The following is a 57,140-nucleotide window of genomic DNA, read 5'->3' as shown; positions in this document are numbered from 1 at the left end:
TGCGGATGCCCTTCTGTTGGCGGAAGCCGACACCGACGAAGCCGCGGCCGAAGAAGCCGCTGCTGCGTTGGCGGCAGTTGAAACCGATATCGGCCGCACGACCGACCCGGTGCGCATGTACATGCGCGAAATGGGTACTGTCGAGCTGCTGACCCGCGAAGGCGAGATCGAAATCGCCAAGCGTATCGAGGAAGGCATCCGCGAAGTGATGGGCGCTATCGCGCACTTCCCGGGTACTGTCGACTACATTCTCGGCGAATATGACCGTGTCACCACCGAAGGTGGCCGTCTGTCCGATGTTCTCAGCGGTTACATCGACCCTGATGACAACATCGCTGCACCGACCGAAGAAGTACCGGTCCCGGGTGCCAAGGCCCCTGCGGCCAAGGAAGAATCGGACGACGAAGACGAAGAAAGCGAAGGCAGTGACGACGAGGAAGAGGCCGAAAGCGGTCCCGACCCTGTGGTTGCAGCCCAGCGTTTCGGTGCGGTCAACGACCAGCTTCAGGCCACCAACAAGGTCCTGAAGAAGAACGGTCGTGGCCATAAGGAAAGCGTCGAGGCCCTGCAGGCCCTGGCTGACCTGTTCATGCCGATCAAGCTGGTACCGAAGCAGTTCGAGGTACTGGTCGAGCGTGTTCGCGATGCCCTGAGCCGCCTGCGCCAGCAAGAACGCGCCATCATGCAACTGTGCGTCCGTGACGCCCGCATGCCGCGTGCCGACTTCCTGCGCATGTTCCCGAGCAACGAAACCGACCAGACCTGGAGCGGTGACCTGGCCAAGCGCAACACCAAGTGGGCTGCTGCCCTGGGTGAAAAGGACGCTGCCATTGTTGCTTGCCAGCAGAAGCTGATCGACCTTGAGACCGAAACCGGCCTGACCGTTGCCGAGATCAAGGAAATCAACCGTCGCATGTCGATTGGTGAAGCCAAGGCCCGCCGCGCCAAGAAAGAAATGGTCGAGGCGAACCTGCGTCTGGTGATCTCCATCGCCAAGAAGTACACCAACCGTGGCCTGCAGTTCCTCGACCTGATCCAGGAAGGCAACATCGGCTTGATGAAAGCGGTGGACAAGTTCGAATACCGTCGCGGCTACAAGTTCTCGACCTACGCCACCTGGTGGATCCGTCAGGCGATTACCCGTTCGATCGCCGACCAGGCACGCACCATCCGTATTCCGGTGCACATGATCGAAACGATCAACAAGCTCAACCGTATTTCCCGGCAGATGCTGCAGGAAATGGGTCGCGAACCGACCCCGGAAGAGCTGGGCGAGCGCATGGAAATGCCTGAGGACAAGATCCGCAAGGTACTGAAGATCGCCAAAGAGCCGATCTCCATGGAAACCCCGATCGGTGACGACGAAGATTCGCACCTGGGCGACTTCATCGAGGACTCGACCATGCAGTCCCCGATCGACGTGGCCACGGTCGAAAGCCTGAAAGAAGCCACCCGCGACGTGCTCTCGGGGCTGACCGCACGCGAAGCCAAAGTGCTGCGCATGCGTTTCGGTATCGACATGAACACCGACCATACCCTCGAAGAGGTGGGCAAGCAGTTTGACGTAACGCGTGAGCGGATCCGTCAGATCGAAGCGAAGGCGTTGCGCAAACTGCGCCACCCAACGCGCAGCGAGCACTTGCGCAGCTTCCTCGACGAGTGATGACAAAACCCCGGCCCAGGCCGGGGTTTTTCTTTTCTGCTTTCTGAAACTCTCGCGGTCCTTGTAGGAGCGGCCTTGTGTCGCGAAGGGGCTGCAAAGCAGCCCCCGGGATTGAGCATCACGCATGGATTGCCGGGGCCGCTCTGCGGCCCTATCGCGACGCAAGGCCGCTCCTACAGTTACTGCGCCGCCTCAAAATGCAGCGAAGGCATGACGCATGAAGGGTAAGCCCCGAAATTTGCGCAAGGCCCTGTTGTATCTGACAAAAGACCCCACCTTCCACTGCACACCTGCAGCAATGCCCGTCTACACTCGACTCAGACCCCTGAATGCGAGGCCGCCATGTCCTTCAAGCCGGCCATCCTGTTGCTGCTCCTGATGTTGTGGAACGTAACGGCCGGCGCCCTGACCCTGACAGACGAAGAGAAAGCCTGGCTGGCTGCCCACCCGCAGCTGAGCCTGGGCGTTGACGCCTCTTGGCCACCGTTCGAGTTTCGCGACCAGGAAGGCCGCTACCAGGGATTGGCCGCCGATTACATCGCCACGATCCAGCAACGCCTGGGCGTAACGCTGAAACCGGTCGAGCCCAGCAGCTGGACCGAGGTACTGGCACAGGTGCGGGAAAACCGTATCGACCTGCTACCCGGCATCATGTCGACCCCCGAACGCCAGGCCTACCTGGCGTTCACTCGCCCATACCTCGACTTCCCCATCGTTATCCTCGCCCACAAAGGCGGCGCACAGCCGCGCAACCTTGATGACCTGTACGGCCTGAAAATCGCGGTGGTAGAAAACTACGCCCCGCACGAGTTGCTGCGTACCCACCATCCAGACCTCAACCTGGTGGCCCTGCCCAATGTCAGCTCAACGCTGCAGGCGCTGGCTACCGACCAGGTGGACGCCGTAGTCGGTGACCTGGCGTCCAGCATCTGGAGCCTGCGCCAGCTCAAGCTCGACGGCCTCTACGTTAGCGGCGAAACGCCCTACCGCTACCAACTGGCCATGGCCGTCCCGCGCAACAACCAGGTACTGGTCGGCATTCTCGACAAAGTCATGGCCGACATGAGCAGCAGCGAGGTCAGCCAGATCCAGCAGCGCTGGGTGGGCAATGTGGTCGACCAGCGGCTGTTCTGGTCCGACTTGCTGGTGTATGGCCTGCCAGCGATGCTGTTGCTGATGGCCGTGCTGGCCGTCGTCATCCGCATCAACCGCCGGCTCAGCTCGGAAATTTCCCGGCGCATCGCCTTGGAGCAGGAGCTGCGCAGCAGCGAATACCACTACCGCGGCCTGGTCGAAAGCCTGTCAGCCATCGCCTGGGAGGCCGACGCCAACGACTACACCTACAGCTACGTGTCACCGCATGCCGAAGACCTGCTGGGCTACCCGTTGACCGACTGGCTCAGGCCCGGCTTCTGGCGCAGCATCCTGCACCCAGAGGACGCCCTCTGGGCCCAGGCCTACTGTGACAGCGAAGCCGCCGCTGGGCGCGACCACAGCCTGGATTACCGGGTAATCCGCGCCGACGGCCAGCCACTCTGGGTACGCAACATCGTCAGCATGATCGAACACGGGCACCAGCCGGTGATGCGTGGGTTGATGATCGACATCAGCGAAACCAAGCGCACCGAGGACGCCCTGCGCCTGTCAGAGCAGAAGTTTGCCTCGGTGTTCCAGCAGTGCCCCGATATCTTGCTGATCGCCCGCCACCGCGACGGCTGCCTGCTGGAGGTGAACGAAGCCTTCGAAGAGCAGATCGGCCTGACCCCGGAGCAAGTCATTGGCCGCACCGCCACCGAGCTCAACCTGTGGGGCGACGAAGGCAGCGGGCCGCTGGTGCTTGAGCGCTTGCACCAGGGTGGTATCCGCAACCTGGAGATGAGCTTCCGCCGCAGCAACGGGCAATTGTTCACCGGCCTGACCTCAGCCGAAACCTTCGAGCTCGACGGCATCCCCGCGCTGGTGGTAGCGGTACGCGACATCAACCAGCTCAAGGAAACCCAGCAGCAACTGCAAACCTCGGAAGAGAAATTCGCCAAAGCCTTCCATGCCTCGCCCGACGGCCTGCTGTTGTCGCGCCAGAGCGACGGCCTGCTGCTGGAAGTGAACGAAGGCTTCTGCCGCCTCACCGGCCACGACCTCAACCCGACCATCGACCAGACCTCGCTGGACCTGGGCATCTGGGTCGACCTCAACGAGCGCAAGCGCCTGATCGACCAGCTTAACCGCGAAGGCTTCGTGCGCGACTTCACTTGCCATATCCGCCGCAGCGACGGGCAGATCCGCCTGTGCGAGCTGTCCGCCCGTCCTCTGCCGATTACCGGCGTCGACTGCATGCTGACCATCGCCCGCGACATCACCGAGCGGCACCTGATGCAGGAAAAACTGCAGCTGGCCGCCACCGTGTTTGAGAACACCGCCGAAGGCGTGCTGATTACCGACATCGACCAGCGCATCAGTGCCGTCAACCGCGCCTTCAGCGAAATCACCGGCTACAGCGAAATCGAAGCCCTTGGCCAAACCCCGCGCCTGCTCGCCTCTGGCCAGCACGACAGCGCCTTCTATGCCGCCATGTGGCACCAACTGACCGATGAAGGCCACTGGCAAGGCGAGATCTACAACAAGCGCAAAAACGGCGAGTTGTACCCCGGCTGGCTGACCATCAGTGCAGTGCGCAACAGCGAGCGCGAAATCACCCATTTTGTCGCCGTATTCGCCGACATCTCCAGCCTTAAACACGCCCAGGCCAAGCTTGACTACCAGGCCCACCACGACCCGCTGACCGGCCTGCCCAACCGCGCCCTGTTCGAAAACCGCCTGCAGGCGGTGCTCACCTGCGCTCAAGTGTCCAACCGCCAGGGTGCAGTGCTGTTCCTCGACCTCGACCGCTTCAAGCACATTAACGACAGCCTTGGCCACCCGGTTGGCGATTTGCTGCTCAAAGGCATCGCCCAGCGCCTGAAAGAGCAGGTACGCGACGTCGACACCGTGGCCCGCCTGGGCGGCGACGAATTCATCATCTTGCTGCCCGGCCTGCACAAGCCGAGCGACGCCAGCAGCATCGCCAACAAGCTGCTGGCCTGTTTCAATGCACCGTTCCAGGCGGGCGAACATGAGTTTTTCACCAGCGCCAGCATTGGCATCAGCCTGTATCCACAGGACGGCACCGACGTTGCCACGCTGATCCGCAACGCCGACGCGGCCATGTACCGCTCCAAGGCCAAGGGCCGCAACCGCGTCGAAGCCTACACCCGCGACCTCACTGCGCAGGCCAGCGAGCGCATCGCCCTGGAGCATGAACTGCGCCGCGCCGTGGAACGTAACGAAATGAGCCTGTGCTTCCAGCCCAAGCTCAGCCTCAAGACCCAGAGCCTGGTCGGCGCCGAAGCGTTGATCCGCTGGAGCCACCCGACCTTTGGCGAGGTACCGCCCGAACACTTCATTCACCTGGCCGAAGAGAACGGCACCATCCTCCAGCTCGGCGACTGGGTACTGGAGCAGGCCTGCCGGCAGATGCAGACCTGGAAGCAGCATTACGAACCCTTCGGCCCACTGTCGATCAACCTCGCCGGCGCCCAGCTGCGCCAGCCGACCCTGGCCCGGCGCATCGAGCAACTGCTCAAGCAGTACCAGCTCAAGGCCGGCGACCTGCAGCTGGAAATCACCGAAAACTTCATCATGAGCCAGGCCGAAGAAGCCTTGGCCGTGCTGTACCAACTGAAAAAACTGGGCGTACAGCTGGCCATCGACGACTTCGGCACCGGCTATTCCTCGCTCAGCTACCTCAAGCGCCTGCCGCTGGACATCCTCAAGATCGACAAGTCGTTCATCCGCGGCCTGCCCGACGATCCCCACGACGCCGCCATCGCCCGCGCGATCATTGCGCTGGGCCGCAGCATGCAACTGACCATCATTGCCGAGGGCGTGGAAAACCAGGCCCAGCAGCGTTTTCTGGCGGCTGAAGGGTGTGAGCAGATCCAGGGCTACATCGTCAGCCTGCCCTTGCCGGCAGAAGAATTCGCCGCAACGTTTCTTCGCATAGCACTATCGGATCTTTCAGATGGCACAGGTGCGAAACCCTCGTTATAATCCGGCCACTCACTGAGGGCCTATAGCTCAGTTGGTTAGAGCAGAGGACTCATAATCCTTTGGTCCACGGTTCGAGTCCGTGTGGGCCCACCAATAAAATCAATGGCTTACGTCTAATCAGCGTAGGCCATTTGTGTTTTTTGGCAGGAATTTTCCCCGTTTCGTCCCCGTTTCGTCCACATCGCTCGCTAATCGTCTGCTCCGACAAGCCCCTCAGCGCAAAGGATCGGGGCCGAGGTCAGGCGGCTGCTCAGATCGCACGTATCGTCGCGGCTTCAACACACTCACACTACGATGGGCTTGAATCTCGCCTTGCGTCATTCCACACCAAGGGAAACTAACCGCCATAGAACAATGTACAAGTTATACTGACGCCTCATAGAAACCCGTATCTGCAAAATTCAGATCACATCGAACCTATTAAAACTGAGGCTCATGCAGCTTGAACCCTAGATAATATAGACCCCAGAACGTCGCAGTCAGCATCTGCATGAGCAACGTAAAATAAATAAATGTCATTGCTAGCGAAAGAAGTGTTCCTACCAAGCCGCTCAATAGCCCAACACTGGCAATTTCCGCCCCGCTAGACATTAGCGCGACAGAGAGCAACACTAGAACTATACTTTCACATGTCAAGAATGCGAACAGCATTGCCAAAAACCTACGACGAGTGAGCTTTACTAAAATGTTTTCTCCACGAGTATTTAATTTTACAGTTGGAGTAGGCTCGGGCAATACGTTATCAATATCATTACGACCAAACGTAGCAATTGCTGCCAGGGCAGCAATATAAAAACCTGGAAGGCATGAAAGGAAGCCTAAGAGTAGACTGACGGGACCGGAAGCCCTGTAAATGTCAGAGTGCCACTCCTCATTAGTAGAAAGCCACGTGCAAAGCAAAGATATAATAACTGGAAAAAGCCAGTCTACCTTCCATTTTTGCGGGTGACGTATCGCAAGATACGAAAGCGGCTGCAACATTTGCTTCAACATTTTAAGTCACTCCAAGCTCTTAAGGACTTCCTTAACTATAGCATGATTAACTTCTTCAATGCTGGCCGAGCTAACCGCATTAGTAGACGAAACGTAATATCGCTTTACGTAACGACCATCATTTGCCAACTGGCCGGTATCAACTGATAGTAAGGCGTTATTCGGAGAGCCCGAGCCATCCTTGAAGCTAACACGCATCTGATCGAGGCCATCATTTTTTGCATTTGTAAGAACATCTTTAACAGTTTTTACTGCATCACCTATCAGATCTTTCTCCAATGCAAGCTTAATAACGCGGTGTTTTTCTTTTACGAAACCTGCATTATCCCACTTCCCGCCGACCTTCTTATGACTTATCAGCTCAATACCCGCGAGAGCGCCGCTTTGTAGATCGCTTTTGAAAGTGTCAGATATATGCCCTTGCAGCTCCACCTCATGAACATGGTGAACCTTATTTTGCTCCCCTTTTTTATTGCAAGAACCGTCCATATTAGGAATCTTGAATAGTTCAGGTTTTTGTTTCTTGCAGTGCCTGATCACATGCGCGAAGTAATTAGAAATGGCGCTACTTCCCAAACCGGACCCGGATGCAGACTCAATTATACAGAAATAGTAATCCCCCCCTTTAGCTGGCTTGGTATCTAGTATTAGATGCGCAGAAAACTCAGCACCTTGCCCAGGGAGCTTTTCGTTTACTTTGCGCTCTTTAGACTCTGGATTACTATATACAGAGTCGGGGGCACTAGGATCGCACCTATTGATCAAAAGCACCCAATATCCGCTAACGATATCTGTGTGGGCGATATAGTACTTGTCAGCTTTATCACTGTGACCTTTACTCAAAAAATTGTCACCACCCGCAATGAGCGCCTCAACTATTTCTTGAATCTCTTTCATAGACTTCGGAGTCGCAGGAAAGTCGGCGATATTACCCTCTGCCCTTGAACGCCCCCGAGCATACAGCTTCATATCAAAAAACGTAGCAATACGCCTGGACATACAGATTACCTGCTCCTGTTAAATATTTTATTTAAGAAGACCGAGAACGGTAGGCTTACAATCGTCGCTAGCCGATATAGGCTGCTTTGAAGAATCCAAATATAGATTCCAGAATATTTCCATGTTGTTATCATCCACATCCTGTGATGGCTCAATCATGGCACCCTTTGTCAGCCTGGGCAACCCAATGGCCATCTACCGGAACGAGCAAACCGGCCAAAATTGCTCGAGAAAAAAAACGGGGCGAAAAATCACTTATCCCCCTCCCGCCGACGCGCTTTCCGTCGAAAAAAAGTGCAAAGGCCGTGGGTAGTGCAACGGAACGCCCGGCCCAGGCCCGCTGTGGGCTCTGGCAGCAGATCGGCCATTGCACTGAGTGCAAGGTTTGGCAAAGGAACGCAAAGCCATTGCGCGTAAAACTGCCCGCCCCTGGTAGCCCACTGCGGCCATCACACCCAATGGCAATAGGGGTGAGCCCAGATTTTTTCAGAATGCGCCGCTCAATTTTGGCGCTGCCTTTTCTGATCCAACGGGCGCTGGTGAATCGGCCGTAGCCCAGTGGCGGCAAAGGTTTCAGGCTTGGTAGTAGGGTTTGAGCGGTTGCACTCAGTTGCACGTCAGAGCTTGGTGCGGGGACGCAGGGTGATGAGCTTCGCTCGCTCAACGGACGCTGCGAAAAACCCGCAAAACCCACCGAGGCCGTTTGCACGGCCCCGGCAGCTATCGTGCTAGCAGCTTTTCGAGCCAGGTAGAGCTAGGTTCAGGATTTGGCGTTCAGGGTCTTGAGCTTGTGCAACGTAGCGGGCGAGTTCACCGCCACCTCGTTCGAGAGTGCGCTAGGAAGCGTAGCCAAGGCTGGCGGCACTCCGTCCTTCTCAGCACCGTCAAATAGCTTCTCTAACTCTTTCCCAAACTCCATCCAGACAAGTTCATTCTTCTTTGCTTCTCTTTCACGCGATCCGTTACAGTGGCGCAACAAACCTTCATGTATTTTTAGGTCACGGAGGCATATTGCCCTCGACAACGCGTAAATTTGCATCAACTCTTCGCGCAAACCTTCACGGGCAAGCATTTTGGCAAGCTGGGCTTTCCAATACTCATTATTGAGTGCCAGAGGCTCACTTGACAACTTCATACGCGCCTCTGCCAATCGCATAATCAAATTATTCTCAAGACTGGCCCGCGCCTCAACCGTGGCACGCATGGCATTAGCTTCTTTCCTAAGCTTCTCGGCGCGTTCGATTTCTTCATTAACTTTGGTTTGGTCGATCTCCCCCGTTCCTGCAAGCCTTCTCCAGGACGCATCAGTTCGATCAGCCTGCCGTTCAAACTCAGCGGCCTTTTGTATCAGACGCTGGTTTTCTTGCGTCACCTCAACAAGTTTATTTTGAAGATCGACGTACACAGCCTTATTAGTTTCAAAGCAGGTTAAGCGATGTTGCAGCTCAGGGGTCAAACTCTGCACATCAAAGGTTTGGATACTCATATGGTTTACCTGAATGGTTGAATTGATATTGAAAGCGCCCGGGTACGACTGTGGCTAGAGAAGTCGCTTCGTGGGCTTGGCCTTGTACTTACCGCGCGATCTCAAAGCGCACACCTGAGCGCTTAACTCCCGCTTCACGCGCTTCAGGCTTGCGGCCAGTACGTTGCTCATGGGTGCAGAACGCATCGGTATAGCTTTGGTGCGATAGGTGGCTGTATTGGCTTTCCTGGAGAAAAATAGTTCTTGCGTACCGAGACTGGTGGGCTCATCAGTCACAGAAAGGCCTGTCATATAAGCCCGACCAGATCCAGCAAAGTTTGGCGTTATCTCGACGCTAGAAAACAACTTTTCCCCGTCACGATTCAACTGGAGCAAGCGGGCGTTTGGCTTCATCTGCACTTCTAATGCTACTTGGCCCTTTGCTAGTTCAGGATCACTATCAATTAAACGCACAGAGTAAACTGTACCGTGCGCGCCATTACCGCGCTGGTTATCGACCCAGATAACAGCGGTGTATTTAGATAGCGAATAGGTTTCGGCACAGTCGCGTAAGTCCTGCGCTTTGATTTCTCGCCCGTCAGCAGTCGGCCCACTGGTGGCGACACGCTTCCAGGAAGTTACAAGTGATCGGGGCATTAAGAGCCTCACTTAGCGAAGGAAGTTAGTCTAAAATGTGCAGCCGTCGCAAACATGCGCAACATGCCGCACCAACATGTTAATATTAACATACAGCTGACGCTTATCCGTCCTTTTGAGGCGCAACGAATGCGGATTTATTGTGGATCTTGTGGAAAAAAGGCACGTATTTTTAGAGTGGAAGAAGAATCACCAACCTATGCAAAACTCTATTGCATTTGTCTTGAGCCGCACTGCGGGCACAGCTTTGTTTCAGAGTTCAGTTTTTCTCACACTCTAAAGCCTTCAAATTTAAAGACAGCAGGAAGCACAATTATTGATAGAATCTTGCAACTCACTGAAGAACAGCAAAGACAGATACTTCAGCAGTTGGACCTATTGACATGACTAGGGCCATACCTGGTGTGCTGACATTCCAGGACCTTCAGCAGGTTACAGGTTATCAACGGCGCTCCGATGTTGAGCGTTGCTTAATAGGTCAGGGGGTAAGGATATTCCGTGGTCGCTCTGGCCCCTGGACAACTATCGATCTCATCAATCAGGCGGGCGGCATCAAACCGGACAGCGATGATAAGTATGGTGCAGACGTCATTTGATGCCAGACGGCAACGGCTCAAAGCAGCTCGCCAAGGGGGTGGGGGGTCACGGTCGGCGTCTTGCCTCAACCCCACCACCTGGCGTGCAAAACACTCGCATAGGTCAAAGCTTCAGATATCTGTCAACAAAAACCACCGACACCCCCTATTTACCGCGTCTGATTTCAAAAAAACGGGGAACGCGGGATTTTCGGGAGAATCCTTCTAGAATGCGGCCTCCAGAGCATTTTTCTGTTCCCGCAATTTTTTGACCGGGAACAAAATGGGTGGGACGTACCCTATTAAACAGAGTTGTGTTCCCATGTTCCCACTCTTGTGTTTTAAATGGGAACGCCAGTAGCCCCGTATTCTCTGGCCGTTCCCGGTGTTCCCGGTGTTCCCGATCAAAAATAGCTCTGCGCCCATGTCTTGTGGGGTAGCGCGGCCGGCTTATCCCTCTTTCTCTAGCCTATCGGGGTCAATTACGTAAAAACGGGAATTCCCACCACCTGGCGTGCGTCGCTTTTTAGTCCACCGGTTGTCTTCACTATCCTTCTGCACCAAAGCGTCCACGCCGATCAAGGCGCGTACGATTCGTGCCTGGCTAAAACCCGAGGCAGCCTCTTTAAGACCTGGAGGGTTAAACAAATAGAGACGCTTATCGGATTCAACCTGGTAGTAACCAGCGCGTTCACGAACAGTGACATTGGCATGTTCTGCGCATATGTCTGAGAAACGACTATCACTGTGTAGGGCGATAAATTCGCTAATACCACTAAGTATCTGCCGATCTTCTGCACTACCGTCACCCATCGTTTGCAGCCATTCGTTGAACAGCGTTTGGCAGCCCTTGACGGCAGTCCCTTTCGGCCATTTCAACAGTTCGCGGCGAATAGCCGATTCACCAGCCAGCGCCATGATTGCGAAGCGATCCGCTACCCGGCCTGCCTGTGAACTCTCGGTGGCAAAGGCTTCCCGTACCTGCCGGAATGCGCTGTGCAGATCTTCCGGATGCTGAATCAGCGACTCCACGAACGCCGGGCCTACGTGGCCGTAATGCTGGGTGACGGCATCGCTCACAACCCGGTGAAACTCCTGCCCCGTCAACCCATGCACGTCATCAAAAGCGCGGTGTGCGCGAGTACCCGCATTGACATCCACCATGCGCAGTTCGGCACCGGCGTGGGCGTTACTGCCACCAATGGCGGCGTGGTCTGACAGTGAACGCTCCCCGCTGGATAGCGCCAGGACACGCCAGGTCAACTTGGCACGACCCTCTCGCTCCCTGGTCATGGTGCCCTTACCCATGCCGTTGGCGATGGCATACGCCATTTCCTGAACCCGCTTTGGGTCAGCCCGCTTGATTTCGTCCAGGATCAGGATGGTGTCATTACGCGATGCGGCTTCGATCTCGATACCGCCCTTCGATACGTCCCAGGACGCGGCGAACGCCCCAGGATTGCCCCATACGGACGCTGCGAGGAGCTGGGCAAGGGATTTACCACTCGATGAATCACCCACCAGGTGCACGCCGCCGCCATTCACCCCCACCTTGGCGAGCAAAGGGCCCGCCAGGGCACAGCAAACTGACAGGATCAACACGGGGTTGCCCACACACCGGGCGGCAATTTCGGTCTGCCAACCGTCGACGGTGCCCTTGCTGGCGAAAATGTTGGCTGCCCTGCCAGAGTCTTGGAAACGCACGTTGTCCCCGCCAATGACGCGAGACGGCAGTACAAACGCCCCCGACTCATGCCAGCCCGGCTTGCTGGTGGTAGCGATCACCAACTCAGGTGACTGGTGGCTGGCCAAGTAGGGCACGATCTGGCGGCGCTGGTGGTGCTCGATGACAAGGCCGCGACTCAGCAGCACCTTCAATACCTCATCACCCTTCCCACCCAGTGCCTCCATAGGCATGACCCATTCGATGCGCCGTCCCCGGTGAGTGAACGACAGCAAACGGCCTATGGTGCCGTCCTCTGAATTAATCGTTTCAGCTTCCACATTCAAGGGAGCACAGATCCAGTGATCGACCGGAATGGCCTTCTCATCAGGCCCGCTTTGCTTCAATCCGTGATACCAGGTGCCGGCCTTATAGAGCTTGCCCTCCACGGTGCAAGGGTGCTCGTAAACGGCGTAGCGGGGCCGCTCCAGCTTTTCGAATGCAGGTGCTTGTGGCTCGCCCACCAGACTCAAGGTCGGGGGCTTTTCATGTGTGCTCATGGCTTGCAGCTCTTGTTGGATTGACCCGCAAGCCAGAGGTGCAGGTCGTTAAAATCGGATAGGGCGGAGGGGGCGTCAGAGGGCCACTCAGGGAAAACCACACGAGCATCGGCAGCACGAGCGGCTTGGTTGGCAGCACGCTTTCCCGGATTACTAGCCGTGCTGCGGTCATCGTCACCGGCAATAACTAGGTCAAGCGTGGCGCCATAGCGCTCACGCATGGCCATGGCTACAGCCTTAAGGTTTCCGGCATTCATCGCACAGACCACCGGACACCCGGTGGTTTCGTGCAGCGTGGCGCCCGTGGCCCAACCCTCACACACATACAGGCGGCATCCCTCGGAGAGTTTGCCCAGTGGCGAATAGCAACCTTGGACACGCCCCCCCATCAGAAAGCGTTTGCTGCCATCCGGCGTGATGATCTGCAGGTTCACCAAGCGCCCGTTATCACAGAGCGGCACCACCAACCGCCCTTGCCCCAACTGGCGCACCAGGTGCGGTTTCACCCCCTTGGCCAACAGGTAGGTGTGCAGTGGATCAGCGGCCTTCGCTACTTTCCAGAGCTGCGCGGCTTCACGGGCAGCCTGGAGCTGCTTTTCCTCCTGGAGCTGTTGTTCACGCAGGCGCCAAGAGGCACGCTCGCGCTCGGACACTTGTTGGCGTTCCTGTAGCTGCTGAGCATCCGTAACCGTAAGCTTGAAGAGGCCCAGGCCCAGGCGCTCGTCCACTTCCTTGGCCGCATCCAGTTGACCGCATCCGCGCAGATAGGCCAGCAGCGACACCAGGTCGCCACCATGGGCACCGCTGTCAGCGAAATCATTCCACCGGCCTGTGTCGAGCGATACACCGAAGGAACCGGCTTGCCGATCCCCGCGAGCGATGTTCGCCGCCACCCATTCGCGGCCTTTACGTTTGCCTTCAGGAAGCCACTCGGCCAAAAGCACATCAGCCGCACTCAGGGCTCCAGCTGCTGCATGACGGATCAATTCAACAGGTCGCAAGTGGCTCATCATTTCTGCTCCTTTCGGAGAAGGCTTGTCCCTCGCGCTTGGCGTAGAGCTTCTTCGGCTTGCTGCGTTGCTTGCTGCGCCAAGTCTTCCATGTCGATGAGCACGCCTTTTGTGCCGTCAGTCTTTGGAATGGTGCGATAGGCCCCATTCTTGATCTCACGACGGATAGAAGAGATGGACTGTCCAGAGAGCTGCGATAGCTGCTCTATCGTAAGCGGGGAGCTTTTAACGCCAATTTTCATTGGACACCCCCTTGGGAAGCACCCACGGCGATGAAGCGATGGTTTTTGTCCAGCTTGTAAAAAACTCCGGCTACTAAACCTTTCTCACCTATGTAACCGACAGCAGTCCGATAGCGCTGCGCCCGACCATCCCAATACTTGAGGCGAATTTCCCCCTGCTCGCCGGCACAGACCGCTCCCCCGATTCCTGCGCTGGCCGTACCCTTGGCACCGGTAGAGGCAGTACCGTAATCACCGGCATTTGCTACCCCACAATGACCAGCAATGGCGATACCGCAAGTAAGAACAGAGGCCACACCACCGTCCCCAGCGGTGGCACGTCCCCACTCCCCAGCACTTGCTGTCCCGAACATTCCTGCCAGCGCTGAGCCCCTGTCTCCTACCACTGCCGTTCCGCTTTCGCCGGTCATGGCAGTGCCACTGTCTCCGCCAATTGCTGTTCCGTAGTCGCCTGCCTGGACGCTATCTTGGTCGCCGACCAAGCGATATGTCCGAACGGGCTTCACATATCCAACTTGGGCGCTGTGCGCGTCCAGGTGCAGCACATCAAAGGCTTTTTCCAGGCAAGCCGAACCCTTCAGCGCATCACTGCGCTCTTGGAAAATGTTCATCTCAATCGTCCCGTAGTGAGGGGAGGAAGATCACAGGGCTGATACGCCTGTAACCCGCTTCGCAACAGCTCAAATCAATGGCAACCAGTGCCCCAGGTGATCAATCGGCCTGATTTAGCCGCGGCAATTTGCAGCCCCTGGGTGCAGGGCACTGCCCTGCCGGGGTGTGGGCGAGCAGCCCACGCTGGTAAAGAGTCGAGCGTAGCGAGCTGAGCCCCGTAGGGGCGAAGGCATCAGAGTTGTTGATTTGTTGCTTGCTCATTGCACACTCCTGGCCTTCCAGGGCTCGAACAATGTTCATGTGTGCGTTGTAGCGCTTGAGACGTACAGAAAGGGATGAATTTGCGCGGAGGGCGCTCAAGGCCATACGACGGTGAGCGAGTGCACGGATTGCGGGCGGAATTAGGGTGGACATAGGTGGTGCTCCGTTTGCGTCTTTGGAGCTGCCACGGATCGTCGCCAAACGATTTAGGGTGGCAGCTGTGCGCGGGTTGGCGAACCGGGGCAAACGGGACCCGGCAGACCCGAAGGTCTCCCACGCACAGCCACCATAAACAGGATATGCGGGCACAAAAAAAGCGCCTGCAATCGAGATGGGGGCGCCTGTGCGCCGTTTGCTGATCGGGTCGCCAAACCCGGTCGCTGAATTGGCAGCGACAGCCAAACGATAGCGGCGCACACTTGACTTTGCAACCCTCGGTTGGGTCGCGGTGTGAATCGGCATGGCTCAACCCTTCCTGTTGGTGAGGAAGGCATCTACAGCTTCAGCATCCCAGCGCAGGACACGACCAGCGCGGATAGGTACGGGAAAGTTGTCGGTTTTGGTCCAACGCCAGAACGTCGTACGGCTGATCTGGTACAGGGTGCATAGCTGTTCGGTGGTGGCGCGGATACCAGCACGCGGAACATTCGGAACTGGTGCATTGTCAATGGCGGGTGTCATCGTCGATTTCTCTAAGCGCTATGAAAAACCGAGACGGTGGAGCACGGGTGGATGGCAGATGTTGCATGGCCCTCCCACTCGCAATACAGTTCCGGCTGGGCTTACGACCCAAGTCGAAATCTCTGCAACCGCTTCACCTCTCGGAACGTGTACTGGTTTTTCCATGTACGCAGGAGGGCGCTGATATCGCCTTCATCTGATAAGCCCCGGTACGGCAAATACCGGGGTTTCTTTTGCCTGCAGTACACACAAATCCACGAAATCACTCCGGTCAGCACCGTCTAATTCGGGTGTTTCAGAGCTGTTCGTGGAGGTCATCCAGTAATCGAATGGTATCTACGGTTTCTCATTTAAAACAATGCGCATAGAGCGCAGAAAAGCCGGTCAAGCAGCTGATTTAGAAGGGTTTTAGCTTTCTGGTTATCACTCTGAGGGATATGCACGGATATGTGGGCCACATATCCATTAACCGAGGCGAACTTACCGTTCGTCGGATTTTTTTGAGCGACGGGTTAACAGCACCACATTGGCAGGTGAATCGCCGTTGACCAGGCCATCTAAGTACCTACCCCACTGCTCCAGGGCCGCGCGCTTCTCCGGCAGGTAGCTATAACGATCGTAGTGCTTTGCCTGCACTCCACTGCGGCCATGTGATAGCAGCCAAGCCCGCACCTCAGCGCCGACGCCCAGGTGTGCCAGGAGTGATTCAGCCGTCACGCGGACATTCTTCCAGGTGAACGCACGGGACTTACCAGCTGCCGAAAGTGATCGACCTGCATCGATAAACATGGCCGAGACAGTATTTGGATTAGCAGACTTCCCGAGCGTCAGTGAGAAAGGCCCAGGGCCAATGCGGTCATCTAGCAGCGGCTCGAGGATCTGGCCGATTCGCTCGGTGATCGGTAGCAAATGCTCCCACGCTTGGAGCTTGCGCCCTTTCCCGTCCATAAGGCACAGCGTTTCGTCTGTGACAGACTCCCATGGCACAGTGCATAGCTGGGTGAGACGTTGACCACCCAGGTAGATGGCTGCCTTGGCGATCGCCGCGTGCCTGACGGGCAGTGTGTCGAGGTGCCTCAGAAGGGCTCCCAACTCATCAGGTGTGAGCGACTCGGTGTCACCAGCCCCAGTGCCTTGAGTGACAGGAATATCTCTCACTGGGTTGGAGCGGATCGAAAAGACCTTGCCCTCATTGGCTATCCGCTCAGGAGCAAGGTGGGCTTTTGCAGCATGGCTGAAGGCGGCTTGCAGGTAGCGGCGTAGCTTGTCACACGTCGTGCGCATGCCGTTGGCCGATGTCCCCGCAGCCTTATGGCCAATCCCCCGCCCCTTAGGTTTACGACCCAGCACGCCTGCCAAGATGAGTTGTATATCCTCTGGTTCGATGTCGGCAGCCACACGGTCTACCAGCCCCGGATGGTAGTCCTTCACATGCAGTCGAAACATGTTGTCGATTTCCTTGGCGCTTACCCTGCCCTCTGCCACCATTTTGCTCACGTAGCTATCCAGCAGATCACCAAAGGTGCCGCGCCGCGCCAAAGCCTCCGCCTGGCGCTGTAGCCGAAGCCTTTCCACCTCCATCGCCGCGCTATGCTCTGCCAGGTGTTCCAGGTATTTTCCAATACCGCCTGCGGCCCCAACCTCGCCAGCCAGGCGCATAGCATCTGACCTCAGCTCATCTAATGTTCGCTCGCCTGTTCCTGGCCGGGGCTTGCGGGCTAGCGTGCCAAGCGGCAGACGCTGATCGCTGGTGGGCGTTCTCTCACGGTAGTAGGCGTTAATGGCACCGGATGCCTTGCGCTCCAGGAGCAACGTTCCTTTGCCTCGCGAACCGACTGGTTCCGACTTCCTGGTCTTGACCGCATGAGCTTCCAGGTCGGTCAATCTTGCACGTTTTGCCATTGCCTTCCCCGTTCCTTCCCCGTTTCGGACGAAAAACTAGGGTACTGACTGAAACGCCGGAAAACAAAGGAACGTGGAAACTAGCTGTTTTTACTGGATTTTATGGAATAGCTGGAACGGCAAGCGACACCGAGAAACGCCACCTTAGCTCGCTCATAATCCTTTGGTCCACGGTTCGAGTCCGTGTGGGCCCACCAGAAAACTCAAAGGCCTACGTTGCAAAACGTAGGCCTTTGTCATTTCCGGGTCAGTACTCGCCATGCTCACTCGGGGGCAGCCCCACTTGCCGGGCAATCCACTCCTCCGGCACGGGCAACAGACTCGATGATCTTTGCCGTGAAGTATTTGATCGAGGGCGACTGCAGGAGACGCGATGCGCGGATCTGGCCGTGGCTGTTCAAGACCATTGCGGAAGGCAGGATGTGCTTTTCGAAGAGAAGCAGTAGATCGAGCCACTTGTACGGCGTACCGCGTAGGCAGCCGTAGTAGAAGTTGTAGCCGTCGACATAGATACGAGTGCGCAGAGGCTCAGCATCAAGCTTTCCCTGCATTTTCCGCACTCCAGAAACGAAAAAACCGGCTTAAGCCGGCTTTTTCCCCCTCCAACCAGATGGTCATGCCACGCCGGTCGTGAGGGTTAGTTGTTATCGGCAGTATTGCGCAAAGGGAGAGCTGATGCAAGGCAGGCTGGCATCCTCATCCACCGAGGCACAACGTTTTTAAGGGGGCTATTCTCTGCTTGGCAGTCGCGACTTATACAGCAGTAAATCGTCAGATTCTGTGAGCGGGCACCGCACCCATTGCCCTCTGACACGCCTCCCATCTCGCCATGGCCAAAGCAACCGATTTCGGCACGGGTTTCTCGCCACGTAGGTAATCGGACAGCTTGCGGCTGCTCACGCCCATTTGCTCGGCTGCCCGGGCCAACGAAAGCTCATGCCGCGCCATCCAGTTCCAGATCAGTTCGTGGGAACAATCACCTGTCTGCTCTAACGCTCGTGCATGCAGGTTGTCCGCAGCAAGCTCCAGATTGTCGTCGCCTGCCCAGATGACCGTATCTTTCCAGGCACCAATCGCAGCCGTAGCAAAAACCTTGGGATCGGCCAGCGGCCTCAGCGCTGCGTGTTTCTCGATGACTTCGTCAATAACGACGGTGTATTGCTGACCTTCCGCAAAGGTGAGTAGCAAGGTGCTCGGGGCCGATGCAACGACTTCGATCAACTGAAAATGATGGGTGGCCATGGGTTCGGCTCCGATCTCCGCCTCAGGAGCGGAACATTCTCGACCCTACAACGGCCAAGTCCGCAGGGATTAATCTTTAGATTTTGTGAGCCTTTCCTCGCCCGTCGGCCGCATCTCCACCTGCCGCGGGTTGTAGAAAGTCATCCCAGCCGCAATATCCCGCGTAACCAGCGACATCGCGCCAATCACCACGCCATCACCAATGTCGATACGGTCGGCAACGATGCAGCTGTTGGCGCCGATGCTCACGTTGTCGCCGATGCGCAGGGCGTAGTCCTCCAGCCCCAAGGTCTTGATGCCTATCGAGCAATTCTGGCGGATGAAGAAGTTGCGCCCTATGCTCACGTGCCGGGTAATCACCACCCCCGGCAGATGGGCGATGCGCAGGCCGGGGGCGATCTGGGCGCCGATGTCGATGTCTACGGCGTACTTGAGGTTGAGGCGCTGCTGCATGCGCCGGGCGTGGCGCCGGGCCAGGCCGCCGCGGGCGTCGAGGTACTGGGCCAGGCGGTAGGTGAAGAGGAAGCGTAGTTTGTTGTCTTTACGTGCGCGGCGCAGCACGTTGAACAGCAGGCCGATGCGGCGTCCAGGCCTTTTCTTGTTGGAGACTTCCAGTCGCCAGCATTCGAGCAGGTGGTCGAGGTTCACGCTGAGGTTCTCGTTGGACTAGCGTTTCATCATGCCGAACGCAAAGCCATCGGGCCAGCGCGGTCGTTGTAGGAGCGGCCTTGTGTCGCGAAAGGACCGCAAAGCGGCACCGGCAACCTTTGCGTCAACGCTGAAATCCTGGGGCTGCTCTGCAGCCCTTTCGCGACACAAGGCCGCTCCTACAAGGGACCGCGTCGGCAGGGGCCAGGGTGACTGGCCTTGCCCTGATCGGCACTGGCTGGCTAGGCTAGCGGGCCAACTGTAGAGACTCGTCATGTCGGATTCCCGCTCCATCACGCTGGATGAAATCGATCGCCAGCTGATCGCCCTGCTGCAGATCAACGCCCGCGAAAGCATCGCCACCCTCGCCCGCCAGCTGGGCATCGCCCGCACCACGGTCAACTCGCGCCTGGAGCGGCTGGAGAAGAACAAGGTCATCTCCGGCTATGGCGTGCGCCTGGGCCAGAGTGTAATCGGCGGCGGGCTGCAGGCGTATGTGGGGATCAAGGTGCAGCCGCGCTCCGGCAAAGAGGTGGTGAGGCGCCTGAGTGCCATGGGGCAGGTGCAGCAATTGTGCGCAGTGAGCGGCGAGTTCGACTATGTGGCCTGGCTGCGTACGGACTCACCCGAACAGCTGGACCAGCTGCTCGACCAGATCGGCAGTGTCGACGGGGTGGAGAAGACCACCACATCGATCATTCTCAGCAACAAGGTGGACCGCGGGCAGCCACTCTGAGCGGGCTGGCGGTCAGGCCTCCTGGCCGTCGAGCAGGCCCTCCAGGATTGCCGAAAGGCTTTCGGCGGAGTGCTGCATCGACCACACGATGTCACGGCTGCGCTCGGGGGCGTGGTGTTGGGCGTAGTCGGTGGCAATCTGGTTGAGGCCACGGGCCAAAAGGCAGGCGTGGACCAGGGCGTCGGCGGCGTCGATGCCGGGGCGGATGGCGAAGAGCGGTGGGTGGCTGGATTCGCAGTTGCAGAAGGGCTTTTCGGCGGTGGCTTTGAGTTTTTCGGGTTGGTCGGGCAAGCGGTCGGTCATGGTATAGCCTCCACATCACAGGGGTGATTGGCGGCCAATCGCATCCTTCTCACGGGAATTGGGTGGCAGCCATGCGCGAGGTGAGAACCGGCGAACTTGGAGGCGCGTACCCGGCCAGGCAAAGCCTGCCCGCGCACAGCTACCATAGCAGTGCGCCTCCAGAAAGATCAGCGGGTTCTCACGCCCGATCGCCGAATTTGCGGCGACCCGGTGAAGTTAAAGGTGAAATGATTCCCGCGATGCCAGACCGAGGCTATAGCGGGCGTAGGGTAATTCTTTATTTCAAGGCATGGGTGTAGGAACTGTCTGATCAGCCCTGCCTAAAGCTCGCTAATGTCAGGCCGACAGATCGCATGAAGGCCACAAAGCGCCTGCCTTGCGATTTGCAGCGCCTATGAGATCGAGCGCCGCCCGCGCGGCGCTTCGCGGGGCAAGCCCGCTCCCACATCTGTTTCGGGCCAGTTTCTCCTGCTTCCTGCGCACTCGCTCCTGGGTGCATGGCTGGAGATTGAAAAATGAGCAACGATGTCCCCTTCGATATCGAATGGAACAAACAAGGCGGGCAGAGGGGACCTGACAGGATTAACTGGTCCGAAACAGATGTGGGAGCGGGCTTGCCCCGCGAAGCGCCGCGCGGGCGGCGCTCGATCTCATCGGCAGCACAGATCCGAGCAGGAACCAGGATTGCTGGCAACCCGGGTTACATCCCGCAACGCAGTAGCACTCAGATAACCCGCCAACGTGTAAAGGCTGGAAAGCGAACGGATTGACAGACCTCGCCTCCCTCACCAAACTATACGCAGGTTACGTACAAAAAATGGAAGCAGTCTTTGTTGAACTCCCCCCGTTCGAACGTCACCGAGCTAGCTATCTAAATGACCAGGATTTTCGTCTCTTACAGCTGCTCTTGATGAAGGATCCCTTCGCCGGGGATGCAATCAAGGGCACCGGTGGTCTTAGAAAACTGAGGTTCGCTGACACCCAACGCCACAAGGGCAAGCGAAGTGGGATCCGGGTCATCTACTACTTTTGGCTTCCCGGCTATCAATTCTGGTTGTTCACGGTGTACGGCAAAGACGTCCAGGATGACCTGACCGATTCCCAGCGAAAAACGCTGAAAACGATGCTAGAACGCGAATACCTGTTGAGGACAAACCATGCCCCGCAACCTGTTCACTGAACTCACAGAAGGCTTCGACGCCCTGGCCGAAGAACGCCAAGGCAAAAAAACCCTACGTTCGCACAAAGCCAGCCTCACCGAGCTGGCCCCGTTGGCCCCCAACGAGCTGCTGGAGCTGCGCCAGCGTCTCAACATGTCTAGGGCGCTGTTCGCAAACCATCTCCGAACCAATGCCAGAACGCTGGAAAACTGGGAGCAAGGCCGTTCCAGGCCCAATGCGCAAGCAGTCGCGCTGATTCGTCTGGTGCAGAAGTACCCTGAGACGGTGGAACATTTGGCGTCTTTGGCGTGATTCGTCAAAATTAATCAATAAGCACTCAGTACGACGAACAAAGCGACATTCAGACAACACTCTGCACCTTAATTACGAACACCCCACTCCCTAAAATGACCCCCAGGCATCTCCTATACTCAGGCTCCGCTCCCCGCGCAGCCTCTCTGGCAAGGTCACTTCATGAACAAAAAAAACCGCCACCCCGCCGACGGTAAAAAGCCAATCACCATCTTCGGCCCGGACTTCCCGTTCGCCTTCGACGACTGGCTGGAACACCCGGCAGGCCTGGGCAGCATCCCTGCTGAGCGCCATGGTGAAGAAGTGGCCATTGTGGGTGCCGGTATCGCCGGCCTGGTGGCGGCCTACGAGTTGATGAAACTGGGCCTCAAACCGGTGGTGTACGAGGCCTCCAAGCTGGGTGGCCGGCTGCGTTCGCAAGCCTTCAACGGCACCGACGGGATCGTCGCCGAACTGGGTGGCATGCGCTTCCCGGTGTCGTCCACCGCCTTCTATCACTACGTCGACAAGCTGGGCCTGGAGACCAAACCCTTCCCCAACCCGCTGACCCCGGCTTCGGGCAGTACAGTGATCGACCTGGAAGGCCAGACCTACTACGCCGAAAAAGCCACCGACCTGCCCCAGTTGTTCCACGAGGTGGCCGACGCCTGGGCCGACGCATTGGAAAGTGGCGCCCAGTTTGCCGACATCCAGCAAGCCATCCGCGACCGTGACGTGCCACGCCTTAAAGAGCTGTGGAACAAGCTGGTCCCGCTGTGGGACGACCGCACTTTCTACGACTTCGTCGCCACCTCGCGCTCGTTCGCCAAGCTGAGCTTCCAGCACCGCGAAGTGTTCGGCCAGGTCGGCTTCGGCACCGGCGGTTGGGACTCGGATTTTCCCAACTCAATGCTGGAGATTTTCCGTGTGGTAATGACCAACTGTGACGATCACCAGCACTTGGTGGTGGGCGGTGTGGAGCAGGTACCGCAAGGCATCTGGCGCCATGTACCGGAGCGCTGCGTACACTGGCCTGAAGGCACATCGCTGAGCGCACTGCATGGCGGCGCGCCGCGCAGTGGCGTGAAGCGCATCGCCCGGGCTGCCGACGGCCGCCTGGCGGTGACCGACAACTGGGGCGACACCCGGCACTACAGCGCCGTGCTTGCCACGTGCCAGACCTGGCTGCTGACCACCCAGATCGACTGCGAAGAATCGCTGTTCTCGCAGAAGATGTGGATGGCACTGGACCGCACCCGCTACATGCAGTCGTCGAAGACTTTCGTCATGGTCGACCGCCCGTTCTGGAAAGACAAAGATCCGGAAACCGGCCGTGACCTGCTGAGCATGACCCTCACCGACCGCCTCACCCGCGGCACTTACCTGTTCGACAACGGCAACGACAAGCCCGGGGTGGTCTGCTTGTCCTATTCGTGGATGAGCGACGCACTGAAGATGCTGCCGCACCCGGTGGAAAAGCGCGTGCAGCTGGCCCTGGATGCGTTGAAGAAGATCTACCCGAAAACCGATATTGCCGGGCACATCATCGGCGACCCGATCACCGTATCGTGGGAAGCCGACCCATACTTCCTGGGAGCGTTCAAAGGCGCCCTGCCAGGCCATTACCGCTACAACCAACGCATGTATGCGCATTTCATGCAGCAGGACATGCCCGCCGAACAGCGCGGTATTTTTATCGCCGGTGACGACGTGTCGTGGACCCCGGCCTGGGTGGAAGGCGCGGTGCAGACCTCGCTGAATGCGGTGTGGGGTATCATGAACCACTTCGGTGGCCGTACCCACGCAGACAACCCAGGCCCAGGCGACGTGTTCGATGAAATCGGCCCGATCGCCCTGGCTGACTGACACAAGGAGGCGCCATGCGCATTGCTCTGTTCCAGGGTGAACCCAAACCACTGGACGTGCCCGGCAACCTGCAACGGCTGCGCCAGCAGGCGCAACTGGCGGCTGAACGCGGCGCCCGGTTGCTGGTGTGCCCGGAAATGTTCCTGACCGGCTACAACATCGGCCTGGCCCAGGTCGAACGGCTGGCCGAGGCCGCCGACGGCCCTTCGGCCATGGCGGTGGTGGAAATCGCCCAGGCACACCGCATTGCCATCGTCTATGGCTACCCGGAGCGCGGTGATGAGGGGGCGATCTACAACAGTGTGCAGTTGATCGATGCGCATGGCCGCAGCCTCAGCAACTACCGCAAGACCCATTTGTTCGGCGAGCTGGACCGTTCGATGTTCAGCCCTGGCCTCGACCACTTCCCGGTGGTGGAACTGGACGGCTGGAAGGTCGGCCTGCTGATCTGCTACGACATCGAGTTCCCGGAGAATGCACGGCGCCTGGCGCTGGATGGCGCCGAGCTGATCCTGGTGCCGACGGCGAACATGACCCCTTACGACTTCATCTGCCAGGTGACGGTGCGAGCGCGGGCGCAGGAGAACCAGTGCTACCTGGTGTATGCCAACTACTGCGGCGCGGAAGACGAGATACAGTATTGCGGGCAGAGCAGCATCATCGGCCCGGATGGCAGCCTGCTGGCCATGGCCGGGCGGGATGAGTGCCAGTTGCTGGCGGAGCTTGAGCATGAGCGGGTGGTGCAGGGGCGCTTGGCCTTCCCTTATCTGGACGATTTGCGCCAGGAGTTGCATTTGCGTAAAGGCTGACAAGGGCCGCTTTGCGGCCCATTCGCAGGCAAGCCAGCTCCCACATCGACCGCATAACCCTCAAACCCTGTGGAGTACCTGTGGGAGCTGGCTTGCCGGCGATAGGGCCGGGCCTGCAACCAAATGGGTTAGCATGGAAAGCAGCAACCGGAGCCCCCATGCCTGACGCCACCCGCCACCTCACCCTCGCCAACGGCCTGCAGCTGACCCTGCGCCACGCCCCGCGCCTGAAACGCTCGGCGGCCGCACTGCGGGTACACGCGGGCAGCCACGATGCCCCCGCCAAATGGCCCGGCCTGGCGCACTTCCTCGAACACCTGTTCTTCCTCGGCACCCCGCGCTTCCCGCTGGCCGACGGCCTGATGCGCTACGTGCAGGCCCTCGGCGGCCAAGTCAACGCCAGCACCCGCGAACGTGCCACCGACTTCTTCTTTGAAGTCCCGCCCAACACCTTGGGCGGGGGCCTGGAGCGCCTGTGCCAGATGCTCGCCGAACCGGACTTGGGCATCGAACGGCAACGCCCCGAACGCGAAGTCATCCACGCCGAGTTCATCGCCTGGTCGCGCAACCCGCAGGCTCAGCAGCAGTTCGCCTTGCTGCAGTCGGTGGCACCCGGCCATCCGCTGGGCGCTTTTCACGCTGGCAACCGATACACCCTGGCCCTGCGGGACCCGGCCTTCCAGCAAGCGCTTGGCAGTTTTCACCAACGCTTCTACCAAGGCGGCCAGATCACCCTGAGCTTGTGCGGCCCGCAGACGCTGGATGAACTGGAACATCTTGGCCGACAGCATGCCGGGCTGTTCACTGCAGGCGAGCGGGTGCCGCAAATGCTGCCGCCGCCACTGTCAGTAACGGATACTGCCCTCGCCTTTATTCACGAGCACCTCCCGAGAGGTGCCGAGCAGGCACTGGAGCTGCTGATCACCTGCCTCGACGACAGCCGCCCGGGTACCTGGCTGGGCGCGCTTCGTGAGCGTGGCTGGCTACAAGGTTTCAAAGCCGAAACGCTGTATGCATTCGCTGGGCAGCTGCTGTGGCACCTCGACCTTGAACTTACTGCCAACGCCGCCCCGGACGAAGCCACCGTCTTGCTGCACGGCTGGTTCAGCTTCATCCGCCAAGCCGACCCCGAGCAGTTGAATCACCCCTTCGGGCTGCTGCAGCTCAGCCGCGAACGTAATGCCAGCGCACTGGAGCTGGCCCGTCGGGATAGCACGGGCCTGCCATTCGCCAAGCTGGATACCCAGGGTTTGCAGGCGTTTGCCAGCCTGCTGGAAGGCCTGCCATGCAGCCCTCTCGGCCAATGGCAGCTACCCCCGGTCGACCCACTGCTGATGGCCGAACTGCCCGCTGTCACGGCACAGCCTCTGCCGCCAGCACTGAAGATCAGCGATCAGCTCCCTGCGGCCCGCCAATACGCGGCGCTCTACCTGCGCTGGCATGTGCCCTCGCCTGTGCGCCAACAGCTGCAACGCGTGCTCGAACAAGCCCTTGCCCCCCTGCAGGCGCGCTGTGAACGCGCCTCGGTGCAACTGCAGTTCACCAGCGCCGGTGAATACTGGCAGTTGCGCTGCGCCGGGCTACCGGCAGCAGTGCTGCGCGCCGTTGAACAGGCCTTGGCGTTGATGCTCAGGCCACCCGCCAGTTGCTGGCTACCCTGCGCGACACAGCCCGCGGCCCTGATCCCCATCCGCGCCTTGCTCAAGCTACTGCCAGACGCGCTACAGGGTAGCCAGCCCGCAGCAGTACCGGCCTGCACGCTGGAACAGCGTCAACTCGACAACCTGTGGCAACAGGCAAGCTGGCATGGCCTGGCCGCAGGCTTCGACAACGCTGCGCTGGGCGCATTGGGCAATGTTTTACAGCACTGCTCCGGACAAGCCGCGCGGCCAAACCCTGCGCCCACCTGGGCGAGCCGGCGCTGGCAACACGCAGAAGCGCCGGGCAGCGAACACGCTCTGCTGCTGTTCTGCCCACTACCAGCGGCCAACGAAGCCACCGGGCGCCTGCTCGCCCAGTTGCTGCAAGGGCCGGTTTACCAGCGGCTGCGGGTCGAGCTACAACTGGGCTACGCCGTGTTCAGCGCCTTTCGTCAGGTCGAGGGGGTGGGCGGGCTGCTGTTCGGCGTGCAATCCCCGCACACCAGCCAGCTATACGTTCTTGATCACTTGCGCACGCTGCTAGAGCAGGGCGTCACCCTCGACCCGGCCGCTCGCCAGGCCTTGGCTGAACAATTCGACGAGGCCGCCATGGCCAATGCCGACGTCGCCGAATGGGCGTGGCAGACACACCTGGCTACACAACCCGGCCGGCTGGATGCCTTGCGCAGGTCTATCCTGAAAACGCGGCAGACGGATCTGGACGAGTTGGTGGACAAGCTGCTCGACAAGGGCTCCACCTGGCTATGCCTGGCCAACGCTGCCGCGCCAGACACTTCCTGGCAGGGAACACGTTCATGATTGTTACGCCAACTGCAACGGCGCTTTTCGAATAATTAACCTTTCGGTACAAAATTTTCTTGTAAGATAGCGCAATCCCAGTTCCGGGAACCTCCTGCGCATGGCGGTACCCAAGTAGTAGCTGAGCAACCCCAAACCCATCCGGAAGGAGTAATCCCATGTGGACCAAACCTGCATACACTGATCTGCGTATCGGCTTCGAAGTCACCATGTACTTCGCTAACCGCTAAGCCCGGCTTACGGTTCCACGCCTCGGCCCGCCGGGGCGTTTTCGTTTTTCAGATACCGATTGCGCACAGCAAAGAGAGTGGCCATGTACATTCAGGTTCTCGGCTCCGCCGCCGGTGGCGGCTTCCCGCAGTGGAACTGCAACTGCGTCAACTGCAAGGGCCTGCGTGACGGCACCCTGCGGGCCACGGCGCGTACCCAGTCGTCCATCGCCCTGTCCGACGACGGCGTGCACTGGGTGCTGTGCAACGCCTCGCCCGACATCCGCGCCCAACTGCAGGCCTTTGCGCCCATGCAGCCAGCCCGGGCCCTGCGCGACACCGGCATCAACGCCATCATTCTGCTCGACAGCCAGATCGACCACACCACCGGCCTGCTCAGCCTGCGCGAAGGCTGCCCGCACCGGGTGTGGTGCACCGACATGGTCCACCAGGACCTGACCACCGGCTTCCCGCTGTTCAACATGCTCAGCCACTGGAACGGTGGCCTGCAGTGGAACCGCATCGAGCTGGAAGGCAGCTTCGTGATCGACGCCTGCCCCAATCTCACGTTCACCCCGTTCCCGCTGCGCAGCGCCGCCCCGCCCTACTCGCCGCACCGCTTCGACCCGCACCCGGGCGATAACCTGGGCCTGTTGGTCGAGGACACCCGCACCGGCGGCAAGCTGTTCTACGCCCCGGGCCTGGGCCAGGTCGATGAAAAGCTGCTGGCGATGATGCACGGCGCCGACTGCCTGCTGGTCGACGGCACCCTGTGGGAAGACGACGAAATGCAGCGCCGTGGCGTCGGCACCCGCACCGGCCGCGAAATGGGCCACCTGGCGCAGAACGGCCCTGGTGGCATGTTGGAAGTGCTCGACGGCTTCCCGCACCAGCGCAAGGTGCTTATCCACATCAACAACACCAACCCGATCCTCGACGAAGACTCGCCCGAGCGCGCTGAAGTGCTGCGCCGCGGGGTGGAAGTGGCCTTTGATGGCATGAGTATCGAGTTGTAACGACGAGATCGCACAAGCAGCACAGCCCCTGTGGGAGCGGGTTCACCCGCAAAGAATCCAACACAGTGCATGGCACCGGCTCCGCCGGTGTTCGCGGGTAAACCCGCTCCCACAGGGATCGAGTCGAGAGTCAGTTTTACAGGAGCCAGCCGAATGAGCGACGCACTGCCAATGTCCCCTGCCGAATTCGAGCAGGCCCTGCGCGCCAAGGGCGCCTACTACCACATCCATCACCCGTACCATGTGGCGATGTACCAGGGTCGCGCCAGCCGTGAGCAGATCCAGGGCTGGGTGGCCAACCGTTTCTACTACCAGGTCAACATCCCGATGAAGGATGCCGCGATCCTGGCCAACTGCCCCGACCGCGAAGTACGCCGCGAGTGGATACAGCGCCTGCTCGACCACGACGGCGCCCCCGGCGAAGACGGTGGTATCGAAGCCTGGCTGCGCCTGGGCCAGGCCGTGGGCCTGGACCCCGACCAATTGCGCTCGCAAGAACTGGTACTGCCCGGCGTGCGCTTTGCCGTGGACGCCTACGTCAACTTCGCCCGCCGCGCCAGTTGGCAGGAAGCCGCCAGCAGCTCGCTGACCGAGCTGTTCGCCCCGCAAATCCACCAGTCGCGCCTGGACAGCTGGCCGCAGCACTACCCGTGGATCGACCCGGCTGGCTACGAGTACTTCCGCACCCGCCTGGGCCAGGCCCGGCGTGACGTGGAACACGGCCTGGCAATTACCCTGCAGCACTACACCACCCGTGAAGGGCAGGAGCGTATGCTGGAGATACTGCAGTTCAAGCTGGATATCCTCTGGAGCATGCTCGACGCCATGAGCATGGCCTACGAGCTGAACCGCCCGCCTTATCACTCCGTCACCCAGGACCGGGTATGGCACAAGGGGATCACCCTATGAGTTTCGACCGTAACCAGGTGCCAAGCTGGCGCCCCGGCTACCGCTTCCAGTACGAGCCGGCGCAGAAGAGCCATGTGTTGCTGTACCCCGAAGGCATGATCAAGCTCAACGACAGCGCCAGCCTGATCGGCGGCCTGATCGACGGCCAGCGTGACGTGGCCGCAATCATCAGCGAACTCGAACAGCAATTCCCCGGCGTCCCGCAAGTCGCCGAGGACATCGAGCAGTTCATGGAGGTGGCCCGTGCCGAACACTGGATCGTCCTCGCCTGAGCTGCCGCCCACGCCCGAGGTCGGCCTGCCGCTGTGGCTGCTGGCCGAGCTGACCTACCGCTGCCCGCTGCAGTGTCCGTACTGCTCCAACCCGCTGGACTTCGCTGCCCAGGGCCAGGAGTTGAGCACCGAACAGTGGTTCAAGGTAATGGCAGAAGCGCGGGAGATGGGCGCCGCGCAAATCGGCTTTTCCGGCGGGGAGCCGCTGGTGCGCCAGGACTTGGCCGAGCTGATCGGCGAGGCCCGCCGCCTGGGTTACTACACCAACCTGATCACCTCGGGCATCGGCCTGACCGAAGCGCGCATTGCCGACTTCAAGAAGGCCGGCCTGGACCATATCCAGATCAGCTTCCAGGCCAGCGACGAGCAGGTAAACAACCTGCTGGCCGGTTCGAAAAAGGCCTTTGCGCAAAAGCTGGAAATGGCCCGCGCAGTGAAAGCCCACGGCTACCCGATGGTGCTCAACTTCGTTACCCACCGGCACAACATCGACAAGATCGACCGCATCATCGAGCTGTGCATTGCCCTGGAAGCAGACTTCGTCGAGCTTGCCACCTGCCAGTTCTATGGCTGGGCGCACCTTAACCGCCTGGGCCTGTTGCCCACGCGCGCGCAGTTGGAGCGCGCCGAACGGATCACCAACGAGTACCGCGACAAGCTCAAGGCCGAGGGCAACCCGTGCAAGCTGATCTTCGTCACCCCCGACTATTACGAAGAGCGCCCCAAGGCCTGCATGAATGGCTGGGGCAACCTGTTCCTCACCATCACCCCGGACGGCACCGCACTGCCCTGCCATGGTGCGCGCCAGCTGCCGGTACAGTTCCCCAATGTGCGCGACCACGACCTGCACCACATCTGGTATGAGTCGTTTGGCTTCAACCGCTTCCGTGGTTATGAATGGATGCGCGAACCGTGCCGCTCCTGCGACGAGAAGGAAAAGGACTTCGGTGGCTGTCGCTGCCAGGCCTTCATGTTGACCGGCGATGCCAGCAACGCCGACCCGGTGTGCGCCAAATCGGCCGAACACGGCATCATCCTCAAAGCCCGCGAGGAGGCGCAAAGCGCCCAGCTCGCCATTGAACAGATGACCTTCCGCAATGAACGAAACTCCCGTGTCATCGCCCGCGGCTGAATTCAGCGCGGCCCAGGCGGTCGCCGCCGGCACCGACTTTGCCGAACTCAAGGTCAGTGCCGACGGGCTGTTCTGGCTGGAATTTCGCCCGGCCGATGGCGCTTGCCGCATCTGGCACTGGCTGCACTACCAGGCCCGCTGCCTGACTGCGGATGGCTTCAGCGTGCGCAGCCGGGTCTACGAGTATGGCGGTGGCAGCTTCTGCCTGGGTGGCGACGGGCTGGTGTTCGTCAACGAAAAGGACCAGCAGGTCTACACCCAGCCGCTGGACGACGTACTGCCGCGTGCACTGACCCACGATGCCAGCTGCCGCTACGGCGATGTGCAATGGCATGACGGCCAGGTGCTGGCCGTCGAAGAACACCATGCCGAGCAGGTCGAACACCGCCTGGTCGCCTTGCGCGAGGGCAGCCGCGAAGTCATCGCTGAGGGCGCTGATTTTTACGCGGCGCCGACGGTGAGTGCCGATGGCAAGCGCCTGGCCTGGATTGAGTGGGACCGCCCGGCACAGCCTTGGACCGTGACCCGGTTGATGCACCGCACGCGCGAAGCCAATGGCGACTGGGGGCCGGCGCAGTGTGTGGCGGGTGCTGACGAGTCGCTGCAGCAACCGCGCTTCGACGCTGAGGGCCGGCTGTATTGCCTGTCTGATCGCAAGGGCTTCTGGCAGCCCTGGGGCGAAATCGATGGCCACTGGCGAGCGTTGCCCGCCGCGACCGCGGACCACGCCGCTGCGCCTTGGCAACTGGGCACCTGCACCTGGTTGCCGCTGGGGCCGCAAAGCTACCTGGCCAGCTGGTTCGTGGACGGCTTCGGCCAGCTTGGGCTGCGTGGCAGCGATGGCCGCATGGAGCGTTTCGGCAGTGCCTATACGCGCTTTCGTAACCTGGCCATGGATGACGACCACCTGTACGCCATCGCCGCCTCGCCCATCAGCCCGCCGTCGGTGATTGCCATCGACCGCAGCAACCACGAGGTGCGTGTACTGGCCGGTGGTGCCGAAGTGTTGCCTGCCGGGCAGGTCAGCCTGCCGCAGTCGATCCGCTATGGCCGTGACGGCGAGCAGGCCCATGGGTTCTTCTACCCGGCAGCACACGCCAAAGCCGCTGCACCGCTGGTGGTTTTCATCCACGGTGGGCCGACCTCGGCCTGTTACCCCGTGCTCGACCCGCGCATCCAGTACTGGACCCAGCGCGGCTTTGCCGTGGCCGACCTGAACTACCGGGGCAGCACCGGCTATGGCCGGGCATACCGCCAGGCCCTGCACCTGCATTGGGGTGAGAGCGACGTGGCCGATGCCTGCGGCGCCGTTGAATACCTGGCGGCGCAGGGCCTGGTCGACCCGCGCAAGGCGTTCATTCGCGGTGGCAGCGCGGGGGGCTACACCACCCTGTGTGCCTTGGCTTTCCATGACGTATTCCGCGCCGGTGCCAGCCTGTACGGGGTGAGCGACCCGGTTGCGCTGGGGCGCGCCACGCACAAGTTTGAAGGCGATTATCTGGACTGGCTGATTGGTGACCCGCAGCAGGATGCCGAGCGTTATCGACAACGCACACCGCTGCTGCATGCAGGGCAGATCAAGGTGCCGGTGATCTTCTTCCAGGGCGAACTGGATGCGGTAGTGGTGCCGGAGCAGACGCGGTCGATGCTGGCGGCGTTAAAGGCTAACGGGATCGAGGCTGAAGGGCACTTCTATGCGGGGGAGCGGCATGGGTTCCGCAAGGCGGAGCATCTGGCGCATGCGCTGGAAGAAGAGTGGAAGTTTTATTGCCGGGTGTTGAGGGGCTGACCCAGGGGGCTGCTTCGCAGCCCAATCGCCGGCAAGCCAGCTCCCACAGGTACTGCACAGGCATTGAATACTGCGCAATCGTGTGGGAGCCCGCTTGCCGGCGATGAGGCGCTGACAGGCTAACGCTTGGCGATGATGTACACCGCATGCACGATCCCCGGAATGTACCCCAGCAAAGTCAGCAAGATATTCAGCCAGAACGCCCCGCCAAACCCTACCTGCAGGAACACCCCCAGCGGCGGCAGGATGATGGCGATGATGATGCGGATAAAGTCCATGCGTATGTCTCCTGAAGGGGTTAAATCAAAGACTCGCCGCCCACCGCAGAGGTTCCACAGCCCAAAAAAAACGCCCCAGGCCGAATGAAACAGGCCAGGGGCGATGCGCAGGAACGCCAGACGGTTCGTAGAATTCTTTAACGTGCCACTTAAGCCGGCACTTCGCGGCGGGCCTGCTGCTGGGCATGCAGGCGGGCAAAGGCGCGCGCCAGGCGCAGCAGCATTTCGTCGATGTTGCCCTTGCTCACGGTCAGTGCCGGCGAGAAGCGCACCACATCCGCTTGCGGCGCGTTCAGCAGCAGGCCTTCGTGCAGGGCCGCCGCCACCAGCTCGCGGGCCAGGTTTTCCTTCAGTTGCAGCGCCCATAGCAGGCCTTGCCCGCGTACTTCCCCCTGGCCATAGCGCCCGGCCAAGCGGCTGAGGCCTTCGCGCAGGTGGCGGCCGTGGTCTTGCACCTGGGCGAAGAACCCAGCCTCCTGCACGGTATCCAGTACGGCCAGGCCCGCAGCACACATTAGCGCGTTGCCGTGGTGGCTCCCTTCCAGCTCGCCAGGTTCGGCGCAGCACGCCGTCCCGCGGGCCAACAAGGCGGCCAGGGGCACGCCGCCGCCCAGGCCCTTGCCCAGGGTGATGATGTCGGCACGCACGCCATAGGTCTCTTCGGCCAGCAGCGCACCACAACGGCCAATACCGGTCTGCACCTCGTCGAGGATCAACAATATGCCCAGTTCGCGGCAGAGCGTTTCCACGCCCTTGAGGTATTCCTGGGTAGCCGGGATTACCCCGGCCTCACCCTGGATCGGCTCGAGCATGATCGCCACCGTGCGCGAATCGACCTCGGCGTGCAGCGCCGCCAGGTCATTGAACGGCACCTTGCTGAAGCCCGGCAGGCCGGGCTCGCAGCGGTTGCATGGCAACGGGTCGGACGCCGACAGCGCACCCAGGCTGCGGCCGTGGCAGGCCTGGCTGGCGGTGATGATGTGATAGGCGCCGTTGCGGTGCAGCTGGCCCCATTTACGCGCCAACTTGATCGCCCCTTCGCAGGCCTCGGCACCGCTGTTGAGCAGGTAGGCCTGGTCGCTGCCAGTGCTCTGGCACAGGCGGTTGACCAGGGCCAGCAGGCCGCGGCTATGGAAGCCCGCGCCCGGGTTGATCAGCGCCTGGGCCTGGTTACCCAGTGCCTTTACCAGCACGCTGGGGCTATGCCCCAGGCTGTTGACTGCACCACCCTGTGTGAAGTCCAGGTAGGCATGCCCTTCGCTGTCCCACAACCACGAACCCTGACCACGCACGAAGACCTGCGCCGCGCGTTCGGCGCTTGGCATCAGGCAATCACGCGACAGCTCGGCGGCTGGCGGCACCATCATTGGCGCCCGCTTAGGCTCGGCGGCCGCAGCAGGGGCCGAGCGGCGCAGGTTGAACAGGTTCATCAGGGCTCCAGCCAATGCACGGTAAGGGGCGGGCACGGGGCGGTCTTGGTGCCGCCACTCGATATTTTGCCTTGCCTATCAAAAGTGTTTTTCATCCGGGGTAACAATCGGCCGATTGATCGCTGTAACCCATTGGAATACGGCGATAGACTAGGCTTCACGAAGGGTTACGACCATTTCGTTTTTCCAGCATTTTCGATAAGTGTTACTTATGGATTTCCGCCAACTGCGTTATTTCGTCGCGGTGTACGAAGAGGGCCACGTCGGCCGCGCCGCCGAGCGCCTGTCGCTGTCTCAGCCGGCGCTTTCCCAGCAGATTCGCCAGCTGGAACACAGCCTCGACCTGAGCCTGTTCGAACGCAGCAACAAGCGCCTTCTGCCTACTCTGGCGGCGCACACTCTGTACAACCATGCGTTGCCGTTGCTTGACGGCCTGCAGCGTGCCCACGAGGCCATGCGCAACTTCAAGGGCCAGTCACTGCGCACCTTGGCCATCGGGGTGTTGCAGACCGTGCGGCCAAGCCTGGTGCCGCAGCTGCTGGAACGGCTGCGCAAGGCACAGCCGCACCTTGTGGTTCAGATATACGAGTTGTCGGGGTTGGAGATCGAACGGCGCTTGCTCAACGGCAGTCTGGACATCGGCATCAGCTACCTGCCGCCGCGTCAGCCAGGGCTGCATGGCCTGCTGCTGTACGAAGACGAACTGCAACTGGTGATCCCCGATACCCACCCGCTGAAGGATTTCAAGAAGGTATCCATCCGCCAGGCCGCTGAATTGCCCATGCTGATGCTGGGCGAGGAGTTCCAGATTCGCCAGATCTGGCAGGCGCAACTGGCCAGCCAAGGGCGGCGGCCGCAGGTACAGGCAGAAATGAACAACATGGCGGGGATTCTCGACAGCCTGGCGCACACGGCGCTGGCGACCATTTTGCCGGGCCGGGCCAAGGAAGCGGCAGAGGATGACCAAGGGCTGCTGTGGAAGCCGCTGAGCGAGCCACGGGTGCCGCTGAAGGTTGGCCTGGTGTTCCGCGATGCACAGCGCCAGCAGGCCTCGGTGGAGCTGCTGCGCACGCTGCTGGAGGAAGAAACGGACGCCCGCCTGCTGGGGGCATCGCCGCTGGATGTGCTGGGCTGAAAAAACACGCGCACAAAGAAAACCCCGCCGAAGCGGGGTTTTCCAGACTGTTTCCCTGTGACATCCGTATCGCCCCGCCGTCCTGGCAGGTGGTCCTTCGTCGCCGTCCTTAGTCTGTCCTTTGCGCTTCCTGCGCAACGTCCATGTGGTAAAGATTAACCGTGGATCCAATCTGAGAACAGTGGTGAAAAGTCACCACGTCGTGTAGGAAAAAGCTTACACCGGGGATTGGGGCCTCTTTGCGGCCCATCGCGACACAAGGCCGCTCCTACGGGGGACCGCATCACCTTTACGGCTTGCGCTGTACCTGTGTAGGAGCGGCCTTGCGTCGCGATGGGCTGCAAAGCGGTCACCATAAATCCTCAGAACTGCTCAGCCTCCAGCAGGTACAGCGACTCACTCCCCGCCTTCACCGAAGCCACCAGCGAATCCACCCGTGGCAGCAACCGCGCAAAGTAGAACCGCGCCGTGCCCAGCTTGCCGGAATAGAACGCCTCATCCCCCTCGCCCGCCTGCGCCGCACGCGCCATGAGCGCCCACATATAGCCATAGGCGACATAACCAAAGGCATGCAGGTACTCGACCGAAGCCGCGCCAATTTCATTCGGGTTGCCCTTGGCCTGTTGCAGCACCCACTCGGTCAGCCCGTCAAGCTGGTCGAGCGCAGCGCCCAGCGGCCTGGCAAACGCATTCAGCTCGCTGCCCGCATTGGCAACGAACTGGCGAATCTCATCAGAGAACAGCTTGTAGTAGGCCCCGCCGCTGGCCACCACCTTGCGCCCCATCAGGTCGAGGGCCTGGATACCGTTGGTGCCTTCGTAGATCTGGGTGATGCGTACATCACGCACCAGTTGCTCCTGGCCCCACTCACGGATGTAACCATGCCCGCCGAACACCTGCTGGCCATGCACGGTGCATTCCAGGCCCAGGTCAGTGAGGAAGGCCTTGGCCACCGGTGTCAGCAGCGCCACCAGTTCTTCGCTGCGTTTGCGCACGCTGGCGTCTTCGCTGTACTTGGCACTGTCCAGCTGCATGGCAACGTAGGTAGAGAAGGCGCGGCCACCTTCGATGAGGGCCTTCATGGTCAACAGCATGCGGCGCACGTCCGGGTGGACAATGATCGGGTCGGCAGCCTTGTCCTTGGCTTGCGGGCCGGTCGGGGCACGGCTCTGCAGGCGGTCGCGGGCGTATTCCACCGCGTTCTGGTACGAGCGTTCGGCCGAAGCCAAGCCCTGAATGCCAACCCCCAGGCGCTCGTAGTTCATCATGGTAAACATGGCCGCCAGGCCCTTGTTCGGCTCACCGACAATGTAGCCGATGGCCTCGTCAAAGTTCATCACGCACGTGGCCGAAGCCTGGATGCCCATCTTATGCTCGATAGAACCGCAGGTAGCCGGGTTGCGCGCGCCCAGGCTGCCATCGTCGTTCACCAGGAATTTCGGCACCAGGAACAGCGAAATGCCTTTCGGCCCCGCCGGCGCATCCGGCAGCTTGGCCAGCACCAGGTGGATGATGTTTTCGGTGAGGTCATGCTCGCCGCCAGTGATGAAGATCTTGGTCCCGCTGACCTTATAGCTGCCGTCGGCCTGTGGCTCGGCCTTGGTGCGGATAATGCCCAGGTCGGTGCCGGCGTGCGGCTCGGTCAGGCACATGGAGCCGGCCCACACACCGGCGTACATGTTCGACAGGTACTTTTCCTTCAGCGCTTCGCTGGCGTGGGCGTTTATCGACAGGCAGGCGCCGGCGGTCAGCATCGGGTACAGGCCGAAAGCCAGGCTGGAGGCGTTGACCATTTCCTCGACCTGGGCCGAGATGGCCTTGGGCATGCCCATGCCGCCGAACAGCGGGTCGCCGCCCACGCCTACCCAGCCGCCTTCGGCGTAGGTGTTGTAGGCCTCGATGAAACCGGCCGGCGTGCGTACTGCGCCATTGTCCCAGTGGCAGCCTTCTTCATCGGCCGCGCGGCTGAGCGGTGCGATGGTCTTGGCGGTAACCTTGCCGGCTTCCTCCAGCACAGCCATGGCTGTGTCGGCGTCGACAACTTCGGCCAGCGCGGGCAACTGCGCCCACTGCTCGGCCACGTTGAAGACTTCATTCAGTACGAAGCGCATGTCGCGCAGGGGCGCTTTATAGTCAGCCATGACAACCTCTCGCTAGTCGGGTCGGGGCGGTCTCGGGGAACCGCGACACTGGGGTTGCATGCAGTGTAACCGAACAACTTTTACGAGACATAGGGTCATCACTTGACCGTAGAGTCTTCGCCGGTCACGCCATGCGAACAGCACCGCGTTGCGGTTGTTGCCCATGCACCATGACACAATTGCGCCCTGCACCTTTGGCGCTGTACAGCGCCTGGTCGGCGGATTTCAGCACCGCTTCGGGGTTGCGATGATCGACCTGGCGCTCGGCCACCCCAATACTGATGGTGACCGACACTGTGCCGCCGCTGCTGCCCGCGCGGCGTTGCCGCCCGGCGGTATCGTCCTGCGGGCGGTTGGGCTGATCGCGCAGGTGCATCACGTAGTTGGCGATCACCTCACGCACGGCCTCCACGTGCGGCACGCACTCTTCGGCAGTCTTGCCGGCAAACACCAGCGCAAACTCCTCGCCACCATAACGGTAGGCGCGGCCACCACCGGTGACCTTGGACAAGCGGCTGGCAACCAGGCGCAGCACCTGGTCGCCAACGTCATGGCCGTGGGTGTCGTTGAATTTCTTGAAGTGGTCGACGTCGGTCATGGCGATCACATAGTTGCGCCCCAGGCGCTGCATGCGCTCGTTCAACGCACGACGCCCCGGCAAGCCGGTCAGCTCGTCACGGAAGGCCATCTGGTAGGCCTCGTGCGCCACGGCTGCGGCAATCATCAGCATCACCTGGCTGCACATGATGTTCAGGGTGAACGGCAAGATGAAGGTCTGCGGCAGCATCCAGAAAAGCCCCAGCAGGCCGATCAGCTGCGCTGCGTGCAACGGCCGCGGGGCACGCAGGTATTGCACCACCAGCAGGATAAACACCACGAGGAACAGCGGGTACACCATCTGGATCAGGCTCATCCACTGGCCATGCAAGGCCGGCCAGCGAATCTCCGCCAGCCACGTCAGCAGCGCTTCGGGGTAGCTTTGCTCCAGGGCTATGGCCACGCTGGCCACGGCGAACAGCACAGCGCCGCGGGCGACCAGGTCCTGCAGCAGGTGGGTACGCTCCTGCCAGGCACCATACAGGCCGAACAACGCAGGCAGCAGCAGGCACACCAGGTGGAAGATCACCGCCGCGTCCTCACGCACGCGGCCATGATCGCGGTAGAAATCGGTCTGGGTATCGAGCAAGTAGTAGGCGATGTACACCGTGAGCATCAGGAACAGCTCACGCTGGCGGCGGTAGACCGCGCAGTAGGCGCCGCCAAGCAGCAGAACCAAGGTAGGCAGGACATTGAACAGCGATGTGAAGAAGACACTAAGGTCTCTTACATAAGCTGCGGCGAGCCCTGCCAGCAACAAGAACAGCGAAGGCAGGAAGTGGCTTGCGCGTACAGCGTTAAGACGAAACAAGGGTATCTCCAACCCGGCAGACCAATAGTGGCATTGTGCCCTTACTTCATCGGCAGCGCACATGAACAGTTGAATATCAGTTCAGACGCGATCCTTTATAGGAGCGGCCTTGTGTCGCGATCGGGCTGCGAAGCGGCCCCAGATTTCAGCTTCGCCACTACTACCGCCGGGGCCGCTGCGCGGCCCGATCGCGACACAAGGCCGCTCCTACAAAGGGACCGCGCTGAGCCTGAAAAATAAAAAACCCGCCTGCCGGTGAGGGCAGGCGGGTTTTGGCTACAGCAGCAGAATCAGTAAGACAGGCCGAAGTTTTCCTCGTCCATCGCCATCAGGTTGTTGGCACCCGACAGCATGGTCGCCACATGGGTGCGGGTACGCGGCAGGATGCGCTGGAAGTAGAAACGCGCCGTCTGCAGCTTGGCAGTGTAGAACGCCTCTTCGCTGGTGCCGGCTGCCAGTTTCTCGGCAGCCAGGCGGGCGATGTCGGCCCAGAAGTAGGCCAGGCAGGCGTAGCCGGAATACATCAGGTAATCGACCGAGGCCGCACCCACTTCTTCACGGTCCTTCATGGCAGCCATGCCCACTTTCATGGTCAGCTCGCCCCACTCCTTGTTGATCGCAGCCAGTGGCTCGACGAACTCCTTGAGCGTTTCGTTACCTTCCTGCGCCTGGCAGAACTTGTGCACGATCTTGGTGAAGCCCTTCAGTGCTTCGCCTTGGGTCATCAGCACCTTGCGGCCGAGCAGGTCGAGGGCCTGGATACCAGTGGTGCCTTCGTACAGCATCGAAATACGGCTGTCGCGCACGTTCTGCTCCATGCCCCACTCGGCGATGAAGCCGTGGCCGCCGTAGATCTGCACGCCGTGGTTGGCAGCCTCGAAACCGACTTCGGTCATGAACGCCTTGGCAATCGGGGTCAGGAACGCCAGCAGGGCGTCGGCCTTCTTGCGCTCTTCTTCGTCCTGGCTGTACTTGACGATGTCTACCTGCTTGGCGGTGAAGTACACCATTGCACGGTTGCCTTCAGCGAAGGCCTTCATGGTCAGCAGCATGCGACGCACGTCCGGGTGGACGATGATTGGGTCGGCAGCCTTGTCCGGCGCTTTCGGGCCAGTCAGGGAGCGCATCTGCAGGCGCTCACGGGCGTACTTCAGGCCACCCTGGAACGCCACTTCGGCGTGGGCCAGGCCTTGCAGCGCGGTACCCAGGCGAGCAGTGTTCATGAAGGTGAACATGCAGTTCAAGCCTTTGTTGGCCGGGCCGATCAGGTAGCCGGTAGCGGCGTCGAAGTTCATCACGCAGGTGGCGTTGCCGTGGATGCCCATCTTGTGTTCGATCGAGCCGCAGCTCACGCCGTTGCGCTCGCCTACGCCGCCCTCGGCGTTGGGCAGGAATTTCGGCACGATGAACAACGAGATACCCTTGGTGCCGGCCGGTGCATCCGGCAGGCGGGCCAGGACGATATGGACGATGTTGTCGGCCATGTCGTGTTCACCGGCCGAGATGAAGATCTTGGTGCCCGACACTTTGTAGCTGCCGTCGGCCTGTGGCTCGGCCTTGGTGCGCAGCATGCCCAGGTCGGTACCGCAGTGTGGCTCGGTCAGGCACATGGTGCCGGTCCATTCGCCGGACACCAGCTTGGTCAGGTAGGTGTGCTGCTGCTCGGCAGTACCGTGCGCAGAAATGGTGTTCATCGCGCCATGCGACAGGCCTGGGTACATGCCCCACGACCAGTTCGAACCACCGACCATTTCGCTCAGGGCCAGGCCCAGCGACTCCGGCAGGCCTTGGCCGCCGTGCTCGATGTCGTGCGCCAGGCTTGGCCAGCCGCCTTCGACGAACTGCTCGTATGCCGCCTTGAAGCCGGTTGGGGTTTTCACGCCCGATTCGCTCCAGGTGCAGCCTTCCTGGTCACCCACACGGTTCAGCGGCGACAGCACCTGCTCGCAGAACTTTGCGCCTTCTTCAAGGATCGCGTCGACCATGTCGGGCGTTGCGTCCTGGCAACCCGGCAGGCTCTGATAGTGCGCCTCGTAACCGAGCAGCTCGTCGCGAACGAAGCGGATATCACGCAAGGGGGCTTTGTAATCAGGCATTGCGATGAACCTCTAGGTGAGTTCTGTGGGGTGACTCGCGCAGGGCGCGCCGTCGATCAAACAGTTGTTTGAAACTTACGTTTAGCTCCGGCTTATGTCAAGGAGGGACTATGGTGCCATTTGCGCCACGAAAAATGGCAAATCAGCCAAGACACAACACAGCCCGTTGTAGGAGCGGGTTTACCCGCGAAGAGGCCAGCCAAGAAAACACTGTTGTCAGGGCTGACGCATTCGCGGGTAAACCCGCTCCTACAAGGGCAGGCGCTGAAATAGGGGAGTACGCCAGGGTTCAGGCGTAGGTATCGATGATCCGGCCGAGCATTTCGTCGGATGCCTTGACGACTTTTGCGCCAAGGTCGACCTCGGTCTTGCCCACCGCCTGTTGCACGATGCTGGTGGCGAGGTCCATTTGCTGGCTGCGGTCGACCGCGCGCAGGCGCTCGGCCTGAAAATCGCTGGACTGGCTGGTGGCGTTGCGTTCGGCGCTGGTGTTGGCGATCTGGCCGGCGGCCTGATCGATGCGGTTCTGGCCGGCCTGGATTGCACTCAGGCCCGCGTAGTAGGCGGAGCTACCGGTGATTTCCATGTCAGGACTCCATTGACGCTGAATAGGAACACGGCCAATTAAAGCAGGCCAAGTGGGAAAAGGCCCGTTTAAATCGCTAATGGCCTGGTGCCAGTTGATAGGCCTTGGGTATTTCAGCCTGGGCTATGGCTCTACCGGCCTGCACGGTCCCTGAGCGGCCTTGCGTCGCGAAAGGGCTGCAGAGCAGCCCTAGCAATTTGTGCATCTGCGCTGAGTCCTTGGGGCTGCTTCGCAGCCCTTTCGCGACGCAAGGCCGCTCCTACAAGGGATCGCGTTAACCGATGAGACGCTGGCAGACTGCAAAAAACCTAATCCAGCAAATCCAGCTGCAAATGCTCAGCCACCATATCGGCACTGGCCTGCTTCAGCTTGGGCACCCGCCCCAGGCACGGCGCCGGCAAGCGCTCGGCCAGGCTGGCCAGGTTCTCTTCCAGCCGTGAAGTACGCGGCTCGATGATGTTCGCCACCCACCCCGCCAACTGCAGGCCATCGCGCTCTATCGCCTCGGCACTGAGCAAGGCATGGCTGATACACCCCAGCCGCACCCCCACCACCAGAATCACCGGCAACTGCAAAGCCACGGCCAGGTCTGACAGGTTCTCCAGCCCCGACAACGGCACCCGCCAGCCCCCAGCCCCCTCGACCAACGTGAAATCGGCATTTTGTTGCAGCACATTGCGCATCGCCGCCAGCAACGCCGGCACGCCCAGCGTCACCCCCGCCTCACGCGCCGCCACATGCGGCGCAATCGCAGGCTCGAAGGCAAACGGGTTGACCTGCTCATACGGCAGCTTGATCGTGCTTTCATCGATCAGCGCCTGGGCATCGCTGTTGCGCAATCCTTTAGCCGTCATCGTGCAGCCAGAGGCCACCGGCTTTGCGCCCAGTGTGCTCATGCCCTGCAAGCGCGCCGCATGCAACAGCCCGGCGGCGATGGTGGTCTTGCCGACATCGGTGTCGGTACCGGCAATGAAATAGGCCTGGCTCATCTCGCTCCCCTTACGCCTGTGGCTTGCGCAACACACCATAGACCACCTGATAGGTGGCTGGCAGCCCTGCAGGCTGGCGAAATGCTTCATAGGCCTGCAACAAGACCTGCATACGCGCCCGGCCGGTAAGGCCGGAAGGCCGCCCCGGGTTGAGATTGTGCGCGCCCAACGCCTTCAGTTCGTGGGTCAGGCTGCGAACATCCGGGTAATGCAACACATGCGGGCAGCGTTGCAACTCAAGCTGTTCTAAGCCGCTGCCGGCACACAGCCGCTGGTAGTCCTCGAAACGGCGGAAGCGGTTTACATGCACCAGGCCATCGACCGCCTGCCAGCTGGCACGCAGTTCGTCGAGGGTTCCCACGCACAGGCTGCTGAAGGCCAGCACGCCGCCCGGGCGCAGAACCCGCAGCGCCTCGGCCAGCACACTGGCGAACGAGTCGCACCATTGCACGGCCAGGCTGGTAAACACCAGGTCGACGCTGGCATCGCGCAATGGCAAACGCTCGGCGTCGCCGGCCACGTGGTAGTGCGCCCCGCTTTGTTCATTGCGGGCATGGCGCAGCATGCCTTCGGCGATATCCACCGCCACACCGCTGGACTGGGCGAAACGTTCGGCCAGGATGCGGCTGAAATGGCCGGTACCGCTGCCCAGGTCCAGCCAGCGCGAGGGCTGCAAGCCTGCCGGCAGTTGCCCCAACAGGCTCAAACCCACGGCGCGCTGCAACGCGGCCACGCTGTCGTAGCTGGCTGCAGCGCGGGAGAACGAAGCCGCGACCTGGCGTTTGTCAGGCAGTGCCCCGGGCAGGGTCGGACGGGAAAGGTCAGTCATCGCCACTCTCATGCAGGAAAATCTTGATGCCCGCCGCCAGCTCCTGCGGGTACTCCAGCAGGAAGGCGTGGGAACTGTCTTCGACCAGGCCCACTTCCACATCCGGCAGCAGCTCGCTCAAGGCCTTGGCTGCCTCGGCCGGCACCAGCGCATCGCTGCCGGCGAACAGGTGCAGCTGGGGGCCGCTGTAGGCCTGCAGCGCTTCGCGGGTATCCAGCTTGGCCAGCACCTCAAGGCCGGTGGCCAGGTACAGCGGGTCGGTGTCCGGTACGCCGACACCCAGCTGGCGCAACAAGGTTCGCGGTTGCTGGGCGCCATCGCTGCACAGGCTGCGAAAGCGCTTGAGGGTGACCTGGGTATGGCTGCGACAGCCATCGAGGAAGGTGCTGAAGGTGTCTTCGGCCATGCCATGCGGCCAGTCCGCGCGGGCAACGAAACGGGGGTTGCTGGCCAGGGTCAGCAACCCGCAGCAGTGGTCGCCACGCTTGTGTGCCAGGGCGCTGGCGAGCATGCCGCCCAATGACCAGCCGCCTAGCCAGACATCACCCGGCAGCTTGCGGTCGAGGTGTTCAAGCCAGGCCTCAACATCGCTGTGGGGCAATTCCGGCAGGGGCATCAGCTCTACCTGCAGGCGGGCATCCTGGGCACGCAGGCTGGCGGCCAGCGGTTGCAGTGAGGCAGTGCCCAGGCCCCAGCCGGGCAGCAATACAAGACGATTACGCATCGGCGTTCTCCAACTGTGGATAACACTCGGCCAATGCATTTAACAATAGCTGCACCTGCGCCTGGCTGTGTGCGGCGCTCAGCGTCACCCGCAGACGGGCACTGCCCGCCGGCACGGTCGGCGGGCGGATGGCGGTGACCAGCAAGCCGCGCTCGCGCAACATGCGCGACAGGCGCAGGGCCTGCGCACTGTCGCCAATCACGATCGGCTGGATCGGTGTGGGGCTGTCCATCAGTTCCAGGCCGATCTGCTGCGCGCCTTCACGGAACTGCCGAATCAACGCGGCCAGATGCTCGCGGCGCCAGCTTTCGCGGCGCAGCAGCTCCAGGCTCTTCAGCGTGGCGCAGGCCAGTGCCGGTGGCTGGCTGGTGGTGTAGATGTAGGGGCGGGCGAACTGCACCAGCGCCTCGATCAGTTCCTCGCTGCCGGCAACAAAGGCACCGGAAGTACCGCAGGCCTTGCCCAATGTGCCGATCAGCACCGGCACGTCATTCATGCCCAGGCCGAAGTGCTCGACAATGCCGCCACCTTGGGCACCGAGGGTGCCCAGGCCATGCGCATCGTCAACCATCAGCCAGGCGCCACGGGCCCGGGCAACCTCGGCCAGCGCCGGCAGGTCGGCGAGGTCGCCGTCCATGCTGAACACACCGTCAGTCACCACCAGGGTGTTGCCGACCGCCTTGTCCAGGCGGCTGGCCAGGCTGGCAGGGTCGTTGTGCAGGTAACGGTTGAAACGGGCGCCGCTAAGCAGCCCGCCATCCAGCAGCGAGGCGTGGTTCAGGCGGTCTTGCAGCACCGTGTCGCCCTGCCCCACCAGCGCGGTGATGGCGCCGAGGTTGGCCATGTAGCCGGTGGAGAACAACAGCGCACGCGGGCGCCCGGTGAGTTCGGCCAACGCCTCTTCCACCTGGTGGTGCGGCGTGCTGTGGCCAATCACCAAGTGCGAGGCGCCGCCACCGACACCCCAGCGTTCGGCGCCGGCCTGCCAGGCGGCGATCACCTCAGGGTGATTGGCCAGGCCCAGGTAGTCATTGCTGCAGAACGCCAGCAAACGCTGACCATCCACGACCACTTCCGGGCCCTGCGGGCTTTCCAGCAGTGGCCGCTGCCGATACAGGTCTGCGGCGCGCCGTTCGGCCAGGCGCGCCGCCAGGTCAAAGGCCATCTCAGGCCGACGCGGCGTTGTAGAACATCTCGCTGCTGCGCTGCTCGACCAGCGCCTGTTCAATGGCGGCCTGGTGCACTTCGTCGGCGTGCTCTTCACGCGCTTCGGGCTTGATGCCCAGGCGCGCGAACAGCTGCATGTCCTTGTCGGCCTGCGGGTTGGCAGTGGTCAGCAGTTTTTCGCCGTAGAAGATCGAGTTGGCGCCGGCCATGAAGGCCAGGGCCTGCATCTGTTCGTTCATCTGCTCGCGGCCGGCAGACAGGCGCACGTGCGACTTGGGCATCAACAGGCGAGCCACGGCCAGCATGCGGATGAAGTCGAACGGGTCGACGTCTTCTTCCTCGGCCAGCGGCGTACCGGCGACCTTGACCAGCATGTTGATCGGCACCGATTCCGGATGCTCGGGCAGGTTGGCCAGCTGGATCAACAGCCCGGCGCGGTCGTCCAGCGACTCGCCCATGCCAAGGATGCCGCCGGAGCAGATCTTCATCCCGGCATCGCGCACGTAGGCCAGGGTCTGCAGGCGCTCGCTGTAGGTACGGGTAGTGATGATGCTGCCGTAGAACTCCGGCGAGGTGTCGAGGTTGTGGTTGTAGTAGTCCAGGCCGGCTTGGGCCAGGGCCGCAGTTTGCTCCTGGTCGAGCTTGCCTAGGGTCATGCAGGTTTCCAGGCCCATGGCCTTGACGCCTTTGACCATCTCCAGCACGTAGGGCATGTCTTTGGCCGACGGGTGTTTCCACGCCGCGCCCATGCAGAAGCGGGTGGAGCCGATGGCTTTGGCGCGGGCGGCCTCTTCCAGCACCTTCTGCACTTCCATCAGCTTCTGTTTTTCCAGCCCGGTGTTGTAGTGGCCGGACTGTGGACAATATTTGCAATCTTCCGGGCAGGCGCCGGTCTTGATCGACAACAGGGTGGAAACCTGTACGCGGTTCGGGTCGAAATGCGCGCGGTGCACGGTTTGCGCCTGGAACAGCAAGTCATTGAATGGTTGCTGGAACAGCGCCTTGACCTCGGCCAGGGACCAGTCGTGACGTGTTGTTGCAGTTGTGCTGGCGCTCATCGGCGTTTCCTTGTTTAGGCTGAAGCAGGCGCCGGGACAGGAAAGCCCGCCAGCGCATCACGGATAGCTCGCATAGTCATGGAAGGTCTATGAACTGTCAACCTTACTGGAAAAGACTGGTTTACAAGTGCTCACTTATTAATCAATTGTGTTTACTGTGTGATGAACCTGCCGGGCAGCACTACCCGCTGTGCACCGCCTGCGAACAGGAACTGCCCTGGCTGGGCGATCACTGCCAACATTGCGCGCTGCCCCTACCCATGGCTGGCCTTACCTGCGCCCAGTGTTGCCGGCGCTTGCCGGCCTTTGAGCAGGTTATTGCGCTGTGGCATTTCGGCTTCCCGGTGGACACGCTGATCAGCCGCTTCAAGCACAACCGACACTGGCCAATGGGGCGGCTGATGGCCGAGCTGCTTGGGCACGGAGTGCTGCACCGGTTTGCCGAGGGGCTGCCCCGCCCCGACCTGCTGTTGCCTGTGCCCCTGGCCAGGCGTCGACTGCGCGAGCGGGGGTTCAATCAGGCGGGAATGCTTGGGCGCTGGTTGTCAGCGCAGGTGGGGATACCTTGCAACGAAAGGTTGCTGCTGCGCACGCGCGAAACGCCGGCCCAGCAACGACTGGATGGCAAGGCACGGCAGCGCAATTTGCGCCAGGCCTTTGCGGTCGCGGGTGACGTGACGGGTAAACATGTCGCTATTGTCGATGATGTGCTGACCACCGGCGCCACGGCGCAGGCTATCGCCCGGGTGCTGCGCAAGGCGGGGGCGCAAAGGGTCGATGTGTATTGCCTGGCGCGTACGCCCAAGCCGGGGTATGTATGAGCATGCGCATCGCTCTGTGTAGGAGCGGCCTTGTGTCGCGATCGGGCTGCAAAGCAGCCCCAGCGCTCTCTGCCCGGGCAGAAACCCTGGGGCCGCTTCGCGCCCCTTTCGCGACACAAGGCCGCTCCTACACACTATCCACCTTCAGGCCCCACAACAACCGGATGCCCATGCCCCTACCCACCCTCCTCACCCAGCACATCGCCCGCCGCCCACAGCGCATCGCGCTGCTGCAGCACATCGCCGAACAAGGCTCGATCACCCGTGCTGCCAAGGCCGCAGGCATCAGCTACAAGGCCGCCTGGGACGCCATTGACGAGCTAAACAACCTGGCCAGCCAGCCCTTGGTCGAGCGCAGCACGGGTGGCCGCGGCGGTGGCGGTGCGCGCTTGTCGGCGGAAGGCGAGCGGGTGCTGCGCCTGTATCAACGGTTGCAGGCGTTGCAGGCACAAATCCTCGAGGCCGCTGAAGAGTCCAGCGACCTCGACCTGCTCGGGCGCTTGATGCTGCGCACCAGCGCGCGCAACCAGCTGCAGGGCCAGGTCAGCGGTTTGCGCCGTGAGGGCCGTTATGACCGGGTCAGTCTGGCACTGGGTGGCGGGCTGGAGATTGACGCGCTGATCACGCACGACAGCACCGCGCGGCTGGAGCTGACGCTGGGGACGACAGTGGTGGCGCTGCTCAAGGCAGGGTGGGTTCGGTTGCTGTCGGAGGGGGAAGAGGCTGAGGCGGGCAGCAATTACCTGCGGGCGACAGTGGAAGAAGTGTTGACGGAAGCGGGTGGGCCAAGTGAAGTCAGGTTGGCGCTGGGCAACGGTCAGACGTTGTGTGCCATTGCCGAGGCTGATTGGCTGGTCGGGCAGCAGGTGGTGGATGGCAGTGTCGTGCGGGTGCAGTTTCACCCCTCTTCTGTATTGATCGGGGTTCCTGCGTAGCCTGGCCGCGCTGTGCGCGGTTCGCGGGTAAACCCGCTCCCACAGGTACAGCACAGACTTTGGAACCTGCACAGAACCTGTGGGAGCGGGTTCACCCGCGAAGAGGCCAGCACAGGTATAACGCTGTACCATGGGCCCCATGCCGCTTACCCCCGGAGCCCCCATGTCCCACCCCTTCGACACCCTCACCCCCGACCTGGTCCTGGACGCCGTGGAAAGCATTGGCTTTCTCAGCGATGCCCGGGTGCTGGCCCTGAACAGCTATGAGAACCGCGTCTACCAGGTGGGCATCGAAGATGCGCAGCCACTGATCGCCAAGTTCTACCGCCCAGGCCGCTGGAGCGATGCGGCGATCCTCGAAGAGCACAGCTTCACCGCCGAACTGGCCGACTGCGAAGTACCGGTGGTGGCGCCCATGCAGCACGACGGCCGCACCCTGTTCGAACACCAGGGCTTCCGTTTCACCCTGTTCCCACGCCGTGGCGGCCACGCCCCGGAGCCGGGCAACCTCGACCAGCTGTACCGCCTCGGCCAACTGCTAGGCCGCCTGCATGCCGTGGGCGCCAGCAAACCGTTCGCGCACCGCGAAGCGCTGGCTGTGGACAACTTCGGCCATGCCTCGCTGAACACCTTGCTGGAGGGCGGTTTTGTCCCGCGCGAGCTGCTACCGGCGTTCGAGTCCGTGGCCCGCGACCTGCTCAAACGCGTCGAGGACATCTACGCGCGCACCCCGCACCAGCTCATTCGCCTGCATGGCGACCTGCACCCAGGCAACCTGATGCACCGCGACGAGGTGTATCACGTGGTCGACCTCGACGACTGCCGCATGGGCCCGGCGGTGCAGGACCTGTGGATGATGCTGGCCGGCAACCGCGACGAGCGCCTGGGGCAGTTGGCCGAACTGATCGACGGTTACAACGAGTTCCACGATTTCGACCCGCGCGAGCTGGCCTTGATGGAACCCTTGCGCGCCTTGCGCCAGCTGCACTACAGCGCCTGGCTGGCAAGGCGCTGGGACGACCCGGCATTCCCGCCCAGCTTCCCCTGGTTCGGCCAGCCACGCTACTGGGGCGACCAGATTCTCGCCCTGCGCGAACAAATGGCGGCACTGGATGAAGCACCGCTGAAATTGTTCTAGAAGCCTGCCCGCCTCTGTCTACAATAGGCGTCGCTTTATTTAGCTACCTAAGCAAGGATTCTGCATGCACGCCGCCAACCCGCGTCGCGGGTACATACTGGGCCTAAGCGCCTACATCATCTGGGGCCTGTTCCCGATTTACTTCAAGGCCATCCAGAGCGTCCCGGCGGTGGAGATCATCGTCCACCGGGTGCTCTGGTCGGCACTGTTCGGCTCGTTGCTGCTACTGGTGTGGAAGCACCCAGGCTGGTGGCGCGAACTGCGTGACAACCCGCGCCGGCTAGCCATCCTGGCCCTGAGCGGAGCGCTGATCGCCGGTAACTGGCTGACCTACGTGTGGTCGGTGAACAATGGCCGCATGCTCGAGGCCAGCCTGGGTTACTACATCAACCCGCTGATCAACGTGCTGCTGGGCATGCTGTTGCTTGGCGAACGCCTGCGCCGCCTGCAGTGGCTGGCGGTGGGCATGGCCGCTGTGGGCGTGGCTCAGCAGGTGTGGCAGGTGGGCAGCCTGCCATGGGTGTCGCTGGTGCTGGCGCTGAGCTTTGGCTTCTATGGGCTGATCCGCAAGCAGGCGCCGGTGGCGGCACTGCCGGGGCTGGTGGTAGAAACCTGGATGCTAGTGCCGCTGGCCCTTGGCTGGCTGTTGCTGCACCCGGCGGCGATGAGTGCCCAGGGCGCGTTCTACACCAGCAGCGAAGCGCTGTGGCTGATGGCCGCGGGGCCGGTGACGCTGGTACCGCTGGTGTGCTTCAACGCGGCGGCGCGGCATTTGCCGTATACCACGCTGGGCTTCCTGCAATACCTGGCGCCGACCCTGGTGTTGCTGCAGGCGGTGTTGCTGTTCGATGAGCACTTGTCGTCGAGCAACCTGGTGGCGTTCATGTTCATCTGGGCAGGTTTGGCGATTTACAGCGTCGATGCCTGGTGGAATTTGCGCAAGCGTAGCTGATCAAAAAACGATCAAAACTCTGCAGGCCATGTAGTTTGTGGGCTGCAGAGACATCTCCAGAGGTTATCCACACCCTCGTCCCCGTGCTTTGTGCACAAGGTGCTGATTTTTGGGTGTTTTTTGAGCAAATCTCTGCAGTAGGCGGATTGCCTGGGCTGGAGAGGTGAACCCCCAGGTTATCCACAGGGCCTTCCCCGGTATATCGGGATAACCGCAGGGGCCGCTTCGCGCCCCATCGCCGGCAAGCCAGCCCCCACAGGTACTGCACAGGCCTTGAAGGCTGCGCGCTCGATGTGGGAGCTGGCTTGCCGGCGATGGGCCGCGAAGCGGCCCCGGCAATCCCGAATCAATCCTCAGCCCGCAACTGCAACTCCACCATCAAGTCATCCGCCAGACTCTCCAGCCGCTGCTGCAGCTCATCCAGCGGTAAGGTCAACGGCAACGCCAACAACGCATCCGCATGAAACAACGGCTCACTGCTCATCGGCGCCGGCCGCACCTCTGTGGAAAACCGCTCGACGTTCACCCCCAGCTCAGCCAGCAAGCGGGTAATGTCCCGTACGATCCCCGCCCGGTCATTGCCCACCAACTCCATGGCAATCGGTTTCCAGGTGCACGACGGCTCGATGCCGCTTTCGGCAATCAGCACACGAATGTCATAGCGGGCCAGCCCTTGCAGCGACGCTACCAGTTCAGCGTAATTTTCAGCCGGCACCGCCACCCGCAGTATCCCGGCAAACTGCCCGGCCATGCGCGACATGCGGCTTTCCAGCCAGTTGCCGCTGTGGTCAGCAATGCACTGGGCAATGCGTTCGACCTGGCCGGCCTTGTCAGGGGCAATAACAGTCAGTACAAGATGATCCACAAGCCCTTCCTCGTGTCGGACCGCGCCGGGCGGCAGAAATCGGGGGATCGACTCAGTATAGGCAAGGCGCGGCAACCTGCCGCAGGGCACTCCGCACAACCAATCGTGTACTGTTTCAAGATTTATCTGGAACAATCCACCTGTTTTTTGCGAACATACCTACTCCCAGCGTGACCATACGCGACCAACGGGTCGCATAACGGCGCTTTTAGTCTGATTTTGCCCCGCCTACTGCTTCATGTAGTATCCCGTGGCGCGGACTACAAAACGTCGTTTGGATGTCTGCCAAGGCGCCTGTGAAAATACGCACACTGCCCGCCAGCTTGTCTGGCAGGCCGCACCCAGCCGCGCCCGGCACAACCCGGGAGCACGCACTGGTGCCGTGTTTAGAGAAGCGCTACAGGCTTAATACAGAAGAGCGAAATAGCTGAGCAGAGTGAGGCAAGCAATGACTGGATACGTTCAAGTCGGTGGCCTTCAGGTCGCCAAGGTCCTGTACGACTTCGTGAACAACGAAGCCATCCCCGGGACCGGCATCGTCGCCGAGCAGTTCTGGGCGGGTGCAGAGAAGATCATCAATGACCTCGCTCCAAAGAACAAAGCCCTGCTCGCCAAGCGCGACGAGCTGCAAGCCAAGATCGACGCCTACCACCAGGCACGCAAAGGCCAGGCCCACGACGCCGTAGCCTACAAAGCATTCCTCCAGGAAATCGGCTACCTGCTGCCACAAGCTGACGATTTCCAGGCCACCACCCAGAACGTGGACGAAGAAATCGCCCACATGGCCGGCCCACAGCTGGTTGTTCCGGTGATGAACGCCCGTTTCGCCCTGAACGCTGCCAACGCCCGCTGGGGTTCGCTGTATGACGCCCTGTATGGCACCGATGCCATCAGTGATGAAGGCGGCGCCGAAAAAGGCCAGGGTTACAACAAGCTGCGTGGCGACAAGGTCATCGCCTTCGCCCGCGCCTTCCTTGACGAAGCCGCGCCACTGGCAGCCGGCTCGCACGTCGACTCTACCGCCTACCGCATCGAAGGCGGCAAGCTGGTGGTTGCCCTGAAAGGCGGCAGCAACAGCGGCCTGCGTGACGACGCCCAGCTGATCGGCTTCCACGGCGACGCGGCGGCACCGACTGCCGTGCTGCTGAAACACAACGGCCTGCACTTCGAAATCCAGGTCGACGCCAGCACCCCGGTCGGTAGCACCGACGCCGCCGGCGTAAAAGACATCCTGATGGAATCGGCACTGACCACCATCATGGACTGCGAAGACTCGGTTGCCGCCGTCGACGCCGATGACAAGGTCATCGTCTACCGCAACTGGCTGGGCCTGATGAAAGGCGACCTGGCCGAAAGCGTGAGCAAAGGTGGCAAGACCTTCACCCGCACCATGAACCCGGACCGCGAGTACGCCGCGCCCAACGGCGGCAGCGTGACCCTGCATGGCCGTTCGCTGCTGTTCGTGCGCAACGTTGGCCACCTGATGACCAACCCGGCAGTGCTCGACGCCCAGGGCAACGAAATCCCTGAAGGCATCCAGGACGGCCTGTTCACCAACCTGATCGCCCTGCACAACCTCAACGGCAACACCAGCCGCAAGAACACCCGCAGCGGCAGCGTGTACATCGTCAAGCCGAAGATGCACGGCCCTGAAGAGGTGGCTTTTGCCGCCGAAATCTTTAGCCAGGTCGAAGACCTGCTGGGCATGCCGCGTAACACCGTCAAGGTCGGCATCATGGACGAGGAGCGCCGTACCACGGTGAACCTCAAGTCGTGCATCAAGGCCGCCGCCGAGCGCGTAGCGTTCATCAATACCGGCTTCCTCGACCGCACTGGCGATGAAATTCACACCTCGATGGAAGCCGGCGCCGTCGTGCGCAAGGGTGCCATGAAAAACGAGAAGTGGATCGGCGCCTACGAGAACAACAACGTCGACGTCGGCCTGGCCACCGGCCTGCAAGGCCGTGCGCAGATCGGCAAGGGCATGTGGGCCATGCCGGACCTGATGGCCGCCATGCTCGAGCAGAAAATTGCCCACCCGCTGGCCGGTGCCAACACCGCCTGGGTGCCGTCGCCAACGGCTGCCACCCTGCACGCCCTGCACTACCACAAGGTGGACGTTCAGGCGCGTCAGCGTGAACTGGCCTCGCGTACCCCGGCTTCGGTCGACGACATCCTGGCCATCCCGCTGGCTGCCGACACCAACTGGTCGGCCGAAGAGATCCGCAACGAGCTGGACAACAACGCCCAGGGCATCCTGGGCTATGTGGTGCGCTGGATCGACCAGGGTGTGGGTTGCTCGAAAGTGCCGGACATCAACAACGTCGGCCTGATGGAAGACCGCGCCACCCTGCGTATTTCGGCCCAGCTGCTGGCCAACTGGCTGCGCCATGGCGTGGTCAGCCAGGAGCAGGTGCTGGAAAGCCTCAAGCGCATGGCGGTGGTGGTGGACCAGCAGAACGCCGGTGATGCCTTGTACCGCCCGATGGCGCCGAACTTTGACGACAACGTCGCATTCCAGGCGGCTGTGGAGCTGGTGGTTGAGGGTGGCAAGCAGCCAAACGGTTATACCGAGCCGGTATTGCACCGCCGTCGTCGCGAGTTCAAGGCGCGTAACGGGTTGTAAGTAACACCTGCGACCGGGGGCCGCTTTGCGGCCAAATCGCGACACAAGGCCGCTCCTACAAGGGTACGCATTCCCCTGTAGGAGCGGCCTTGTGTCGCGATCGGGCTGCAAAGCAGCCCCACTCATGCACTACTCGATCTTCAACTCTTTCTTCACCAGCTCCAGCAGCTTGTCCAGATCCACCGGCTTGAGCAGGAAGTCCACCACCCCCAGGTGCATCACATCCACCGCCTCTTTCACATCGGTGTCGCCTGACACCACGATGATCGACAACGCCGCCCACTTCGACTCACGTATCTGACGGATCAAGTCCATTCCGTCCCAGGGCTCCATACGCAGATCTGTGATCATCAGTGCGATCCTAGGCTCCCAGTGCAACTTCCATAATGCTTCCTGGGCTCCGTCGGCGATCATGCTGTCGATACCCCTGCTTTTCAGGAAATAGCCAAGGGCCTCACCGTTCACTGGATTGTCATCAACGATCAGCACCAACGGCCTGGGCGCCACAGGCGCACTCACCACAGCCAATGCCTCGCGCTCGTCGTCGCTCAAAATGTCGCGTTGCTCAGGCATGGTCATCTCGTCAAAAAAAATTCCGCTTCAGCTGTAGGACCGCAGATCTTGCGTAACCCGTTTCGCCTTTCGTCGGGTATTTGACAGGGGCGCTCATAGACTTACGTCCAATGGGCACCACCCCGCCGCAAGCCGACCATGGAGGCAGAGAACAACATGGCCGGCACCTATATATAGATATATATAGTTCGGCATAGCGATACGGTCAGTTTCATGAGCAAAAAGGACGCCTACAGCCAGGCGGGCAGGACGGCAGTGCTGCAGAACATCCAGGGCACGCTGCAGTTCCTGCAGCGTTTTCCACCGTTCAACCAGATGGAGCACAGCCACTTGGCCTTTCTGGTCGAGCAATGCCAGCTGCGCTTCTATGCCTGCGGCGAAAGCATCGTCAAGCCTGCCGACGGCCCGGTCGAGCACTTCTACATCGTCAAGCAGGGCCGGGTGGTTGGCGAGCGCCAGCACCTGCTCAAGCCAGGGGTCGAGACCACCTTCGAAATCACCAGCGGCGAATGCTTCCCGCTGGCCGCACTGTTGGGCGAGCGGGCTACCCGCACCGAGCACTTGGCCGGGGAAGATACCTTCTGCCTGCAATTGAACAAGGCGGCCTTCATCCGCGTGTTCTCGATGTCTGAAGTGTTTCGGGATTTTGCCCTGCGTGGGGTCAGCAGCCTGCTTGACCAGGTCAACCAGCAGGTACGCCAGCGCGCGGTGGAAACCCTTGGCACCCAATACTCGCTGAACACGCCGCTGGGTGAGCTGGCCATGCGTCACCCGGTGGTGTGCAGCGCCGATACGCCGCTGCGCGAAGCCGTGCGGCTGATGCACGAGCAGCAGGTGGGCAGCATTGTGGTGATCGACCCACAGCGTTACCCCATCGGCATTTTCACCCTGCGCGACCTGCGCCAGGTGGTGGCTGCCGAAGATGCCGACCTGCACGCACCGATCGAGCGGCACATGACCGCCAAGCCGTTCTACCTCAGCCCACAGGCCAGTGCCTTCGATGCCGCCATGGCCATGACCGAGCGGCATATCGCCCACGTGTGCCTGGTGGAAAACCGCCGCCTGTGCGGGGTGGTTTCCGAGCGCGACCTGTTCTCGCTGCAGCGGGTCGACCTGGTGCACCTGGCGCGCACCATTCGCCATGCGCCACGCCTGGATACCCTGGTTTCGCTGCGTGGGGAAATCAGCCAACTGGTCGAGCGCATGCTCGCCCACGGCGCGTCGTCTACACAGATTACCCAAATTATCACCCTGCTTAACGACCACACCGTGTGCCGCGTGATCGAACTGGCCCTGGCCGAACGCGGCGACCCGGGCGTGCCGTTCAGCTGGCTGTGCTTTGGCAGCGAAGGGCGCCGCGAGCAGACCCTGCACACCGACCAGGACAACGGCATCCTTTTCGAAGCCGTGGACAAAACCGAGGCCGACGCCATCCGCGCCCGCCTGTTGCCACTGGCGCAGTACATCAACCAGTGCCTGGCCCAATGCGGTTTCACCCTGTGCAGGGGCAATGTCATGGCCGGCAACCCTGAGCTTTGCCTGTCGCGCAGCGAATGGGCGCGGCGCTTTGCCGGTTTTGTTCGCGAAGCCAGCCCCGAAAACCTGCTGGGTTCGAGTATCTACTTTGACTTGCGGGTAGTCTGGGGCGACGAGCAAGGTTGCGAACAGCTGCGCCAGGGGCTGCTGCAGCAGGTAGCCGACAACCGCATCTTCCAGCGCATGATGGCCGACAACGCCCTGCGCCAGCGCCCACCGGTGGGCCGCCTGCGCGAGTTCGTGCTGACCCGCCAGGGCAACGACAAGGCCGCCACCCTCGACCTCAAGGTTCAGGGCCTGACCCCCTTCGTCGACGGTGCCCGTTTGTTGGCCCTGGCCAATGGTGTCGAGGCCTGCAATACCCTGGAACGCCTGCGCCAGCTGGTGGCCAAGGGCGTGATAGAGCCGCTGGACGGCGCAGCCTATGAAGAGGCCTACCATTTCATCCAGCAAACCCGCATGCAGCAACACCAACGCCAGACCCGCGACAACCTGCCGTACTCCAACCGTCTCGACCCGGATAGCCTCAACCACCTCGACCGGCGCATCCTGCGCGAGTCGCTGCGCCAGGCCCAGCGCCTGCAAAGCAGCCTGGCCTTGCGGTACCAGCTATGAGCCTGTTCGCCTGGCTGCGGCCCAACACGCCCGCGCTGGACCACGCCACACGCCAGCGCCTGGCACGCCAGCCAAAGCCCGCGCCACTGGGTGTATGCAGCTTGCGCGAGCAGCGCTGGGTGGTACTGGACCTGGAAACCAGCGGGCTCAACCCCAACCGCGACCAGGTACTGTCGATCGGTGCGGTGGCGATCGAGGACGGCGCCATCGACTTTGCCCAACAGTTCGAGCGCACCCTGTGCCGGCCATTGCTGAAAACCAACGCCAGCGTGCTGATCCACGGGCTGGGGCCGAGCGCACTGGCTGCCGGTTGCGACCCGGCCGACGCGTTGCTGGATTTACTCGATTTCATTGGCGAAAGCCCGGTGCTGGCGTTTCACGCCCCCTTCGACCAGCGCATGCTGGCGCGGGCGCTGAAGGAGAGCCTGGGTTACCGCTTGCAGTCGCCGTTCCTGGATGTGGCCGAGCTGGCGCCGATGCTCAACCCCGACACCGTGTTGCGTGAGGCCGGCCTGGATGACTGGGTGACGCGCTTCGGCCTGCAGGTGGAAGAGCGCCACCATGCCAGTGCCGATGCCCAGGTAACTGCCGAGCTGGCGCTGATCCTGTTCAGCCAGGCCCGGCGCCAGCAGCTGGACAGCCCGTTGCAGCTGGATCAGCGGCTGCGCCAGTGGCGGCGGCGCAAGGTGCAGAGTCACGGGTTGTAGGGCGTGGGTTATGTGGCGCCTGTGAGATCGAGCGCCGCCCGCGCGGCGCTTCGCGGGGCGAGCCCGCTCCCACATCTGTTTCGGGCCAGTTATTCCTGTGCCAGGTGGGTTGCAGCCTTGGTGCATGGCTGGAGATTGATTAAAAGCTGCGATGCAACCTTCGATATCGAAAGGAACAGACAAAGCGGACAGAGGTGAACTCACAGGAGTGACTGGCCCGAAACAAATGTGGGAGCGGGCTTGCCCTAATGCCAGTCAGTTAAGACTGCCGGGGCTGCTGTGCAGCCCATCGCCGGCAAGCCAGCTCCCACACCGACCGCA

At 61.2% G+C, this 57,140-nt stretch carries 49 protein-coding genes, 1 tRNA gene and 2 pseudogenes (1 of these 52 running past the window's edge); 25 read left to right on the top strand and 27 right to left on the bottom strand.

What is annotated here, in order from left to right; all coding sequences use genetic code 11:
* The 3 genes from rpoD to ACI2KG_RS18225 all read left to right on the top strand — a co-directional run.
* Positions 1-1,663, top strand: partial view of an RNA polymerase sigma factor RpoD gene (gene rpoD / locus ACI2KG_RS18235; protein ID WP_404662832.1) — the 3' portion only. 188 nt of this gene lie to the left of the window's left edge; the window shows 1,663 of its 1,851 coding nt (coding positions 189-1,851); its start codon lies beyond the left edge, outside the window; its stop codon occupies positions 1,661-1,663.
* A 342-nt stretch (positions 1,664-2,005) separates the two neighbouring features.
* Positions 2,006-5,749, top strand: coding sequence for an EAL domain-containing protein (locus ACI2KG_RS18230; RefSeq protein ID WP_404662831.1), 3,744 nt, complete (start codon positions 2,006-2,008; stop codon positions 5,747-5,749).
* Between the two features lie 16 nt (positions 5,750-5,765).
* A tRNA-Ile gene (locus ACI2KG_RS18225) sits at positions 5,766-5,842 on the top strand.
* Positions 5,843-6,169: 327 nt separating this feature from the next.
* Here the strand turns inward: ACI2KG_RS18225 and ACI2KG_RS18220 are convergent.
* The 4 genes from ACI2KG_RS18220 to ACI2KG_RS18205 all read right to left on the bottom strand — a co-directional run bounded on the left by ACI2KG_RS18220 (position 6,170) and on the right by ACI2KG_RS18205 (position 9,863).
* Entirely contained in the window at positions 6,170-6,742 is a 573-nt protein-coding gene (locus ACI2KG_RS18220) for a hypothetical protein (RefSeq protein ID WP_404662830.1), read from the bottom strand.
* A gap of 6 nt (positions 6,743-6,748) precedes the next feature.
* Positions 6,749-7,741 carry a hypothetical protein gene (locus ACI2KG_RS18215; RefSeq protein WP_404662829.1) on the bottom strand — a complete coding sequence of 331 codons (993 nt, stop codon included), beginning with the start codon at positions 7,739-7,741 and terminating at the stop codon, positions 6,749-6,751.
* A 760-nt stretch (positions 7,742-8,501) separates the two neighbouring features.
* Positions 8,502-9,227, bottom strand: coding sequence for a hypothetical protein (locus ACI2KG_RS18210; protein WP_404662828.1), 726 nt, complete (start codon positions 9,225-9,227; stop codon positions 8,502-8,504).
* Between the two features lie 54 nt (positions 9,228-9,281).
* Complete coding sequence (locus ACI2KG_RS18205; protein WP_404662827.1) at positions 9,282-9,863, bottom strand: GPO family capsid scaffolding protein; 582 nt, start codon at positions 9,861-9,863, stop codon at positions 9,282-9,284.
* 54 nt (positions 9,864-9,917) lie between these two features.
* Between ACI2KG_RS18205 and ACI2KG_RS18200 the strand changes: the two genes are divergently transcribed.
* On the top strand, positions 9,918-10,250 hold the full coding sequence (locus tag ACI2KG_RS18200) for an ogr/Delta-like zinc finger family protein (RefSeq protein WP_404662826.1): 333 nt from the start codon (positions 9,918-9,920) through the stop codon (positions 10,248-10,250).
* The gene (locus ACI2KG_RS18195) at positions 10,247-10,459 is read left to right on the top strand and encodes a hypothetical protein (RefSeq protein WP_253090736.1); all 213 of its coding nucleotides are present in this window, start codon (positions 10,247-10,249) and stop codon (positions 10,457-10,459) included. The genes ACI2KG_RS18200 and ACI2KG_RS18195 overlap by 4 nt, the downstream gene beginning before the upstream one ends.
* Before the next feature lie 429 nt (positions 10,460-10,888).
* On the opposite strand, the gene ACI2KG_RS18190 is transcribed toward ACI2KG_RS18195, so the two are convergent.
* From ACI2KG_RS18190 to ACI2KG_RS18150, 9 genes and pseudogenes are all read right to left on the bottom strand, one after another.
* Positions 10,889-12,661: a DUF927 domain-containing protein gene (locus ACI2KG_RS18190; protein WP_404662825.1), complete on the bottom strand. Its 1,773-nt coding sequence runs from the start codon at positions 12,659-12,661 to the stop codon at positions 10,889-10,891.
* Positions 12,658-13,674: a toprim domain-containing protein gene (locus ACI2KG_RS18185; protein ID WP_404662824.1), complete on the bottom strand. Its 1,017-nt coding sequence runs from the start codon at positions 13,672-13,674 to the stop codon at positions 12,658-12,660. The genes ACI2KG_RS18190 and ACI2KG_RS18185 overlap by 4 nt, the downstream gene beginning before the upstream one ends.
* Entirely contained in the window at positions 13,671-13,913 is a 243-nt protein-coding gene (locus ACI2KG_RS18180; RefSeq protein WP_110679026.1) for a hypothetical protein, read from the bottom strand. Before ACI2KG_RS18180 ends, ACI2KG_RS18185 begins: the two co-directional genes overlap by 4 nt.
* Positions 13,910-14,524 carry a hypothetical protein gene (locus tag ACI2KG_RS18175; RefSeq protein ID WP_019750272.1) on the bottom strand — a complete coding sequence of 205 codons (615 nt, stop codon included), beginning with the start codon at positions 14,522-14,524 and terminating at the stop codon, positions 13,910-13,912. Before ACI2KG_RS18175 ends, ACI2KG_RS18180 begins: the two co-directional genes overlap by 4 nt.
* 727 nt (positions 14,525-15,251) lie before the next feature.
* Positions 15,252-15,467 (bottom strand): AlpA family transcriptional regulator, encoded by a 216-nt coding sequence (locus ACI2KG_RS18170; protein WP_238739081.1) that lies wholly within the window; start codon positions 15,465-15,467, stop codon positions 15,252-15,254.
* Positions 15,468-15,947: 480 nt separating this feature from the next.
* Positions 15,948-17,369 (bottom strand): tyrosine-type recombinase/integrase, encoded by a 1,422-nt coding sequence (locus ACI2KG_RS18165; protein WP_404662823.1) that lies wholly within the window; start codon positions 17,367-17,369, stop codon positions 15,948-15,950.
* Positions 17,370-17,671: 302 nt separating this feature from the next.
* Positions 17,672-17,920 (bottom strand): annotated as a pseudogene (gene nicB, locus ACI2KG_RS18160) (6-hydroxy-3-succinoylpyridine 3-monooxygenase); the annotation flags it as partial.
* Positions 17,921-18,140: 220 nt separating this feature from the next.
* On the bottom strand, positions 18,141-18,611 hold the full coding sequence (locus ACI2KG_RS18155; RefSeq protein ID WP_404662822.1) for a helix-turn-helix domain-containing protein: 471 nt from the start codon (positions 18,609-18,611) through the stop codon (positions 18,141-18,143).
* A gap of 69 nt (positions 18,612-18,680) precedes the next feature.
* Entirely contained in the window at positions 18,681-19,259 is a 579-nt protein-coding gene (locus ACI2KG_RS18150; RefSeq protein WP_404662821.1) for a serine acetyltransferase, read from the bottom strand.
* 274 nt (positions 19,260-19,533) lie between these two features.
* Here ACI2KG_RS18150 and ACI2KG_RS18145 point away from each other — a divergent pair, with 274 nt between their 5' ends.
* Positions 19,534-19,995 carry an Lrp/AsnC family transcriptional regulator gene (locus ACI2KG_RS18145; RefSeq protein ID WP_404662820.1) on the top strand — a complete coding sequence of 154 codons (462 nt, stop codon included), beginning with the start codon at positions 19,534-19,536 and terminating at the stop codon, positions 19,993-19,995.
* A gap of 12 nt (positions 19,996-20,007) precedes the next feature.
* On the opposite strand, the gene ACI2KG_RS18140 is transcribed toward ACI2KG_RS18145, so the two are convergent.
* Positions 20,008-20,298: a hypothetical protein gene (locus ACI2KG_RS18140; RefSeq protein WP_404662819.1), complete on the bottom strand. Its 291-nt coding sequence runs from the start codon at positions 20,296-20,298 to the stop codon at positions 20,008-20,010.
* Positions 20,299-21,115: 817 nt separating this feature from the next.
* On the opposite strand from ACI2KG_RS18140, the gene ACI2KG_RS18135 reads away from it, so the two are divergent.
* The 11 genes from ACI2KG_RS18135 to ACI2KG_RS18085 all read left to right on the top strand — a co-directional run bounded on the left by ACI2KG_RS18135 (position 21,116) and on the right by ACI2KG_RS18085 (position 32,210).
* Complete coding sequence (locus tag ACI2KG_RS18135) at positions 21,116-21,478, top strand: toxin (RefSeq protein WP_404662861.1); 363 nt, start codon at positions 21,116-21,118, stop codon at positions 21,476-21,478.
* Positions 21,456-21,770, top strand: coding sequence for a helix-turn-helix domain-containing protein (locus tag ACI2KG_RS18130; protein ID WP_404662818.1), 315 nt, complete (start codon positions 21,456-21,458; stop codon positions 21,768-21,770). The genes ACI2KG_RS18135 and ACI2KG_RS18130 overlap by 23 nt, the downstream gene beginning before the upstream one ends.
* Positions 21,771-21,932: 162 nt before the next feature.
* Positions 21,933-23,615, top strand: coding sequence for a flavin monoamine oxidase family protein (locus ACI2KG_RS18125; protein WP_404662817.1), 1,683 nt, complete (start codon positions 21,933-21,935; stop codon positions 23,613-23,615).
* Between the two features lie 14 nt (positions 23,616-23,629).
* Positions 23,630-24,424, top strand: a complete 795-nt coding sequence (locus ACI2KG_RS18120) for a carbon-nitrogen hydrolase family protein (protein ID WP_404662816.1) — start codon at positions 23,630-23,632, stop codon at positions 24,422-24,424.
* A gap of 158 nt (positions 24,425-24,582) precedes the next feature.
* Positions 24,583-26,883 carry a pyrroloquinoline quinone biosynthesis protein PqqF gene (gene pqqF, locus ACI2KG_RS18115; protein ID WP_404662815.1) on the top strand — a complete coding sequence of 767 codons (2,301 nt, stop codon included), beginning with the start codon at positions 24,583-24,585 and terminating at the stop codon, positions 26,881-26,883.
* 158 nt (positions 26,884-27,041) lie between these two features.
* Positions 27,042-27,113 (top strand): pyrroloquinoline quinone precursor peptide PqqA, encoded by a 72-nt coding sequence (gene pqqA / locus ACI2KG_RS18110; protein ID WP_003243383.1) that lies wholly within the window; start codon positions 27,042-27,044, stop codon positions 27,111-27,113.
* Positions 27,114-27,196: 83 nt separating this feature from the next.
* Complete coding sequence (gene pqqB, locus ACI2KG_RS18105; RefSeq protein ID WP_400616992.1) at positions 27,197-28,108, top strand: pyrroloquinoline quinone biosynthesis protein PqqB; 912 nt, start codon at positions 27,197-27,199, stop codon at positions 28,106-28,108.
* 153 nt (positions 28,109-28,261) lie between these two features.
* A complete protein-coding gene (pqqC, locus tag ACI2KG_RS18100) occupies positions 28,262-29,017 on the top strand; it encodes a pyrroloquinoline-quinone synthase PqqC (RefSeq protein ID WP_201206345.1) in 756 nt (251 codons plus the stop codon).
* Complete coding sequence (pqqD, locus tag ACI2KG_RS18095; protein ID WP_404662814.1) at positions 29,014-29,289, top strand: pyrroloquinoline quinone biosynthesis peptide chaperone PqqD; 276 nt, start codon at positions 29,014-29,016, stop codon at positions 29,287-29,289. Before pqqC ends, pqqD begins: the two co-directional genes overlap by 4 nt.
* The gene (gene pqqE / locus ACI2KG_RS18090; RefSeq protein WP_404662813.1) at positions 29,261-30,421 is read left to right on the top strand and encodes a pyrroloquinoline quinone biosynthesis protein PqqE; all 1,161 of its coding nucleotides are present in this window, start codon (positions 29,261-29,263) and stop codon (positions 30,419-30,421) included. Before pqqD ends, pqqE begins: the two co-directional genes overlap by 29 nt.
* The gene (locus ACI2KG_RS18085; RefSeq protein WP_404662812.1) at positions 30,387-32,210 is read left to right on the top strand and encodes a prolyl oligopeptidase family serine peptidase; all 1,824 of its coding nucleotides are present in this window, start codon (positions 30,387-30,389) and stop codon (positions 32,208-32,210) included. Before pqqE ends, ACI2KG_RS18085 begins: the two co-directional genes overlap by 35 nt.
* 119 nt (positions 32,211-32,329) lie before the next feature.
* On the opposite strand, the gene ACI2KG_RS18080 is transcribed toward ACI2KG_RS18085, so the two are convergent.
* Complete coding sequence (locus ACI2KG_RS18080; protein WP_009681539.1) at positions 32,330-32,488, bottom strand: YqaE/Pmp3 family membrane protein; 159 nt, start codon at positions 32,486-32,488, stop codon at positions 32,330-32,332.
* Positions 32,489-32,637: 149 nt separating this feature from the next.
* A complete protein-coding gene (locus ACI2KG_RS18075) occupies positions 32,638-33,918 on the bottom strand; it encodes an aspartate aminotransferase family protein (RefSeq protein ID WP_404662811.1) in 1,281 nt (426 codons plus the stop codon).
* A 211-nt stretch (positions 33,919-34,129) separates the two neighbouring features.
* Here ACI2KG_RS18075 and ACI2KG_RS18070 point away from each other — a divergent pair, with 211 nt between their 5' ends.
* Entirely contained in the window at positions 34,130-35,053 is a 924-nt protein-coding gene (locus tag ACI2KG_RS18070; RefSeq protein ID WP_201206354.1) for a LysR family transcriptional regulator, read from the top strand.
* Between the two features lie 362 nt (positions 35,054-35,415).
* Here ACI2KG_RS18070 and ACI2KG_RS18065 read toward each other — a convergent pair whose 3' ends face one another.
* From ACI2KG_RS18065 to bioB, 9 genes are all read right to left on the bottom strand, one after another.
* Positions 35,416-37,194, bottom strand: a complete 1,779-nt coding sequence (locus ACI2KG_RS18065) for an acyl-CoA dehydrogenase C-terminal domain-containing protein (RefSeq protein WP_404662810.1) — start codon at positions 37,192-37,194, stop codon at positions 35,416-35,418.
* A 124-nt stretch (positions 37,195-37,318) separates the two neighbouring features.
* Complete coding sequence (locus ACI2KG_RS18060; protein WP_404662809.1) at positions 37,319-38,602, bottom strand: diguanylate cyclase; 1,284 nt, start codon at positions 38,600-38,602, stop codon at positions 37,319-37,321.
* A gap of 290 nt (positions 38,603-38,892) precedes the next feature.
* Positions 38,893-40,698, bottom strand: a complete 1,806-nt coding sequence (locus tag ACI2KG_RS18055; protein ID WP_404662808.1) for a phenylacyl-CoA dehydrogenase — start codon at positions 40,696-40,698, stop codon at positions 38,893-38,895.
* 289 nt (positions 40,699-40,987) lie between these two features.
* Positions 40,988-41,284 (bottom strand): pyrroloquinoline quinone biosynthesis protein PqqE, encoded by a 297-nt coding sequence (locus ACI2KG_RS18050; protein ID WP_404662807.1) that lies wholly within the window; start codon positions 41,282-41,284, stop codon positions 40,988-40,990.
* A gap of 308 nt (positions 41,285-41,592) precedes the next feature.
* On the bottom strand, positions 41,593-42,273 hold the full coding sequence (gene bioD / locus ACI2KG_RS18045; protein WP_404662806.1) for a dethiobiotin synthase: 681 nt from the start codon (positions 42,271-42,273) through the stop codon (positions 41,593-41,595).
* Between the two features lie 10 nt (positions 42,274-42,283).
* Positions 42,284-43,102: a malonyl-ACP O-methyltransferase BioC gene (bioC, locus tag ACI2KG_RS18040; RefSeq protein ID WP_404662805.1), complete on the bottom strand. Its 819-nt coding sequence runs from the start codon at positions 43,100-43,102 to the stop codon at positions 42,284-42,286.
* Positions 43,095-43,826, bottom strand: coding sequence for an alpha/beta fold hydrolase (locus ACI2KG_RS18035; protein WP_404662804.1), 732 nt, complete (start codon positions 43,824-43,826; stop codon positions 43,095-43,097). The genes bioC and ACI2KG_RS18035 overlap by 8 nt, the downstream gene beginning before the upstream one ends.
* Entirely contained in the window at positions 43,819-44,991 is a 1,173-nt protein-coding gene (gene bioF, locus ACI2KG_RS18030; protein WP_404662803.1) for an 8-amino-7-oxononanoate synthase, read from the bottom strand. The genes ACI2KG_RS18035 and bioF overlap by 8 nt, the downstream gene beginning before the upstream one ends.
* Before the next feature lies 1 nt (position 44,992).
* Entirely contained in the window at positions 44,993-46,051 is a 1,059-nt protein-coding gene (gene bioB / locus ACI2KG_RS18025; RefSeq protein WP_016497669.1) for a biotin synthase BioB, read from the bottom strand.
* An 89-nt stretch (positions 46,052-46,140) separates the two neighbouring features.
* On the opposite strand from bioB, the gene ACI2KG_RS18020 reads away from it, so the two are divergent.
* From ACI2KG_RS18020 to rarD, 4 genes are all read left to right on the top strand, one after another.
* Positions 46,141-46,872, top strand: coding sequence for a phosphoribosyltransferase family protein (locus tag ACI2KG_RS18020; protein WP_404662802.1), 732 nt, complete (start codon positions 46,141-46,143; stop codon positions 46,870-46,872).
* A 170-nt stretch (positions 46,873-47,042) separates the two neighbouring features.
* A complete protein-coding gene (locus tag ACI2KG_RS18015; RefSeq protein ID WP_404662801.1) occupies positions 47,043-47,807 on the top strand; it encodes a TOBE domain-containing protein in 765 nt (254 codons plus the stop codon).
* Positions 47,808-47,970: 163 nt separating this feature from the next.
* Positions 47,971-48,945 carry a serine/threonine protein kinase gene (locus ACI2KG_RS18010; RefSeq protein WP_404662800.1) on the top strand — a complete coding sequence of 325 codons (975 nt, stop codon included), beginning with the start codon at positions 47,971-47,973 and terminating at the stop codon, positions 48,943-48,945.
* A 64-nt stretch (positions 48,946-49,009) separates the two neighbouring features.
* Entirely contained in the window at positions 49,010-49,897 is an 888-nt protein-coding gene (gene rarD / locus ACI2KG_RS18005) for an EamA family transporter RarD (RefSeq protein WP_400616943.1), read from the top strand.
* Positions 49,898-50,243: 346 nt separating this feature from the next.
* On the opposite strand, the gene ACI2KG_RS18000 is transcribed toward rarD, so the two are convergent.
* On the bottom strand, positions 50,244-50,762 hold the full coding sequence (locus ACI2KG_RS18000; RefSeq protein WP_404662799.1) for a glycine cleavage system protein R: 519 nt from the start codon (positions 50,760-50,762) through the stop codon (positions 50,244-50,246).
* 448 nt (positions 50,763-51,210) lie between these two features.
* On the opposite strand from ACI2KG_RS18000, the gene ACI2KG_RS17995 reads away from it, so the two are divergent.
* A complete protein-coding gene (locus ACI2KG_RS17995; protein WP_201203950.1) occupies positions 51,211-53,388 on the top strand; it encodes a malate synthase G in 2,178 nt (725 codons plus the stop codon).
* Between the two features lie 129 nt (positions 53,389-53,517).
* On the opposite strand, the pseudogene ACI2KG_RS17990 reads toward ACI2KG_RS17995, so the two are convergent.
* Positions 53,518-54,058: pseudogene (locus ACI2KG_RS17990) on the bottom strand (response regulator).
* A gap of 116 nt (positions 54,059-54,174) precedes the next feature.
* Here ACI2KG_RS17990 and ACI2KG_RS17985 point away from each other — a divergent pair.
* Positions 54,175-56,112, top strand: coding sequence for a putative nucleotidyltransferase substrate binding domain-containing protein (locus ACI2KG_RS17985; RefSeq protein ID WP_404662798.1), 1,938 nt, complete (start codon positions 54,175-54,177; stop codon positions 56,110-56,112).
* Complete coding sequence (locus ACI2KG_RS17980; RefSeq protein ID WP_404662797.1) at positions 56,109-56,819, top strand: PolC-type DNA polymerase III; 711 nt, start codon at positions 56,109-56,111, stop codon at positions 56,817-56,819. Before ACI2KG_RS17985 ends, ACI2KG_RS17980 begins: the two co-directional genes overlap by 4 nt.
* Positions 56,820-57,140: the final 321 nt, after the last annotated feature.

Source organism: Pseudomonas sp. NPDC089407 (genome assembly GCF_044900445.1).
Taxonomy (GTDB): domain Bacteria; phylum Pseudomonadota; class Gammaproteobacteria; order Pseudomonadales; family Pseudomonadaceae; genus Aquipseudomonas.
This window is presented reverse-complemented; position numbering and strand designations above follow the sequence as displayed.

Coding starts and splice junctions, on each gene's coding strand:
- pqqB (WP_400616992.1), top strand. CDS start 27,197: ATGTACATTCAGGTTCTCGGCTCCGCCGCCGGTGGCGGCTTCCCGCAG.
- ACI2KG_RS18195 (WP_253090736.1), top strand. CDS start 10,247: ATGACTAGGGCCATACCTGGTGTGCTGACATTCCAGGACCTTCAGCAG.
- ACI2KG_RS18180 (WP_110679026.1), bottom strand. CDS start 13,913: ATGAAAATTGGCGTTAAAAGCTCCCCGCTTACGATAGAGCAGCTATCG.
- ACI2KG_RS18135 (WP_404662861.1), top strand. CDS start 21,116: ATGGAAGCAGTCTTTGTTGAACTCCCCCCGTTCGAACGTCACCGAGCT.
- ACI2KG_RS18165 (WP_404662823.1), bottom strand. CDS start 17,369: ATGGCAAAACGTGCAAGATTGACCGACCTGGAAGCTCATGCGGTCAAG.
- ACI2KG_RS17995 (WP_201203950.1), top strand. CDS start 51,211: ATGACTGGATACGTTCAAGTCGGTGGCCTTCAGGTCGCCAAGGTCCTG.
- ACI2KG_RS18080 (WP_009681539.1), bottom strand. CDS start 32,488: ATGGACTTTATCCGCATCATCATCGCCATCATCCTGCCGCCGCTGGGG.
- ACI2KG_RS18230 (WP_404662831.1), top strand. CDS start 2,006: ATGTCCTTCAAGCCGGCCATCCTGTTGCTGCTCCTGATGTTGTGGAAC.
- ACI2KG_RS18155 (WP_404662822.1), bottom strand. CDS start 18,611: ATGGCCACCCATCATTTTCAGTTGATCGAAGTCGTTGCATCGGCCCCG.
- ACI2KG_RS17980 (WP_404662797.1), top strand. CDS start 56,109: ATGAGCCTGTTCGCCTGGCTGCGGCCCAACACGCCCGCGCTGGACCAC.
- ACI2KG_RS18220 (WP_404662830.1), bottom strand. CDS start 6,742: ATGTTGAAGCAAATGTTGCAGCCGCTTTCGTATCTTGCGATACGTCAC.
- bioC (WP_404662805.1), bottom strand. CDS start 43,102: ATGACTGACCTTTCCCGTCCGACCCTGCCCGGGGCACTGCCTGACAAA.
- ACI2KG_RS18085 (WP_404662812.1), top strand. CDS start 30,387: ATGAACGAAACTCCCGTGTCATCGCCCGCGGCTGAATTCAGCGCGGCC.
- ACI2KG_RS18010 (WP_404662800.1), top strand. CDS start 47,971: ATGTCCCACCCCTTCGACACCCTCACCCCCGACCTGGTCCTGGACGCC.
- ACI2KG_RS18210 (WP_404662828.1), bottom strand. CDS start 9,227: ATGAGTATCCAAACCTTTGATGTGCAGAGTTTGACCCCTGAGCTGCAA.
- ACI2KG_RS18055 (WP_404662808.1), bottom strand. CDS start 40,698: ATGCCTGATTACAAAGCCCCCTTGCGTGATATCCGCTTCGTTCGCGAC.
- bioD (WP_404662806.1), bottom strand. CDS start 42,273: ATGAGCCAGGCCTATTTCATTGCCGGTACCGACACCGATGTCGGCAAG.
- ACI2KG_RS18070 (WP_201206354.1), top strand. CDS start 34,130: ATGGATTTCCGCCAACTGCGTTATTTCGTCGCGGTGTACGAAGAGGGC.
- pqqC (WP_201206345.1), top strand. CDS start 28,262: ATGAGCGACGCACTGCCAATGTCCCCTGCCGAATTCGAGCAGGCCCTG.
- ACI2KG_RS18200 (WP_404662826.1), top strand. CDS start 9,918: ATGCGCAACATGCCGCACCAACATGTTAATATTAACATACAGCTGACG.
- ACI2KG_RS18205 (WP_404662827.1), bottom strand. CDS start 9,863: ATGCCCCGATCACTTGTAACTTCCTGGAAGCGTGTCGCCACCAGTGGG.
- ACI2KG_RS18190 (WP_404662825.1), bottom strand. CDS start 12,661: ATGAGCACACATGAAAAGCCCCCGACCTTGAGTCTGGTGGGCGAGCCA.
- ACI2KG_RS18130 (WP_404662818.1), top strand. CDS start 21,456: ATGCCCCGCAACCTGTTCACTGAACTCACAGAAGGCTTCGACGCCCTG.
- bioF (WP_404662803.1), bottom strand. CDS start 44,991: ATGGCCTTTGACCTGGCGGCGCGCCTGGCCGAACGGCGCGCCGCAGAC.
- ACI2KG_RS18140 (WP_404662819.1), bottom strand. CDS start 20,298: ATGACCGACCGCTTGCCCGACCAACCCGAAAAACTCAAAGCCACCGCC.
- ACI2KG_RS18065 (WP_404662810.1), bottom strand. CDS start 37,194: ATGGCTGACTATAAAGCGCCCCTGCGCGACATGCGCTTCGTACTGAAT.
- ACI2KG_RS18035 (WP_404662804.1), bottom strand. CDS start 43,826: ATGCGTAATCGTCTTGTATTGCTGCCCGGCTGGGGCCTGGGCACTGCC.
- ACI2KG_RS18120 (WP_404662816.1), top strand. CDS start 23,630: ATGCGCATTGCTCTGTTCCAGGGTGAACCCAAACCACTGGACGTGCCC.
- ACI2KG_RS18050 (WP_404662807.1), bottom strand. CDS start 41,284: ATGGAAATCACCGGTAGCTCCGCCTACTACGCGGGCCTGAGTGCAATC.
- ACI2KG_RS18075 (WP_404662811.1), bottom strand. CDS start 33,918: ATGAACCTGTTCAACCTGCGCCGCTCGGCCCCTGCTGCGGCCGCCGAG.
- pqqF (WP_404662815.1), top strand. CDS start 24,583: ATGCCTGACGCCACCCGCCACCTCACCCTCGCCAACGGCCTGCAGCTG.
- ACI2KG_RS18015 (WP_404662801.1), top strand. CDS start 47,043: ATGCCCCTACCCACCCTCCTCACCCAGCACATCGCCCGCCGCCCACAG.
- ACI2KG_RS18170 (WP_238739081.1), bottom strand. CDS start 15,467: ATGACACCCGCCATTGACAATGCACCAGTTCCGAATGTTCCGCGTGCT.
- ACI2KG_RS18020 (WP_404662802.1), top strand. CDS start 46,141: ATGAACTGTCAACCTTACTGGAAAAGACTGGTTTACAAGTGCTCACTT.
- ACI2KG_RS18215 (WP_404662829.1), bottom strand. CDS start 7,741: ATGTCCAGGCGTATTGCTACGTTTTTTGATATGAAGCTGTATGCTCGG.
- ACI2KG_RS18145 (WP_404662820.1), top strand. CDS start 19,534: ATGTCGGATTCCCGCTCCATCACGCTGGATGAAATCGATCGCCAGCTG.
- ACI2KG_RS17985 (WP_404662798.1), top strand. CDS start 54,175: ATGAGCAAAAAGGACGCCTACAGCCAGGCGGGCAGGACGGCAGTGCTG.
- pqqD (WP_404662814.1), top strand. CDS start 29,014: ATGAGTTTCGACCGTAACCAGGTGCCAAGCTGGCGCCCCGGCTACCGC.
- ACI2KG_RS18125 (WP_404662817.1), top strand. CDS start 21,933: ATGAACAAAAAAAACCGCCACCCCGCCGACGGTAAAAAGCCAATCACC.
- ACI2KG_RS18185 (WP_404662824.1), bottom strand. CDS start 13,674: ATGATGAGCCACTTGCGACCTGTTGAATTGATCCGTCATGCAGCAGCT.
- rarD (WP_400616943.1), top strand. CDS start 49,010: ATGCACGCCGCCAACCCGCGTCGCGGGTACATACTGGGCCTAAGCGCC.
- bioB (WP_016497669.1), bottom strand. CDS start 46,051: ATGAGCGCCAGCACAACTGCAACAACACGTCACGACTGGTCCCTGGCC.
- ACI2KG_RS18175 (WP_019750272.1), bottom strand. CDS start 14,524: ATGAACATTTTCCAAGAGCGCAGTGATGCGCTGAAGGGTTCGGCTTGC.